This is a genomic window from Mesorhizobium sp. WSM4841, from assembly GCF_055811515.1.
Map to the genome: position 1 here is coordinate 1 of NZ_JBVVQC010000017.1, position 54,965 is coordinate 54,965.

General features: G+C 62.6%; 57 protein-coding genes, 1 tRNA gene, 1 other RNA gene and 4 pseudogenes (1 of these 63 running past the window's edge). 22 read left to right on the plus strand and 41 right to left on the minus strand.

Annotation, left to right across the window (positions count from 1 at the left end):
* Positions 1-196 precede the first annotated feature (196 nt).
* From AC0L14_RS19990 to ssrS, 4 genes are all read right to left on the minus strand, one after another.
* A complete protein-coding gene (locus AC0L14_RS19990) occupies positions 197-964 on the minus strand; it encodes a TerC family protein (protein WP_473750492.1) in 768 nt (255 codons plus the stop codon).
* A 69-nt stretch (positions 965-1,033) separates the two neighbouring features.
* Entirely contained in the window at positions 1,034-1,858 is an 825-nt protein-coding gene (locus tag AC0L14_RS19995) for a TIGR00282 family metallophosphoesterase (RefSeq protein WP_473750493.1), read from the minus strand.
* A gap of 81 nt (positions 1,859-1,939) precedes the next feature.
* Entirely contained in the window at positions 1,940-2,527 is a 588-nt protein-coding gene (locus AC0L14_RS20000; RefSeq protein ID WP_473750494.1) for a 5-formyltetrahydrofolate cyclo-ligase, read from the minus strand.
* Between the two features lie 99 nt (positions 2,528-2,626).
* Positions 2,627-2,782, minus strand: a non-coding RNA gene (gene ssrS / locus AC0L14_RS20005) — 6S RNA.
* Between the two features lie 180 nt (positions 2,783-2,962).
* Between ssrS and AC0L14_RS20010 the strand changes: the two are divergent.
* The 5 genes and pseudogenes from AC0L14_RS20010 to msrB all read left to right on the plus strand — a co-directional run bounded on the left by AC0L14_RS20010 (position 2,963) and on the right by msrB (position 6,950).
* A pseudogene (locus AC0L14_RS20010) lies at positions 2,963-3,801 on the plus strand (AAA family ATPase).
* Positions 3,802-3,966: 165 nt separating this feature from the next.
* Entirely contained in the window at positions 3,967-4,413 is a 447-nt protein-coding gene (locus AC0L14_RS20015) for a GNAT family N-acetyltransferase (protein ID WP_473750495.1), read from the plus strand.
* An 8-nt stretch (positions 4,414-4,421) separates the two neighbouring features.
* A complete protein-coding gene (locus AC0L14_RS20020) occupies positions 4,422-5,612 on the plus strand; it encodes a vWA domain-containing protein (protein WP_473750496.1) in 1,191 nt (396 codons plus the stop codon).
* On the plus strand, positions 5,613-6,434 hold the full coding sequence (locus AC0L14_RS20025) for an MBL fold metallo-hydrolase (RefSeq protein WP_473750497.1): 822 nt from the start codon (positions 5,613-5,615) through the stop codon (positions 6,432-6,434). It begins immediately after the preceding gene.
* 111 nt (positions 6,435-6,545) lie between these two features.
* The gene (gene msrB, locus AC0L14_RS20030) at positions 6,546-6,950 is read left to right on the plus strand and encodes a peptide-methionine (R)-S-oxide reductase MsrB (protein ID WP_473750498.1); all 405 of its coding nucleotides are present in this window, start codon (positions 6,546-6,548) and stop codon (positions 6,948-6,950) included.
* Positions 6,951-7,010: 60 nt separating this feature from the next.
* Here msrB and AC0L14_RS20035 read toward each other — a convergent pair whose 3' ends face one another.
* Positions 7,011-7,355 carry a hypothetical protein gene (locus tag AC0L14_RS20035; RefSeq protein WP_473750499.1) on the minus strand — a complete coding sequence of 115 codons (345 nt, stop codon included), beginning with the start codon at positions 7,353-7,355 and terminating at the stop codon, positions 7,011-7,013.
* A gap of 215 nt (positions 7,356-7,570) precedes the next feature.
* On the opposite strand from AC0L14_RS20035, the gene AC0L14_RS20040 reads away from it, so the two are divergent.
* A complete protein-coding gene (locus AC0L14_RS20040) occupies positions 7,571-8,080 on the plus strand; it encodes an arsenate reductase ArsC (protein ID WP_473750500.1) in 510 nt (169 codons plus the stop codon).
* Positions 8,081-8,209: 129 nt separating this feature from the next.
* On the opposite strand, the gene AC0L14_RS20045 is transcribed toward AC0L14_RS20040, so the two are convergent.
* The 12 genes and pseudogenes from AC0L14_RS20045 to AC0L14_RS20100 all read right to left on the minus strand — a co-directional run bounded on the left by AC0L14_RS20045 (position 8,210) and on the right by AC0L14_RS20100 (position 22,766).
* A complete protein-coding gene (locus AC0L14_RS20045; protein WP_473750501.1) occupies positions 8,210-8,665 on the minus strand; it encodes a hypothetical protein in 456 nt (151 codons plus the stop codon).
* A gap of 51 nt (positions 8,666-8,716) precedes the next feature.
* Entirely contained in the window at positions 8,717-8,977 is a 261-nt protein-coding gene (locus AC0L14_RS20050) for a DUF2312 domain-containing protein (RefSeq protein WP_023800031.1), read from the minus strand.
* Positions 8,978-9,347: 370 nt separating this feature from the next.
* A complete protein-coding gene (gene pyc / locus AC0L14_RS20055) occupies positions 9,348-12,806 on the minus strand; it encodes a pyruvate carboxylase (protein ID WP_473750502.1) in 3,459 nt (1,152 codons plus the stop codon).
* A 241-nt stretch (positions 12,807-13,047) separates the two neighbouring features.
* Positions 13,048-14,178, minus strand: a complete 1,131-nt coding sequence (locus AC0L14_RS20060; protein WP_473750504.1) for a branched-chain amino acid ABC transporter substrate-binding protein — start codon at positions 14,176-14,178, stop codon at positions 13,048-13,050.
* A 139-nt stretch (positions 14,179-14,317) separates the two neighbouring features.
* A complete protein-coding gene (locus AC0L14_RS20065) occupies positions 14,318-14,665 on the minus strand; it encodes a DUF6867 family protein (protein ID WP_473750505.1) in 348 nt (115 codons plus the stop codon).
* 17 nt (positions 14,666-14,682) lie between these two features.
* Complete coding sequence (locus AC0L14_RS20070; RefSeq protein ID WP_192361325.1) at positions 14,683-15,411, minus strand: ABC transporter ATP-binding protein; 729 nt, start codon at positions 15,409-15,411, stop codon at positions 14,683-14,685.
* Complete coding sequence (locus tag AC0L14_RS20075) at positions 15,411-16,553, minus strand: ABC transporter ATP-binding protein (protein ID WP_473750506.1); 1,143 nt, start codon at positions 16,551-16,553, stop codon at positions 15,411-15,413. Before AC0L14_RS20075 ends, AC0L14_RS20070 begins: the two co-directional genes overlap by 1 nt.
* A gap of 20 nt (positions 16,554-16,573) precedes the next feature.
* Positions 16,574-18,079, minus strand: a pseudogene (gene livM / locus AC0L14_RS20080) (high-affinity branched-chain amino acid ABC transporter permease LivM); the annotation flags it as partial.
* Positions 18,080-18,173: 94 nt separating this feature from the next.
* Positions 18,174-19,076 (minus strand): branched-chain amino acid ABC transporter permease, encoded by a 903-nt coding sequence (locus tag AC0L14_RS20085; protein ID WP_473750507.1) that lies wholly within the window; start codon positions 19,074-19,076, stop codon positions 18,174-18,176.
* A gap of 335 nt (positions 19,077-19,411) precedes the next feature.
* Positions 19,412-20,413: a 4-hydroxyproline epimerase gene (locus tag AC0L14_RS20090; protein WP_473750508.1), complete on the minus strand. Its 1,002-nt coding sequence runs from the start codon at positions 20,411-20,413 to the stop codon at positions 19,412-19,414.
* A 12-nt stretch (positions 20,414-20,425) separates the two neighbouring features.
* Positions 20,426-21,676 (minus strand): NAD(P)/FAD-dependent oxidoreductase, encoded by a 1,251-nt coding sequence (locus AC0L14_RS20095; RefSeq protein ID WP_473750509.1) that lies wholly within the window; start codon positions 21,674-21,676, stop codon positions 20,426-20,428.
* 196 nt (positions 21,677-21,872) lie between these two features.
* Positions 21,873-22,766, minus strand: a complete 894-nt coding sequence (locus AC0L14_RS20100; protein ID WP_473750510.1) for a dihydrodipicolinate synthase family protein — start codon at positions 22,764-22,766, stop codon at positions 21,873-21,875.
* 69 nt (positions 22,767-22,835) lie between these two features.
* Here AC0L14_RS20100 and AC0L14_RS20105 point away from each other — a divergent pair, with 69 nt between their 5' ends.
* Positions 22,836-23,528: a GntR family transcriptional regulator gene (locus AC0L14_RS20105; protein WP_473750511.1), complete on the plus strand. Its 693-nt coding sequence runs from the start codon at positions 22,836-22,838 to the stop codon at positions 23,526-23,528.
* 78 nt (positions 23,529-23,606) lie between these two features.
* Here the strand turns inward: AC0L14_RS20105 and AC0L14_RS20110 are convergent, their stop codons facing one another.
* The 3 genes from AC0L14_RS20110 to AC0L14_RS20120 form a co-directional block, all read right to left on the minus strand.
* Positions 23,607-23,921, minus strand: coding sequence for a hypothetical protein (locus tag AC0L14_RS20110; RefSeq protein WP_473750512.1), 315 nt, complete (start codon positions 23,919-23,921; stop codon positions 23,607-23,609).
* A gap of 281 nt (positions 23,922-24,202) precedes the next feature.
* Positions 24,203-24,502 carry a hypothetical protein gene (locus AC0L14_RS20115; RefSeq protein ID WP_473750513.1) on the minus strand — a complete coding sequence of 100 codons (300 nt, stop codon included), beginning with the start codon at positions 24,500-24,502 and terminating at the stop codon, positions 24,203-24,205.
* 426 nt (positions 24,503-24,928) lie between these two features.
* Complete coding sequence (locus AC0L14_RS20120; RefSeq protein WP_473550696.1) at positions 24,929-26,425, minus strand: CoA-acylating methylmalonate-semialdehyde dehydrogenase; 1,497 nt, start codon at positions 26,423-26,425, stop codon at positions 24,929-24,931.
* 380 nt (positions 26,426-26,805) lie between these two features.
* On the opposite strand from AC0L14_RS20120, the gene AC0L14_RS20125 reads away from it, so the two are divergent.
* A complete protein-coding gene (locus AC0L14_RS20125; protein ID WP_473525711.1) occupies positions 26,806-27,687 on the plus strand; it encodes a LysR family transcriptional regulator in 882 nt (293 codons plus the stop codon).
* 96 nt (positions 27,688-27,783) lie between these two features.
* Here AC0L14_RS20125 and AC0L14_RS20130 read toward each other — a convergent pair whose 3' ends face one another.
* From AC0L14_RS20130 to rsfS, 8 genes are all read right to left on the minus strand, one after another.
* A complete protein-coding gene (locus tag AC0L14_RS20130; RefSeq protein WP_473750514.1) occupies positions 27,784-29,040 on the minus strand; it encodes a D-amino acid dehydrogenase in 1,257 nt (418 codons plus the stop codon).
* A 158-nt stretch (positions 29,041-29,198) separates the two neighbouring features.
* Positions 29,199-30,350, minus strand: coding sequence for an alanine racemase (gene alr / locus AC0L14_RS20135; protein ID WP_473750516.1), 1,152 nt, complete (start codon positions 30,348-30,350; stop codon positions 29,199-29,201).
* Positions 30,351-30,439: 89 nt separating this feature from the next.
* On the minus strand, positions 30,440-30,961 hold the full coding sequence (locus AC0L14_RS20140) for an RNA pyrophosphohydrolase (RefSeq protein ID WP_473750517.1): 522 nt from the start codon (positions 30,959-30,961) through the stop codon (positions 30,440-30,442).
* A gap of 2 nt (positions 30,962-30,963) precedes the next feature.
* A complete protein-coding gene (locus tag AC0L14_RS20145; protein WP_473750518.1) occupies positions 30,964-32,133 on the minus strand; it encodes a divergent polysaccharide deacetylase family protein in 1,170 nt (389 codons plus the stop codon).
* A 151-nt stretch (positions 32,134-32,284) separates the two neighbouring features.
* Positions 32,285-33,610 carry a S41 family peptidase gene (locus tag AC0L14_RS20150; protein WP_029348996.1) on the minus strand — a complete coding sequence of 442 codons (1,326 nt, stop codon included), beginning with the start codon at positions 33,608-33,610 and terminating at the stop codon, positions 32,285-32,287.
* Position 33,611: 1 nt separating this feature from the next.
* Positions 33,612-34,958 (minus strand): murein hydrolase activator EnvC family protein, encoded by a 1,347-nt coding sequence (locus AC0L14_RS20155; RefSeq protein ID WP_473750519.1) that lies wholly within the window; start codon positions 34,956-34,958, stop codon positions 33,612-33,614.
* A gap of 136 nt (positions 34,959-35,094) precedes the next feature.
* Positions 35,095-35,577 carry a 23S rRNA (pseudouridine(1915)-N(3))-methyltransferase RlmH gene (rlmH, locus tag AC0L14_RS20160; protein ID WP_473750520.1) on the minus strand — a complete coding sequence of 161 codons (483 nt, stop codon included), beginning with the start codon at positions 35,575-35,577 and terminating at the stop codon, positions 35,095-35,097.
* Between the two features lie 82 nt (positions 35,578-35,659).
* Positions 35,660-36,037 (minus strand): ribosome silencing factor, encoded by a 378-nt coding sequence (rsfS, locus tag AC0L14_RS20165; RefSeq protein WP_473750565.1) that lies wholly within the window; start codon positions 36,035-36,037, stop codon positions 35,660-35,662.
* A gap of 240 nt (positions 36,038-36,277) precedes the next feature.
* Here rsfS and AC0L14_RS20170 point away from each other — a divergent pair, with 240 nt between their 5' ends.
* Entirely contained in the window at positions 36,278-37,132 is an 855-nt protein-coding gene (locus AC0L14_RS20170; RefSeq protein ID WP_473750521.1) for a mechanosensitive ion channel family protein, read from the plus strand.
* 22 nt (positions 37,133-37,154) lie between these two features.
* Here the strand turns inward: AC0L14_RS20170 and AC0L14_RS20175 are convergent, their stop codons facing one another.
* The 5 genes from AC0L14_RS20175 to obgE form a co-directional block, all read right to left on the minus strand.
* Positions 37,155-38,450 carry an MFS transporter gene (locus AC0L14_RS20175; RefSeq protein WP_473750522.1) on the minus strand — a complete coding sequence of 432 codons (1,296 nt, stop codon included), beginning with the start codon at positions 38,448-38,450 and terminating at the stop codon, positions 37,155-37,157.
* Positions 38,451-38,705: 255 nt separating this feature from the next.
* Positions 38,706-39,293 (minus strand): nicotinate-nucleotide adenylyltransferase, encoded by a 588-nt coding sequence (locus tag AC0L14_RS20180; RefSeq protein WP_473551562.1) that lies wholly within the window; start codon positions 39,291-39,293, stop codon positions 38,706-38,708.
* 249 nt (positions 39,294-39,542) lie between these two features.
* A complete protein-coding gene (locus AC0L14_RS20185; protein WP_473750523.1) occupies positions 39,543-40,829 on the minus strand; it encodes a glutamate-5-semialdehyde dehydrogenase in 1,287 nt (428 codons plus the stop codon).
* A 3-nt stretch (positions 40,830-40,832) separates the two neighbouring features.
* Complete coding sequence (gene proB / locus AC0L14_RS20190) at positions 40,833-42,014, minus strand: glutamate 5-kinase (protein ID WP_473750524.1); 1,182 nt, start codon at positions 42,012-42,014, stop codon at positions 40,833-40,835.
* Between the two features lie 2 nt (positions 42,015-42,016).
* Positions 42,017-43,045, minus strand: coding sequence for a GTPase ObgE (gene obgE / locus AC0L14_RS20195; RefSeq protein WP_258121544.1), 1,029 nt, complete (start codon positions 43,043-43,045; stop codon positions 42,017-42,019).
* 114 nt (positions 43,046-43,159) lie between these two features.
* Between obgE and AC0L14_RS20200 the strand changes: the two are divergent.
* Positions 43,160-44,022 (plus strand): annotated as a pseudogene (locus AC0L14_RS20200) (endonuclease/exonuclease/phosphatase family protein).
* A 216-nt stretch (positions 44,023-44,238) separates the two neighbouring features.
* Here the strand turns inward: AC0L14_RS20200 and AC0L14_RS20205 are convergent.
* From AC0L14_RS20205 to AC0L14_RS20215, 3 genes are all read right to left on the minus strand, one after another.
* Entirely contained in the window at positions 44,239-44,826 is a 588-nt protein-coding gene (locus tag AC0L14_RS20205; RefSeq protein WP_473750525.1) for a GNAT family N-acetyltransferase, read from the minus strand.
* 118 nt (positions 44,827-44,944) lie between these two features.
* Positions 44,945-45,214: a 50S ribosomal protein L27 gene (gene rpmA, locus AC0L14_RS20210; protein ID WP_023678077.1), complete on the minus strand. Its 270-nt coding sequence runs from the start codon at positions 45,212-45,214 to the stop codon at positions 44,945-44,947.
* 100 nt (positions 45,215-45,314) lie between these two features.
* The gene (locus tag AC0L14_RS20215; protein WP_473750526.1) at positions 45,315-45,968 is read right to left on the minus strand and encodes a 50S ribosomal protein L21; all 654 of its coding nucleotides are present in this window, start codon (positions 45,966-45,968) and stop codon (positions 45,315-45,317) included.
* A gap of 359 nt (positions 45,969-46,327) precedes the next feature.
* Between AC0L14_RS20215 and AC0L14_RS20220 the strand changes: the two genes are divergently transcribed.
* Positions 46,328-46,417 (plus strand) — tRNA-Ser (locus tag AC0L14_RS20220).
* A gap of 185 nt (positions 46,418-46,602) precedes the next feature.
* On the opposite strand, the gene AC0L14_RS20225 is transcribed toward AC0L14_RS20220, so the two are convergent.
* A complete protein-coding gene (locus tag AC0L14_RS20225) occupies positions 46,603-46,968 on the minus strand; it encodes a hypothetical protein (protein WP_473750528.1) in 366 nt (121 codons plus the stop codon).
* 38 nt (positions 46,969-47,006) lie between these two features.
* On the opposite strand from AC0L14_RS20225, the gene AC0L14_RS20230 reads away from it, so the two are divergent.
* From AC0L14_RS20230 to AC0L14_RS20250, 5 genes are all read left to right on the plus strand, one after another.
* Positions 47,007-47,507 carry a hypothetical protein gene (locus AC0L14_RS20230; RefSeq protein ID WP_473750529.1) on the plus strand — a complete coding sequence of 167 codons (501 nt, stop codon included), beginning with the start codon at positions 47,007-47,009 and terminating at the stop codon, positions 47,505-47,507.
* A gap of 368 nt (positions 47,508-47,875) precedes the next feature.
* Positions 47,876-48,184 (plus strand): hypothetical protein, encoded by a 309-nt coding sequence (locus AC0L14_RS20235; RefSeq protein ID WP_473750530.1) that lies wholly within the window; start codon positions 47,876-47,878, stop codon positions 48,182-48,184.
* 353 nt (positions 48,185-48,537) lie between these two features.
* Complete coding sequence (locus AC0L14_RS20240) at positions 48,538-48,735, plus strand: hypothetical protein (protein WP_473750531.1); 198 nt, start codon at positions 48,538-48,540, stop codon at positions 48,733-48,735.
* A 565-nt stretch (positions 48,736-49,300) separates the two neighbouring features.
* Positions 49,301-49,546 (plus strand): DUF982 domain-containing protein, encoded by a 246-nt coding sequence (locus tag AC0L14_RS20245; RefSeq protein ID WP_473750532.1) that lies wholly within the window; start codon positions 49,301-49,303, stop codon positions 49,544-49,546.
* 8 nt (positions 49,547-49,554) lie between these two features.
* Positions 49,555-49,803, plus strand: a complete 249-nt coding sequence (locus AC0L14_RS20250) for a DUF982 domain-containing protein (protein WP_473750533.1) — start codon at positions 49,555-49,557, stop codon at positions 49,801-49,803.
* A gap of 236 nt (positions 49,804-50,039) precedes the next feature.
* Here the strand turns inward: AC0L14_RS20250 and AC0L14_RS20255 are convergent, their stop codons facing one another.
* Positions 50,040-50,348: a DUF1236 domain-containing protein gene (locus tag AC0L14_RS20255; protein ID WP_473750534.1), complete on the minus strand. Its 309-nt coding sequence runs from the start codon at positions 50,346-50,348 to the stop codon at positions 50,040-50,042.
* A 289-nt stretch (positions 50,349-50,637) separates the two neighbouring features.
* On the opposite strand from AC0L14_RS20255, the gene AC0L14_RS20260 reads away from it, so the two are divergent.
* The gene (locus AC0L14_RS20260) at positions 50,638-50,781 is read left to right on the plus strand and encodes a hypothetical protein (RefSeq protein WP_473750535.1); all 144 of its coding nucleotides are present in this window, start codon (positions 50,638-50,640) and stop codon (positions 50,779-50,781) included.
* Positions 50,782-50,937: 156 nt separating this feature from the next.
* The gene (locus tag AC0L14_RS20265; RefSeq protein ID WP_473750566.1) at positions 50,938-51,084 is read left to right on the plus strand and encodes a DUF982 domain-containing protein; all 147 of its coding nucleotides are present in this window, start codon (positions 50,938-50,940) and stop codon (positions 51,082-51,084) included.
* Between the two features lie 4 nt (positions 51,085-51,088).
* Here the strand turns inward: AC0L14_RS20265 and AC0L14_RS20270 are convergent, their stop codons facing one another.
* The 3 genes from AC0L14_RS20270 to AC0L14_RS20280 form a co-directional block, all read right to left on the minus strand.
* Positions 51,089-51,352: a hypothetical protein gene (locus AC0L14_RS20270; RefSeq protein ID WP_473750567.1), complete on the minus strand. Its 264-nt coding sequence runs from the start codon at positions 51,350-51,352 to the stop codon at positions 51,089-51,091.
* Positions 51,353-51,721: 369 nt separating this feature from the next.
* Positions 51,722-51,931 carry a hypothetical protein gene (locus tag AC0L14_RS20275; RefSeq protein WP_287381639.1) on the minus strand — a complete coding sequence of 70 codons (210 nt, stop codon included), beginning with the start codon at positions 51,929-51,931 and terminating at the stop codon, positions 51,722-51,724.
* An 11-nt stretch (positions 51,932-51,942) separates the two neighbouring features.
* A complete protein-coding gene (locus AC0L14_RS20280; protein WP_473750537.1) occupies positions 51,943-52,122 on the minus strand; it encodes a hypothetical protein in 180 nt (59 codons plus the stop codon).
* A 466-nt stretch (positions 52,123-52,588) separates the two neighbouring features.
* Here AC0L14_RS20280 and AC0L14_RS20285 point away from each other — a divergent pair, with 466 nt between their 5' ends.
* From AC0L14_RS20285 to AC0L14_RS20300, 4 genes and pseudogenes are all read left to right on the plus strand, one after another.
* Entirely contained in the window at positions 52,589-53,707 is a 1,119-nt protein-coding gene (locus AC0L14_RS20285) for an alpha/beta hydrolase (protein ID WP_473750538.1), read from the plus strand.
* Between the two features lie 122 nt (positions 53,708-53,829).
* Positions 53,830-54,183, plus strand: coding sequence for a cyclophilin-like fold protein (locus tag AC0L14_RS20290; RefSeq protein ID WP_473750539.1), 354 nt, complete (start codon positions 53,830-53,832; stop codon positions 54,181-54,183).
* Between the two features lie 134 nt (positions 54,184-54,317).
* Positions 54,318-54,755 (plus strand): annotated as a pseudogene (locus AC0L14_RS20295) (LysR family transcriptional regulator); the annotation flags it as partial.
* Between the two features lie 134 nt (positions 54,756-54,889).
* Positions 54,890-54,965, plus strand: the beginning of a protein-coding gene (locus tag AC0L14_RS20300) for a LysR substrate-binding domain-containing protein (RefSeq protein ID WP_473750569.1). It continues 245 nt past the right edge of the window; only the first 76 of its 321 coding nucleotides appear in the window; the start codon lies at positions 54,890-54,892; its stop codon lies beyond the right edge, outside the window.

Genomic DNA, 54,965 nt, shown 5'->3' on the forward strand with positions numbered 1-54,965 from the left:
TTGCCGAAATCATCCGCCACGTCTGCGATCCACCGAGGCGACGAAAAAGCCAATCCGCCGCAGCAAGGATAACGCTCGTGCCCTAAGTTAGCGCCTATGGGGTGCTGTCCCTCCGACGTCTCAACCGTTCTGCATGGCCGCGACGATCGAGACAGAACCCACGGCTCTGCGCGCCGTCGATTCGTTCCGGCTCGCCTCAGTGCCCCGCGCCCGCCTTTGCCTTCCTCCGACGTCGCGCCAGCATGTTGAGGCCCTCGACAAGGGCGGAAAAGCCCATGGCGGCGTAGATGTAGCCCTTGGGCACATGGAAGCCCATGCCGTCGGCGATCAGCGTCATGCCGATCATCAGCAGGAAGCTCAGCGCCAGCATGACGATGCTCGGGTTCTTGGCGATGAAGTTGGCGAGCGGCCCGGCTGCCAGCATCATCACGCTGACCGCCACGATGACGGCGATGTACATGATGGCGATCTCGTCGGTCATGCCGACCGCGGTGATGATCGAATCGATCGAGAAGACGAGGTCGAGCAGCAGGATCTGGAAAATGGCGCCGGCGAGCGAAAGCTGCAGCGTGTCGCCCATCATCGTGTCCTGGTGATCCTCGAGATCGACCGTGTGGTGGATCTCCTTGGTCGCCTTCCAGACGAGGAACAGGCCGCCGGCGATCAGGATCAGATCGCGCCAGGAAAACCCGTGGCCGAAAGCGGTGAATACCGGCGCCGTCAACTGGACGATGATCGAGATGGTGGCAAGCAGCACCAGCCGCATGATCAGCGCGGCAGAAATGCCGAGCCGCCGGGCGCGGGCCCTTTGTGCCTCCGGCAATTTGTTGGTCAGGATCGAGATGAAGATCAGATTGTCGATGCCGAGCACGACCTCCAGCACAATCAGCGTCAGCAACGCTACCCATGCGGTCGGATCGGAGACAAAGGCGAAATGTGGCGCCAGGAATTCGATGAGCTGCATGGAGGTCGTCCCCTCTTACGATCTGAAGCAGGCGTAGCCGGCAATTAGGTACAATCGCTTACATCAATGTCATGACCAGAACGATGGCGCCGTTTCCTCCAGCCGCGGTCCGCGACGAAACGGCGCAATCCGTTCGGTCAGGCCGCTGCGATCCGAAATGTCGACGCCGACGCCGCACAACGTCGCCGGGCCGGTCGCCGCCTCGAAGCGCCCTTTCGGCACCTTCGACAGAAACCGGTTGAGCGGCTCCTCCTTGTCCATGCCGAGCGAAGAATCATAGTCGCCGCACATGCCGGCGTCGGAGATATAGCCGGTGCCGCCATTGAGGATATGGTGGTCGCCGGTCGGCTGGTGCGTGTGGGTGCCGACGACCAGGCTGGCGCGGCCGTCGACGAAATGGGCAAAGCACATTTTTTCAGAGGTCGCCTCGGCATGGAAATCGATGACCACCGCATCCGCCTGCTCGCCGAGCGGGCAGGCGGCAAGCTCGCGCTCACCGGCCTGGAACGGATCGTCGAGTTCGGGATGCATGAACACCCGGCCCATGATGTTGGCGACCAGAACGCGCGCGCCGTTCCTGGCGATATAGACGCCGGAACCCCGCCCCGGCGTGCCCTTGGGGAAATTGGACGGACGCAGGAACCGTTCCTCGCGCGGCGCGAAACCCAGCGCGTCGCGCTGGTCCCAGACATGATTGCCGGTGGTGACGACGTCGGCGCCCGCCGAGATCGTCTCGCGAAAGATCTCTTCGGTGATGCCGAAGCCGCCGGCGGCGTTCTCGCCATTGACGATGACGAAGTCGAGTTTGAAATCCGAAATCAGGCCGGGCAGTTGTTCCCACACCGCCGTGCGTCCCGTCTTGCCGACCATATCGCCGAGGAAGAGAAGTCTCATATAGAATGATCCCGAACCGAAGGTCAGCAAAGCAAGAAAGCTGCATGACTTTCCGAAAAGACCATGCGTCCAGGAACTTATCTACAATTTCGGCGCGAACCGGCGCAACCCGCTCTCGGTGAGTATTTCCGGAATGATCACGTCATGCGGCTCGTCCGGCACCAGCGCCACCTCCTGGCACTCGAAAGCAATGCCGATCAGCCGCGGCGGCTGCCCCTTGTCGACCAGCCGCGCGATGGCGCGGTCGTAATAACCGGCGCCATAGCCGATCCGGTGGCCTCGTGCATCGAAGGCCGCAAGCGGCACCAGCATCACCTGGGGATCGAGCACCTCGGCCTCTTCATGCGGCCCGACGGTGCCGAATCCCATGTCGATCATCGGTGCGCCGCGCACCAGTTCGCGAAAGACGATGGTGGTCTTGTCGAGAATCGCCGGCAGGCAAAGCCTTGCTCCCTTTTCGCGCAAGGCGAACATCAGCGGCCGGACGTCGACTTCCGAGCGCATTGGCCAGAAGCCGGAGACGATCTGGCCCGGCTCTATCGCAATGTTGTCCCTCGCCGCCTCGGCCATTTCGAGCGCTGCCTCCACACGCCAGAACGGATCGAGCGCATCGCGGCGCCCGAGTGCTTCGCGGCGCAATTTTTTTTTCAGGTCTTTCAAGGATGCCATGCGCCGACGGTAGAAAGGTCAAATTTTTGGATGGAGTTTTAGGAGCGACGTTTTCCACCGCATGATCCACCGAAGCGTGAGTGGATCCTCTGCGTCGAGTGACGATCCACACAACCGGTGGAGAGAGCGATCCCGGGAACCTACAAAGTAGGTGGGCGCCGTATGAGAAAACCCACGGGTCTTCCCAGGGACAGCTCCCTAGGGATCATTAAGGCCCCGGGGAAAATGTTCTCCTGCCGGGAAGCGCAGACCGTCACGACCAATATAGGCTGGCGATCGGCCAAGCGCCAGAGAGACGGCCATGCTCCGTGGCTTAATTCGTCACAAGGTCCTGCCTTGCAGCTGCGCGGCACGAGGTTTCACCGCGCCCTCGCCGCGGCGCCTTGCACAGGCTGGACTGTCTCCTTACGGTTGCCATGAAACCGAGGAGCAAAAATGCGTTTCGAAGGCACGGCGGCCTATGTCGCCGACAAGGATCTGATGGTGGCGGTCAATGCGGCGATCGCGCTGGAGCGGCCATTGCCGGTCAAGGGCGAGCCCGGCACCGGCAAGACCGAATTGGCGAGGCAAGTGGCGGCCGCGCTCGGCCTCGAGCTGATCGAATGGCACGTCAAGTCGACGACAAGGGCGCAGCAGGGCCTCTACGAGTATGACGCCGTCTCGCGGCTGCGCGACAGCCAACTCGGCGACGAGCGCTTCAACGACATCAGGAACTACATCAAACGCGGCAAGCTGTGGGACGCCTTCGCCGCCGGCAAGAAGGTCGTGCTTCTGATCGACGAGATCGACAAGGCCGATATCGAATTCCCCAACGATCTGTTGCAGGAACTCGATAGGATGGAGTTCTTCGTCTACGAGACCGGCGAAACGGTCCGCGCCGCTGTGCGCCCGATCGTCATCATCACCTCCAACAACGAGAAGGAACTGCCGGACGCTTTCCTGCGCCGCTGCTTCTTCCACTATATCCGCTTTCCCGATGTGGAGACGCTGCACAGGATGTCGACGTGCACTATCCCGGCATCAAGCAGAACCTGGTGCGCGCCGCACTGACCCAGTTCTACGAGATCCGCGACGTGCCGGGTCTGAAGAAGAAGCCGTCGACCTCCGAGGCACTCGACTGGATCAGGCTGTTGGTCGCCGACGACATCTCGCCCGAGGATTTGCGCGCCGACCCGAAGAACGCACTGCCGAAATTGCATGGTGCGCTTTTGAAGAACGAACAGGACGTGCATCTGTTCGAGCGCTTGGCTTTCAAGGCGAGAAGGCAGGGGTGAGTAGCGGGCGGCCAAAGCCGACGATTCGGCTTTTCGAGCGATGAACGCCCGGAGCCATAGCGGAGCGCCGGGCATGCGGCGGGCGGACAGCGCTTTCCCGTTGCTGGACCGTTGCCGCCAGCCGGGCACCGGGGCAGCTTCATGAAGCTTCGGAAGGAAATGAAAATGACCGAGATCACTGTCCGCCCACTGGCGCAATCCGACCACGCCGACTGGCGGCGCTTGTGGACCGCCTACCTCACCTTCTACGAAACCAGGCTGCCGGAAGACGTCTACGCCGTCACCTGGAAGCGGCTGTTCACTGAAGGTGAATTCGAGCCGAAGGGGTTCATCGCCACCCTCGACGGCAAGGCGGTCGGGCTGACGCATTATCTCTACCATCGCTCCTGCTGGTCGCAGATGAACAACTGCTATCTGCAGGACCTGTTCGCCGACCCGGATGTGCGCGGCAAGGGCGTCGGCGCCGCACTGATCGAAGCGGTCAAGCAGGAAGCCGGCAAGATCGGGGTGAAGAACGTCTACTGGATGACGCACGAGACCAACACCACCGCGCGCAAGCTCTACGATCACGTGGCGCGCAGGACCGGCTTCATCGAATACGATTTGCTATAATTGATGCGATGTTCATCCCCTTCTTCCTCGAACTGAAGGCAGCGCGGGTTCCCGTCTCGCTCCGGGAATATCTGTCGCTGCTGGAAGGGCTGGAGGCAGGGCTGGTCGACTATGACGTCGAGGGGTTTTACTATCTTGCCCGCGCCGCACTGGTGAAGGACGAGCGCCACATCGACCGTTTCGACCAGGTCTTTTCCCACGTCTTCAAGGGCGTCGAAGCGCTGGCTGGCGAAAATGCGGTCGACGTCGAAAACATTCCGGAGGAATGGTTGCGGCGGCTTGCCGAAAAGCACCTGACCGATGAAGAGAAAAAGCTGGTCGAGGCCCTGGGCGGTTTCGAAAAGCTGATGGAGACGCTGAAGAAGCGGCTGGAGGAACAGAAGGGCCGCCACCAGGGCGGGTCGAAATGGATCGGCACCGGCGGCACCTCACCTTTCGGCGCCTATGGCTACAATCCCGAAGGCGTTCGCATCGCCCAGCACGAAAGCCGCAACCGCCGTGCGGTGAAAGTCTGGGACAAGCGCGAGTTCAGGAATTTAGACGATGCCGTCGAGCTCGGCACCCGCAACATCAAGATCGCGCTGAAGCGCTTGCGCCGTTGGGTGCGCGAAGGCGCCGAGGAGGAGTTCGACCTGCCCGGCACCATCCACGCCACCGCCGAGCACGGCTATCTCGACGTGCAGACGCGGCCCGAACGGCGCAATGCTGTGAAGCTGCTGATGTTCTTCGATGTCGGCGGCTCGATGGACGACCACGTCAGAAGCGTCGAGGAGCTGTTTTCGGCCGCCCGCGCCGAATTCCGCCAGCTCGAGTATTTCTACTTCCACAACTGCCTCTACGAGGGCGTGTGGAAGGACAATCGCCGCCGCCATGCGGAGGTAATCCCGACCTTCGATCTCCTCCACAAATACGGTCCGGACTACAAGGTGATCGTCGTCGGCGATGCCTCGATGAGCCCGTATGAGATCGCGCATCCCGGCGGCTCGGTCGAGCACTGGAACCCGGAGGCAGGCGTCGTCTGGCTCGGCCGCCTGCTGCAGCAATGGCCGAACGCGGTATGGCTCAACCCCGAAAGCGAAAAGCACTGGGGTCTTACCCATTCGATTGCCATGATCCGCGATATCTTTGGCGGCCGCATGTTTCCGCTGACGCTCGCCGGGCTCGAAGCCGCCACGAAGCAGCTTTCAAGGAAGCACTAAATGGATTCACGCAAAACAGGACGGCCGACCTGTTTCTTCTGTCTGCAATGTGGCGTCCAGTTCGCGGCGGCAGCGACGCCGCCGCAACTTTGCCCGATCTGCGAGGACGAGCGGCAATATGTGCGCTGGGAGGGCCAGGCCTGGATCACGCCGCAAGAGCTCGCCGCCGGGCATCGGATCGTGATGAAAGACGATGCCGGCGTGCTCGCCTTCGGCATCGAGCCGCGCTTCGCCATCGGTCAGCGGGCGCTGCTGGCACAAACGCCGCACGGCAATGTGCTGTGGGACTGCATCTCGATGGTCAGCGACGAGGCGGTGGCCGAAATCAACCGACGAGGCGGCCTCACCGCGATCGCCATTTCGCACTGCCATTATTATTCGGCAATGGTCGAGTGGAGCGAGGCGTTTGGCGGCGTGCCGATCTATCTGCACGCCGATGACCGTCAGTGGATCATGCGGCCGCATCCGGCTGTTATCAGTTGGGAGGGCGAGACGCGCGCCCTAAACCCCTCGCTGACACTTATCCGTTGCGGCGGTCACTTTGCCGGTGGCCAGGTGCTGCACTGGAAGCGCGACGGCGGCGACGCCATCCTGGCCGGCGACATCTTGCAGGTGACCCCAACGCGCCGCCATGTCAGTTTCATGTACAGCTACCCGAACTACATCCCGCTCAATGCGGCGAAAGTGCTCGGCATCGAGGCTGCGCTGGAGCCTTTCGCGTTCGACCGTATCTACGGCGCATGGTGGAACCAGAACGTCCTCGGAGATGCAAAGACGGCATTTGCAGGGTCGGTTGCGCGGTATCTCGCGGCGATCGCCTGAGGAATTCTTCGCGGCAGCATCGGAAATACCGGCAAACGCCGTAACAAATGCCTATTTTAGGCGAACTTGGGAAGACAACCCCAATAGCGGCATGAGCTAAGAGGCAAAAAGATGGATAGCCACACCTACCCAGTCACCCGCACCGATGCCGAATGGCGCGCCCGGCTGACGCCGGAGCAATATGCGGTGATGCGCAACCACGGCACCGAGCGGCCAGGCAGCTGCGCCCTGCTCCACGAGAAGCGCGCCGGCACCTTTTCCTGTGTCGGCTGCGACCAGCCCTTGTTCGAATCCAAGCTGAAGTTCGAGAGCGGCACCGGCTGGCCGAGCTTCAACGACCCGGTGCCGGGTTCGGTCGAGACGACCGTCGACCGCAGCTATGGCATGGTCCGTACCGAATGCCATTGCGCCCGCTGCGGCAGCCATCTCGGCCACGTCTTCGAAGACGGCCCGCCACCGACCGGCCTGCGCTATTGCATCAATGGCGTCGCGCTGAAATTCAAGCCGGCCGCCTGACTGGGATTCGACGGCGGCAAAGGACGGCTTCGGCCGCCCTTTGCCGGCAGCACCGTCCTGTCAGACCACCACCACCAGTATCAGCCACAGCACAGCCCCCAGCGTCATCAGCGAAGCCTTGACGCCGCCGGATTTCTCGGCTGTCCGCCACACCGCAAAAGTCAGAAAGAAGTTGTACGGCACCGGCGCGAAATGCACCGCCAGAACGAGAGCGAGCGGCAGCTTCAGCCCGAGCAGGATCAGCGCCAGCACCGACACTGCGATGTTGATCGCCGTGCCGACAAGGACAAGATCGCGCCAGAACAGCCGATCGAGCGGGGCCGTGCCTTGCCAGCGCGAGCGGAAGAAGCCCAGAGCGCGGCTTGCCTCACCGCCTTCGCCTTCGAAGGGTTTTGGAGCGCTCATCGGCGCGGCCTTTTCTCTTTCGACAGCCGCAGAAATGTCGAACGCAGCAAGCCTGTCAACGCAAGTCGATCATCGGCACGCAAGCGTATGATTTGACAGATTGTCATCAAACGGTCGTGAAACCTTTCTACGTCGCCCTTGTCGGCATCTTGGCAAAGATACGTTGCCGGAATCTGCCGCCCCATCATCCAGTCGCCTGCCAAGGAGGTCTTGAGATGAGCGATAATGTCTACAACGCGCTGTTTCTTTGCAACGCCAATTCGGCGCGATCCATCATGGCGGAAGCCATCCTTAATCGAATCGGTGCCGGCAGGTTCAAGGCTTTTTCCGCCGGTTCGCAGCCGAAGGGCGAGGTCAATCCCTACGCACTGCAGCTGCTCGAAAGCCTCAACTACGATACGAGCTTCGCCCGTTCGAAAGGCTGGGACGAGTTTGCCGAGCCCGATGCGCCGGAAATGAATTTCATCTTCACGCTCTGCGACAGCACCGCAAACGAATCTTGCCCGATCTGGCCGGGTCATCCGATGACCGCGCTCTGGTCGATACCGGACCCAGCCAAGGCAGACGGCACCGAGGCCGAACTGCACCTTGCCTTTGCCGATGCCTATCGCATGCTCAACAACCGCATCTCGCTGTTCACCAATCTGCCGATGGATGCGCTCGACCATCTGGCGCTGCAACACCATCTCGATGCGATCGGCCGCGACACGGAGAAGCCGAGCTAATGCATGTCGCCCAAAAGTGCGCAGCGGTTTTGGGGTAACGACATGCATAAAAACAAAACTAAAGCGCGTCGCACGAATCCCTTCAGACGCGACGCACTTTAGGGTCAAGCCGCCGACAGGCAGGCGATTTCACGAACCGGTTTCGCCACCCTCGCCCAGCACCTCGGCAACGGCGCGCTCGAAGCGCGATGCTTCCGTCACCAGCCAGTCGGCCATGGCCGGCCAATTATCCTCAGCAAAGCAGTTCACGCGCCACAGCGAATTGATGCCGAGGCCCTCGCAACTCTGTTCCGGCCTGAGCTTCAACCTGTCTTCGATCGCCGGCTGGAACGGCTTCAACCGCGACCAGGCTTCCGTGGCACCGAACTTCTCGTTGCGGCCGAAGAAGACGCCGACATGGTTCTGCGCCGGCGCGACATACATGGAAAGGACCAATGCGAAGTCGGGCAGCCCGCGCTGCCAGAACCAGGGTCCGCGCCGCGCCATCAGAGCCCTTTCTTCCGGATGCCGTTCAGCGAACAGCGTCCAGAAGCCGCGTTGGCGGAATTCAGAGGCGCGGCGGACGCCGAAGTCGAATTCGCTCATGGTTCGACCCGTTGAGGGCGCCGCAACCGGCGCCCAGGGCTGTTATCAGCCTTACACCATGCCGAGAGCGGCTTTGTAGAGGTCGAGGATGGTTTCCTCCTCTTGCCGCTCGGCCTGATCCTTCTTGCGCAGCCGGATGATCGACCGCATCGCCTTGGTGTCGAAGCCGGTGCCTTTGGCCTCGGCGAACACTTCCTTGATGTCGTCGGCGATCGTCTTCTTCTCTTCCTCGAGCCGCTCGATGCGCTCGATGAAGGCTCGCAGCTGGCCGGCGGCAACAGTCTGGCTGGTTTCGGTGATGTCGTCGGCCATTTTTTCTCCGCGTCGTTTTCCATGCCGCGACTCAGGAACTGTCGCGGCGAATTTGCAGCGGTTCGATGCCCGACCGGGGGCGACCGGTCAAGCTGTTATCGGTGCGGCATGAAGGGTGGGCAGGACCTAAGGTGTGTTGAGATTCAGGTCAGGCCGAGTCGAAAACGCCGGCTTCCGAGAACCGGAGCGGAGCGTACTTAAAGTACGTGAGCCCGCGCATGATCCCCGAAATCGAGATCGAGTTTCGGAAAGGATCATGCGCAAATCAAGTACTACAGCGTCCTTTGCGCGCCCGAGGGGCGCGCGGCGCTGTAAGCAAGCGCAGGAGGCCGGCGTTTGCAGGCCGGCATCACCTGAATATCAACGCACCTTATCCGAATGCGATCAGCAGATCCTTGGCGTCGATCTGTTCGCCGGCCTTCACCAGCACTTCGGCGATTGTGCCGTCGCGCTCGGCATGCAATGCCGTCTCCATCTTCATCGCCTCGATCGACAGCAGCACGTCGCCGGCCTTGACCGCCTGGCCGGCGGCAACGGCAAGCGCCGAGACGACGCCGGGCATCGGCGCGCCGACATGCGCCTCGTTGCCCGGCTCAGCCTTGCGCCGCGCCTTGGCGGCGGAAGCGCCATGCGCGCGATCCGGCACTTTGACCCGGCGCGGCTGGCCGTTGAGCTCGAAGAACACGGTGACCATGCCCTTCTCATCGACATCGCCGATGGCCAGGCAGCGCACCACCAGCGTCTTGCCCTTCTCGATGTCGACAAAGATCTCGTCTTCCGGCTTCATGCCGTAGAAATAGGTCGGCGTCGGCAGCACACTGACCGGCCCATAGGTTTCCTGCGCTGCCGCAAAGTCGGAGAAAACCTTTGGGTACATCAGCCAAGAGGCGAATTCGAACTCGCTGAGCTTGCGCTCAAGCTTGTCTTCGATCTCTTTGCGGCTGGCCTTGAGATTGGCCGCTTTCAGCAGCGAGCCAGGTCGCACGGTGATCGGCTTGTCGCCCTTAAGCACCTTCTTCTGCAGTGCCTCCGGCCAGCCGCCGGGCGACTGGCCGAGATCGCCGCGCAGCATCGACACGACCGAATCCGGGAAGGCGATATCCCTGGCCGGATTTTCGACATCGGCAACCGTCAGGTCCTGGCTCACCATCATCAGCGCCATGTCGCCGACGACCTTGGACGACGGCGTCACCTTGACGATGTCACCGAACATCAGATTGACGTCATGATAGGTCTGCGCCACTTCGTGCCAGCGTGTCTCCAGACCGAGCGAGCGCGCCTGTTCCTTGAGATTGGTGAATTGCCCACCCGGCATTTCGTGCAGGTAGACTTCCGAGGCCGGCCCCTTCAGGTCGCTCTCGAAGGCGGCATACTGGTTGCGCACCGCCTCCCAGTAGAACGAGACGTTCCTGATCCATTGCGGGTCGAGGCCCGGATCCCGCTCGGTGCCTTTCAGGGCCTCAACGATCGAGCCAAGGCAAGGCTGCGAGGTGTTGCCCGACAAGGAATCCATCGCCGCATCGATGGCGTCGACGCCGCTGTCCACCGCCGCCAGCACCGTCGCCGCCGACAGGCCTGACGTGTCGTGCGTGTGGAAATGGATCGGCAGATCGGTCGCCTCGCGCAGCGCCCTGAACAGCACTCGTGCCGCCGCGGGCTTCAAAAGCCCGGCCATGTCCTTGACCGCGACGATATGGGCGCCGGCCGCCTGCAACTCCCTGGCCAGCGCGACGTAGTATTTGAGGTCGTATTTGGCGCGGGTCGGGTCGAGTATATCGCCGGTGTAGCAGATCGCCGCTTCGATCAGTTTGCCTTCGGCGCCGACCGCGTCCATGGCGACGCGCATGTTGTCGACCCAGTTCAAACAGTCGAAGACGCGAAACAGGTCGATGCCGCCGACGGCTGCCTGTTTGACGAAATGCTGGACGACATTGTCGGGATAGTTGGTGTAGCCGACGCCGTTGGCGCCGCGCAAAAGCATCTGCAGCAACAAATTTGGCGCTGCCTCGCGCACCAGCGACAGCCGTTCCCACGGGTCTTCGGTGAGGAAGCGCATAGCGACGTCGAAGGTCGCGCCGCCCCAGCATTCGAGCGACAAAAGCTGCGGCAGCGCGCGCGCATAGGTGCCGGCAATGCCGGCGATGTCATATGTGCGCACCCGCGTCGCGAGCAAGGACTGGTGTCCGTCGCGCATCGTCGTGTCGGTGACCAGCACCTCTTTCTGCGCGCGCATCCAGGCCGCGAATTTCTCCGGCCCAAGCGCGTCGAGCTTCTGCTTGCTGCCATCAGGCACATCGCCGTTGAGATAGGGCACCGTCGGTGCCGCCGCATCGGCCTTCGGCTGCGGCCGGCCACGAGTCTCGGGATGGCCGTTGACGCTGACATCGGCCAGATAGTTGAGCAGCTTGGTCGCGCGGTCCTGCCGCTTCACGCTCGCGAACAGTTCCGGTGTCGTGTCGATGAACTTGGTCGTGTAGGAATTGTCGGCGAAACTCGGGTGATTGATGATCGCCTCGAGGAAGGTGAGGTTGGTCGCCACGCCGCGGATACGGAACTCGCGCAGCGCCCGGTTCATGCGGGCGATGGTCTCGGCCGGCGTCGGTGCCCAGGCCGTCACCTTCTCCAGCAGCGGGTCGTAAAAACGGGTGATGACTGCGCCGGAATAGGCGGTGCCGCCATCGAGGCGGATGCCAAAACCGGTAGCGCCGCGGTAGGCGGTGATGCGGCCATAGTCGGGGATGAAATTGTGCTCGGGGTCCTCGGTGGTGATGCGGCACTGCAGCGCGTGGCCGTTGAGCCTGATATCCTTCTGCGCCGGCACGCCCGATTCCGCCGTGCCGATGGCGAAACCATCGAGAATGTGGATCTGCGCCTTGACGATGTCGATGCCGGTCACCTGCTCGGTGACGGTGTGCTCGACCTGGATGCGCGGGTTGACCTCGATGAAATAGAATTTGCCGGTGTCGGCATCCTGCAGGAATTCGACCGTGCCGGCGCCGATATAGCTCGTCTCGCGGGCGATCTTCAGCGCATGACCGCAGAGCTCTTCGCGCCGTGACATTTCGAGATACGGCGCCGGCGCGCGCTCGACCACCTTCTGGTTGCGGCGCTGGATCGAGCAATCGCGCTCGAACAGGTGCACGGCATTGCCGTGCGTGTCGCCCAGCACCTGGACCTCGACATGGCGGGCGCGCTCGATCAGCTTTTCGAGATAGACCTCGTCCTTGCCGAAGGCGGCTTTCGCTTCGCGCTTGCCCTCCGTCACCTCGCGGGCGAGATCGGCTTCCGAGCGAATGGCGCGCATGCCGCGGCCGCCGCCGCCCCACGATGCCTTCAGCATCACCGGATAGCCGATCGTCTTGACGAGCGCCTTCACCGCCTCCATGTCGTCCGGCAAGGGATCGGTGGCGGGAATTACCGGTACGCCGACCTCGATCGCTAGGTTGCGTGCGGCGACCTTGTTGCCGAGCCTGCGCATCGTATCCGGCTTGGGTCCGATGAAAATGATGCCGGCCTTGGCGCAGGCTTCGGCGAATTCAGGGCTTTCCGACAACAGTCCATAGCCCGGATGGATGGCATCGGCGCCCGAAATCCTGGCGACGCGGATCACTTCCTCGATCGACAGATAGCTTTCAATCGGCCCCATATCCCTGGTCAGATGCGGCCCGCGCCCGACCTGGTAGCTTTCGTCGGCCTTGAAGCGATGCAGCGAGTATTTGTCCTCCTCGGCCCAGATCGCAACGGTTTTGAGGCCGAGTTCGTTGGCCGCGCGGAAGACGCGGATGGCGATTTCGGAGCGATTGGCGACAAGGATCTTCGAGATTGCCAAGGACAGGCTCCGGACGCGAACGGAAGGGAACTGACGACATGATTAACGCGAAAATGCTGCAGTGCAAACAAAATCGAAGGAAGCGATTAAACCGATTTAGTTTGATCTATCGCGTTAACACATTGCGTGTCGGTCCCGACAACGCCCCGAAATCCCGATCAAGCTTTCGGGAAACTCCCATGAAACTCCCATGAAAAATGCCCGGCGCGAGGCGCCGGGCACTTCATGTAGCAACGTCCGGTTATTTGCCGGGTGCGTTCTCGACATAGGTGTACTTGCCGTCGTCACCCTTTTTCCAGGTGTACATGACGTAATCCGGACGGGTGATGTCGCCTTTCGCATCATAGCCGATCTCGCCGATCGTGGTCTTCCAGGGGCCGGCCGACTTGATGGTCTCGGCTACCTTCTGAGCGTCATCGGCTGAACCGGTCTTGGCGACGGCGGCCGCGATGATTTCCATCGCCGCGTAGGAGTAGAGGGTATAGGCCTCAGGCTCGAAGCCGGCTGCGCGGAACTTCTCGACGAGTTCCTTGGCGTTCGGATTCTTGCGCGGATCCGGAGCGAACGTCATCAGCGTGCCGTCGACCGCGTCGCCGGCGATGGACGCCAATTCGTTTGACACGATGCCGTCGCCGGACATGAAGGTTGCCTTGAGGCCCTGGTCGGCGAGCTGGCGTATGATCAGGCCGGCTTCGGTGTGCAGGCCGCCATAGTAGACGACGGAGACGCCCGCGTCCTTCATCTTGGCGATGAGGGCCGAGAAATCCTTGTCGCCGACATTGATGCCTTCATACATGGCCTCGGTCACGCCATTGGCTGCAAGCGCCTTCTTGGTTTCGTCGGCGAGGCCTTGGCCATAAGGCGTCTTGTCATGGATGACAGCGATCTTGGCATCCTTGAAGTTCGCGGCGAGATAGTCGCCAGCAACCTTGCCCTGCTGATCGTCGCGTCCGCAGGTGCGGAAGGTGTTCCACATGTCGCGTTCGGTGAACTTCGGATTGGTCGCAGCCGGGGTGATCTCGAGGATACCGTTCTCGGCGTAGACTTCCGATGCCGGGATCGAAACGCCCGAGTTGAAGTGGCCGACCACGTACTTGACGCCGTCGGCGACGAACTTGTTGGCGACCGAGATGCCCTGCTTCGGATCGGAGACGTCGTCGCCGACCGTGAGCTTGACCTGCTCGCCGTTGATGCCGCCGGCCGCATTGATGTCGGCGACAGCCTGTTCGGCGCCCTTTTGCAGTTGCGCGCCGAAGGCGGCGTTCGGACCGGTGATCGGACCGGCAACGCCGACCAGGATGTCAGCCCACGCGCTTCCGCTGAACGCGACAAGCGCGGTCAGGGCGACGGCGGACAAAAGTGATTTTCTCATGTAAAACGCTCCCATTTACAGAGTGGGCGTGGATGATGCTTTCATGCGATGCCCACTTTTACTCGCAGAAAACGTACTTTGCCGATTTTCAGGCACTTGTCACGCCGATTCATCCCCGGAACGGCGTTAATGGTGAACGTCAACCTTTTGGTTTCCAGCTCAAAAGCGATGCTCTTTCGTAGAGCCAGTTATACTGTGTCACCATCTGGTTGGTGCGCGTGTATTGATAGCCGATGAAGCCCAATATCATCAGGACAATGGTGTCGACGATGTAGTACTGCAGCGAGAACATCGTGCCGCCGAACAGTGCGTGATGGATGAACCTTACGGCGATGCCGAGGCCGAGCATGTAAGCGAACAATTGGACGAAGCTGCGCCATGTTTCGGCGCAGGCCTTGCCCGTCATCCATGCCGCCCAGCCGCCAAGCAGGCAGGTGACGAAGAAGAAATGCCAGACCGAGGGTTCCTCATAGAGAATGCCCTGCATGATGAAGACTCCTGAACTCAGTGATGGCCGCCTTCGAGATAGGCGGCGCGCACATCCGGATCGGCGAGCAGTTCTTTGCCGGTGCCGCTCATCGTCACATTGCCGTTGACCATGACATAGCCGCGCGTGGCAAGCTTCAGCGCGCCGAAGGCGTTCTGCTCGACCAGGAACACAGTCAGCCCCTGCGTGCGGTTCAACTCGCGGATGGCGTCGAAGATCTGCTTGACGATCAGCGGCGCCAGGCCCAGCGACGGCTCGTCGAGCAGGAGCAGCTTCGGCCGCGCCATCAGCGCACGTCCGATCGACAGCATCTGCTGCTCGCCGCCCGACAGCGTGCCGCCGCGCTGGGCAATGCGTTCCTTCAGGCGTGGAAACAGCGTGAACACCTTCTCGACGTCCTCGTCGTAATGCTGGAGGTTGTCGAGGCTGGCGCCCATCTGCAGGTTTTCCATCACCGTCATGCGCGGGAAGATGCGCCGTCCCTCCGGCGACTGGGCGATGCGCATGCGCGCGATCTCATGGGTCGGCAATTGGGTGATATCGGTGCCGGCGAAGGTGATGGTGCCCGCCCGCGCCCGTGGAGCACCAAAAATGGTCATCATCAGCGTCGACTTGCCGGCGCCGTTGGCGCCGATCAGCGCCACGATCTCGCCCTGCTTGACGGTGACATCGACGCCGTTCAGCGCCCTGATGTTGCCGTAGTAGGTCTGGACGCCCTTGATATCGAGCAGCGTCGTGCCGGCCATTATTTACGCCCTCCGCGCCGGTTGGAGACGCCCGGTGTCTTCGGCTTTACCGGAGCCTTGGTGGCTGGCTTTGCCGCTGAGGATTTCGCGGCAGAGGATTGCTTGGCTGCCGCCGGGGAGGCTGCCTTGCTTGCCGCAGCGCTCGACCTTGCGTCGACCTGCCCGGCTTTCGAGGCACCCTTCGATACCGTGACCCGTTCGCCCTCGCTGTGGCCGACCGTGTCGGTCACCGGTCCGGCGAGATACGAAGATGATGTGCCCGGGCCGTGCGCCGAATCCGGGCCCGTATCCAGTTGCTCGATGACGTCCTCGTCGCCGACCTCGGTCAGCACGGTCTCTACCTCCTCGTCGTCGACACCGAGATAGGCCGCGATGACGCGCGGATCGGTCCTCACCGATTGCGGATTGCCGTCGGAGATCTTGCGTCCATATTCGAGCACCACGACGTGGTCCGAAATCTGCATAACCACCGCCATATCGTGCTCGATCAGCAGGATCGAGGTGCCGGTGTTATCCTTGATGTCCATCAACAGTGCATTGAGCGCCATTGATTCCTTCGGATTGAGCCCGGCGGCCGGCTCGTCGAGGCACAGAAGCTCAGGCCCCGTGCACATGGCGCGGGCGATTTCCAGGCGCCGCTGCGCGCCATAGGGCAGGTCGCCGGCCGGATCGTCGGCTCGGTCGACGAGGTTGGCCTTCTCCAGCCAGTGCTTGGCCAGGTCGATCGACTCGGCCGAAGCCTTGCGATAACCGCTGAAGCCGAACAGGCCGAGGACGGTGTAGCCGGAAGCCTTCATCAGCTTGTTGTGCTGCGCCACCAGCAGGTTCTCGAGCAGCGTCATGCCCGAGAACAGACGGATGTTCTGGAACGTGCGGGCGACCTTGGCGCGCGCCGGAATCTCGTGGTTCGGCAAGCGTTCGAGCAAGAAGCTCGAGCCGTCGCGCCGGCTGAGCGTGATCATGCCTTCCGATGGCTTATAGAAGCCGGTGATGCAGTTGAACACGGTGGTCTTGCCGGCACCGTTCGGCCCGATCAGCGCGGTGATCTCGCCGCGCCTGGCCTGGAAGGACAGGTCGCCGATGGCGACCAGGCCACCGAACTTCATCGACATATGCTCGACCTGCAGGATGGCATCGTTCATGGATGGGCTCGCACCACTCATCAGCCGTGGCCCTCCTTGGTGAAGGAGCCGAATACGGCCCTGCGCTCCTTGAGGAAGGCTGTCGGTTCACGGCTGCCGACAAAGCCGCGCGGCTTCCACACCATGACGATGACCATGGCTATGCCGAACAGCAGCATGCGGTAGAGTTCAGGCGTGAAATCTGGGCCGAAGACCTGCTTCAGGAAATCGAGTTCGCGCAGCGCCTCGGTGCCGCCGATCATCACCAGGGCGGCGACGGCAATGCCGACAAGCGAGCCCATGCCACCGAGCACGACGATGGCGAGGATAATCGCCGATTCCAGGAAGATGAAGGATTCGGGGCTGACGAAGCCTTGCCTTGCGGCGAAGAACGAGCCGGCGAAGCCGCCGAACATGGCGCCGGTGGCAAAGGCGGTGAGCTTGGTGGTGGTGGTGTTGATGCCGAGCGAGCGGCAGGCGATCTCGTCTTCACGCAGCGCTTCCCAGGCGCGGCCGACCGGCATGCGCCTGAGCCTTATGGTGACAAAGGCCGTCAGCAGGCAGAGCCCAAGGATCAGGTAGTAGAGGAAGATCTTGTAGTAGGCGCCAGATTGGGCGATGCCGAGAACCTTCGAGATGTAGTTCGGATCCGACACGTTGAACGATATCAGGCCGAAGAAAGAGACCTTTGGGATACCGGAAATGCCGGCCGAGCCGTTGGTCACTTCGCGCCAGTTGATGATCACCAGCCTTATGATCTCGCCGAAGGCGAGCGTCACGATCGCCAGATAGTCGCCGCGCAAGCGCAGCACCGGAAAGCCGAGCATGACGCCCCAGAACGCGGCCATGGCGCCGGCAGCCGGCAGCAGGATCCAGAACGACAGGCCGAAATGGGTACCGAGTAGCGCGTAGGCATAGGCGCCGACGGCGTAGAAGGCGACATAGCCGAGGTCAAGCAAACCGGCGAGGCCGACGACGATATTCAGTCCCCAGGCCAGCATCACATAGATCAGGATTTGGATGCCGAAATTGTCGACCCATTTCAGCGAGCCCTGGAAGCCGCCCACCATCGATCCCGTATAGAGGGCAAGCACCAGCACGACGACGATCGGATAGAGCGCCAGCGCGGTTATGCCCAGGCCCGAGAAATGCGCAAGAATGAAGGCCCGGAAATAATAGATCACCCAGGCCAGTGCATAGATGATCGCCAGCGCCCGCACGAACCGTGCATAACCGGCAAGAGCCGGCCCCAGCAAACCATCGAGGGAGCCGGCCAGAAGAACCAGCACGGCCACTATGGCGATGGCCGCGATGAAATACGGCAACCGGAAGAACCGCGTCGCGACGCTGACTGGCAACAGGCCGGTGGCGACATCGGCGATCTTCTGTTTGGCCAGGAAGGGCTGGCCATAGGCGACGTAAAGGAAGCGGCCGACCATCGTGGCGATCATCACCACGGCGAGCAGGCCCCAGCGCTGCACCAGGATCAGCTCGTTGCTGATGTTCTGATCGGTCTTCAGGCCGATGAACAGCACGAACAGGCCAAGCGAGATGGCGCCCGCGTAAAGCGCCTCGCGCGTGGCACGCTGGACGGGGGTAGCGACGACGTCGCGTTCCGGAGATGCGGTGACGGCCATGGTCTCAGACCTTTTCGACTTCTGGCCGGCCGAGAATGCCGGAAGGCAGGAAGATCAGCACGATCGCCAGGATGGAGAAGGCGGCGACGTCCTTGTAGTCGATCGAGAAATAGGCCGACCACATGCTCTCGATGAAGCCGATCATCAGCCCGCCGAGCACGGCGCCGGGCAGCGAGCCGATGCCGCCGAGCACGGCCGCGGTGAACGCCTTCACGCCGGGCGTGAAGCCGTCGGAAAACACCACGACGCCGTAATACATCAGGAACAGCGTGCCGGCGACGGCGGCAAGGGCGGCGCCCATGACGAAGGTGATCGAGATGGTGCGGTCGACGTCGATGCCGAGCAGTGCAGCCATCTTGCGATCCTGCTCGCAGGCGCGTTGCGCTCTACCAAGCGCGGTCCTGTTGACGAGATACCAGAAGATCGCGAGCAGGATCACGGTGACCAGGACGATGATGATCTGCTTCAGCGACACGCTGATGCCCGCGATATTGTAGACCTTGGACACCATCGGCGGCACCGGCTTGTTGCGCGGCCCTTGCGTCACCTGGACGAAGTTCGACAGCACGATCGACATGCCGATCGCGGTGATCAGCGGCGCCAGCCGGAACGAGCCGCGCAACGGCCGATAGGCCACCTTTTCGATCGTCCAATTGTACAGGCTGGTCAAAAGCATCGCCACGATCATCATGACCAGAAGTGCGATGACGATCGGCAGCGAATAGAACAGTGCGCCGAGGATGAGGAAAACGATGAGTGCGGCGAAGGCCCCGACCATGAAGATGTCGCCATGGGCGAAATTGATCATGCCGATGATGCCGTAGACCATCGTGTAGCCGATCGCGATCAGCCCATAGATCGATCCCAGCGTCAGCCCATTGATAAGCTGCTGGACAAAGTACTGCATGCTGTCGTGGCTCCCCTGGAATGTCGCCCATGCAGACGCATTCCTTTTCGTATTTGCCCTAGTCGTAAAGTTTCGAGCCCGGATTGCAACGTGATTTTTTAATCGTCATGCCTGATTTTGAAGCACGCAATCGGATTGCCCGTTCTTTTCCTTCCGGCCTCTGGACTATCGTGGACCCTACCATTGGCATAACGCAATGTCATTGACGATTCAGCCGTATCATGCACCCCGTTTCGAAGAAATCGCCGTCAAAATAAGTTGATGAGAGGGATCGTTGCGCTGTCGACGGCAATCGATTTTGCGCTCCTTTCGTTTCCCCTGGGTCAGGATCCTCTCTATTTGACGACGAATCCGTGCGCGAACGGATCGCGGTCGTCGATGAAGATCGTGTTCAATCCGGTCATGCGCGCCCAGCCGCCGATCGATGGGATGATTGCAGGCTTGCCCGCGACGGTGACTTCCTTCTCGACCTTGCCCTTGAACAGCGAGCCGATGATCGATTCATGGACGAAATTGTCGCCAGCCCTAAGCTTGCCCTTGGAATGAAGCTGCGCCATCCGCGCCGAGGTGCCGGTGCCGCACGGTGAGCGGTCGATCGCCTTGTCGCCGTAGAAAACGGCATTGCGCGCATCCGCTTTGGGGTCGGTCGGCGCGCCCGTCCACAGGATATGCGACAGCCGGTCGATGCCCGGATTCTCCGGATGCACGAAGGAGTACTTCTCGTTGAGACGCTGCCGCACCACCGGGCTCCAGGCGATGAGGTCGCCGGCAGAATGGTCGGCCATGTCGCGATAGTTCTTCTGCGGCTCGACGATGGCGTAGAAATTGCCGCCATAGGCGACATCGACGCTGATCTCGCCGAGCTGCGGACATTCGACCGTCAGTCCCTCGGCATGGAGGAAGGAGGGCACGTTGGTGATGCGCACCTCCTCGACATATTCGCCGACCTGTTTGTACTCGGCGATGACCAGGCCGGCCGGCGTGTCCAGCCTGAGCAAACCCGGCGTCTTCGGCTTGATCAGCCCGTGCTCGATGGCCATCGTCACCGTGCCGATGGTGCCGTGACCGCACATCGGCAGGCAGCCCGAGGTTTCGATGAACAGGATGGCGATGTCGCAATCGGGCCTCGTCGGCGGATAGAGGATCGAGCCGGACATCACGTCATGGCCGCGCGGCTCGAACATCAGCCCGGTGCGGATCCAGTCATACTCGGCCAGGAAATGCGCGCGCCGCTCCATCATCGTCGACCCCTGGAGCAGCGGTCCGCCGCCGGCGACAAGCCGCACCGGATTGCCGCAGGTGTGGCCGTCGATGCAGAAGAAGGAATGGCGCGCCATTTTTGGACCCTATCAGAAACGGTTCGGAGAAAAGGAAGAAAGATCAAGCGCGGGATTTTGCCCGAGAACAAGTTCGCGGATCAACCGTCCGGTGGCCGCCGCCTGGGTCAGGCCGAGATGGCCGTGGCCAAAGGCATAGACTATTGTGCCGGCCTGCCTGGCGCCACCGATCACCGGCAGCGAATCCGGCAGCGACGGCCGGTACCCCATCCATTCGCGGCCGCCGGCCGGATCAAGCCCCGGCAGGAATTTTTGCGCCTTGTCGAGCAGCGCTTTCGAGCGGGCGTAGTTGGGCGGCCGCTCAACACCGCCGAGTTCGACCGCGCCGCCGACGCGTACACCGGTTTCGAGCGGGGTGATGACGAAACCATGGCCGGAGAAGATCAATTGCCGCTTCACGTCGAAGGCGGTCTTCGGCAGCGTCGTGTTGTAGCCGCGCTCGGTTTCGAGCGGGATGCGGTCGCCGAGATGTTTCGCCAGGAGATGCGACCACGCGCCGGCGGCGATGACGAGGCGTTTTGCTTGCCGCACCGTGCCATCGGCCAGTATCAGCGTTGCGCCATCCTGCCCCGCTTCGACACGGTCGATGCGGCCCTTTTCGAAACGCGCGCCGTTCTTCTCGGCATAGGCCCAGATCGCCTTGCCCAATAATTTCGGATCGGCGACGGTCTTCCAGCCGGGTACGAAGGTGCCCTTGACGAAGCGAGGCGACAGGCCCGGCTGCAAGGCGGCGAGAGCATCGCCCTCGACATGGCTGAAGCCGATGCCAAACCGTTGCCTGGCCGCCCAGCCGGACAGCGACGCCTTGAACTCGGCCTCGCTCTCGTAAAGTTCGAGCGAGCCATCCTCGCGCAGCATGTTTCCTGTGCCCGAGCGCGCCATCAGCCCGGCCCATTCGGCTTCGGCGAGCCGCATCATCCCAGCCTGCGCCACGAGGCTGGCCTCGTAGCGGTCGCTTCGCCCGGCGCGCCAGAAGCGGACAAGCCAGGGCAGCAGCTTCGGCAGATAGGCGGGCGGGATGCTGAGCGGGCCGAGCGGATCTGCAAGCCATTTCGGCAGGTGCCTGATCATGCCCTTGTGGGCCAGCGGCAGCACATCGGAAAAGGCCAGGGCGGCCGCATTGCCGGAACTCGTTTCCTCGCAGATCCCCGTCCGATCGAAGATCGTGACGTTTCGTCCTGCCTCGGCCAGATAGGCGGCGACACAGATGCCGATGATGCCGCCGCCGATAATGGCGATGTCGATTGCAGCATCGCTATTCATGGCTGCGCGCCACGCTGCATGGCTCGACCTCCGCATCGCTCGGTACCTTGTAGCCAGCCCCCTCATCCGGCCCTTCGGGCCACCTTCTCCCCGTCGGGGAGAAGAGACTGACGCCAGCGTTGGCGACCTCTTCTCCCCTCGGGGAGAAGGTGGCCGCGAAGCGGCCGGATGAGGGGGTCTGCGACATTGCCACCCCTTAGAATTGTGGCAGTGCCGGCCGCACCGCCAGTGCATCCCTGACGATCTTTTCGACCATCCTGCGGCGCTCGCCCGACAGCGGCTGGCGCGGCATGCGCACGCGATCGTTGGTGTTGATCGCCAGGACTTCCGCGAGCTTGATGTTCTGCACGAGATAGGTCGAGACGTCGAGGTCGAGCAGCGGCCGGAACCAGCGGTAGATTTTCAGCGCCTCCTCGCGGCGACCCTGCTTCATCAACTGGTAGATGGCGACCGTCTCGCGCGGAAACGCAGTGACCAGCCCCGCCACCCAGCCGATGGCGCCGACCGACAGCGCCTCGAACGCCAGATTGTCGACGCCGGTGAACAGGTCGTAGCGGTCGCCGAAGCGGTTGATGATCTCGGTCGAGCGGCGGATGTCGTCGGAGGATTCCTTGATGGCGACGAAACGCTTGTCCTTCGCCAGTTCCTCCATCTGGTCGACGGTGACGTCGACGCGATAGGCAAGCCGGTTGGAATAGATCATCACCGGCAGGTCGCCGGCCTCGGCGACAGCGCGCAGTGCCGCGACCGTCTCCTCAGCGTTGGTGTGGTAGATCGGGCTCGGCACCACCATCAGCCCGTTAGCGCCTTCTTTGGCGGCGCGGCGCGCAATCGCCGCCGCCTCGCGCGTGCCGGCTTCGTTGACCGTCAGCAGAACCGGCCTCTTGCCGGCGATCTTCTGCGCGGTCTTCAGCACGTCGATCTTCTCGTCATGCGAGAGCATCGGCCCCTCGCCGAGCGAGCCGCAGACGATGATGCCGTCGCAGCCGGCCTGCATCTGCAGCGCAAAGCAGCGCTCCATCTCGGCGTGGTCGAGGCTGTCGTCCTCAGTGAATTTGGTCGTGACGGCGGGGAAAACTCCGGTCCACATAGCGGTCGCTCCATCTGATATATCAGTCGTATATTTATTAAGAAACGGACTGTCAACACGGATTTCGCTATGATATATCAAAAATATATCAGGAGCTCGCCTTTGATATTCAATGAAACAAGCCCGGCATTCGAGCCAGTGGCGGCGAAAGCCTACCGCCTGCTCGAGCACATGATCGTGACGCTCGAACTGGCGCCTGCAAGCTTCATCACCGAGGGCGCGCTGATCGACAGGCTGGGGCTCGGCCGCACGCCGGTGCGCGAGGCGATCCAGCGGCTGGCGTGGGAGGGACTGCTGGATGTCCGGCCGCGTGCCGGCATCGCCATTGCCCCGCTCCATCCCGGCGACTGGTTGCGCGTTCTCGATGCACGGCGTGGCGTCGAGGTGGTTCTTGCCCGCTCGGCCGCCCGCTTCGTCACCCGTGAGGCTGCCGATCTGTTTCACGATGCAGCGCTGGCGATGCAGAAGGCGGTGATATCAGGCAATGTGCTGGCCTTCATTCAGGCCGACAAGGCGCTCGACGAGGCGCTGGCGCTGGCGGCCGACAATCCCTTCGCTGCGCGGCTGGCTGCCCCCTTGCAGACCCACAGCCGCCGCTTCTGGTTCCGCTACAAGGCCGAAACCGGACTGGCGGAATCGGCCGAGCACCACGTCGCGCTGATCCGCTCGATCCTCGCCGGCGACGAAGACGCCGCCGCCAAAGATGCCAAGCGCCTGATGGCGCTGCTGCGCGGCCATGCCGAGGCGGCTGCGACGCGCTAGGAGATCGGCAGCAACCTTGGCCGGCTCTTTGATCCGTCCATCCGGCGGCTGCCAGGCGCTGAGCATCGCTCAATTCGGTCATGCGTCCTGGTCGGTCGGGATCACCACGTTTTCCCAATGTTCGCCGGCCGCGACGATGCAGCTTCTGCCGTCGACGTCGGTGACGATGATCGTCCAGCTTCCGCTGTCGGCGACATAGACTTCCATAATCGCCATATGACCGATCAGCCCGATAGCAAACTGTCTTTCCTGGAACTGCTCGCTCAGGTGGGCGACGAGATCGCCATGTTCAACGCAATATTGATATTGGGCGCTTGTGGCGTTCGTACCCACCGCCAATGCCCCAGCAAGAATCAGGGTTTTCAACCCAACCAACAGCGATTTGCGCGCCATAGGGCACTTCCTTTGCTATCACGTCCGGCAAAGGGAGAGCCCTCATTTTGCCGGAACGATTCAGGCCGGGTTCCGACGTCATCGCGTCGTTCCTTTCTGTGTTCCGGTCTGTCATCAGCGGGGACGATTCCTAATGTTCCCACTATGTTCCATATATGGTGTCGGCAAGGAAAAAGCGCAAGCAGGCGCCCGCTGGGGCGCCTGTGGATCCGTTTCATGGTCGTCACGAGAACCGCGGCCTGGCGCGGCTATGCTAAGGCGGCTGCACCCGTTAGGCGGGCTCAGGTACCTGGCAGCGCCGCTGTCGTCATCGCGCCCTCCCAGCCTTCACCCACCGAAACCACGCAGCTTTGACCGCGTGTGTCGCTGGCGAGGATGGTCCAGGTGCCCTGGTCGGAAACGAAGACTTCAACAATCACATTCGGATTGACGACGCCGAGCGCGGTCGGATTTTCCCGGAACTTCTCGCCGAGCGCCTTGATCATGTCGGCTCGTGGCGCGCATTGGTCGGCCGCTGTTGCCGGGGCGGCGGAAAGGGCGGCAGCCGCCGCGCAAAGTATCGACACCATAAGACGCGTCATCTGACACCTCCTTGCGCCGGCCGGTGCCCGAAGCTGTCGCCAGCGCCATTGGTTGATCTGCCGCGCCTGCTTCGCCGCGGGATTGCAATTTTAAGACTTCTGCTGCCCGCCTGGTTCCATCACATTAGCGTTCACGCAGATACGGTGCGAGACCGGCCAACAGAAAGGCCCGGTTTCTAGCCGGGCCTTTTCGTCTTCAATCATAAAATCTGGAGCTGTTTGTCGACCGGCTAATTCATCGTCGGGATGACGAATTCGGCACCGTCCTTGACGCCTGCCCGCGCGCCCGCAGCCGAAGGCGAGGACGCGCAAACAAGCAACCGACCGGCTAATTCATCGTCGGGATGACGAATTCGGCCTCGTCCTTCACGCCTGCCCGCGCGCCCGCAGCCGAAGGCGAGGACGCGCAAACAAGCAACCGTCCGGCTAGTTCATCGTCGGGATGACGAATTCGGCGCCGTCCTTCACGCCGGACGGCCAGCGCGAGGTCACCGTCTTGGTCTTGGTGTAGAAACGGAATGCGTCCGGTCCGTGCTGGTTGAGGTCGCCGAAGGAAGACGCTTTCCAGCCACCGAACGTGTAGTAGGCGATCGGCACCGGGATCGGCACATTGATACCGACCATGCCGACCTGGACCCTCGAGGCGAAGTCGCGGGCCGCATCACCGTCGCGGGTGAAAATGGCGACGCCGTTGCCCATTTCGTGGTCGTTGGCGAGCTTGATCGCGTTCTCGTAAGTCGGCGCGCGCACCACCGAGAGCACCGGCCCAAAGATCTCCTCCTTGTAGATGCGCATGTCGGCGGTCACGTTGTCGAACAGGCAGCCGCCCATATAGTACCCGTTCTCATAGCCCTGCATGGAAAAGCCGCGGCCGTCGACGACCAGCTTGGCGCCTTCCCTGACGCCGGTGTCGACATAGCCCTTGACCCGCTCCAGCGCCTGCGCCGTCACCAGCGGACCGAAATCGGCGGACGAATCCGTCGACGGGCCGACCTTCAGGCTTTCGACACGCGGCACCAGCTTTTCCATCAGCCGGTTGGCGGTGTCGTTGCCGACCGGGACAGCCACCGAGATCGCCATGCAGCGCTCGCCGGCTGAGCCGTAGCCGGCGCCGATCAGCGCGTCGACGGTCTGGTCCATGTCGGCGTCGGGCATGATGATCATGTGGTTCTTGGCGCCGCCGAAGCACTGCACGCGCTTGCCGGCCGCGCAGCCGCGCGAATAGATGTACTGGGCGATCGGCGTCGAGCCGACGAAACCGATAGCCTTGATGTCAGGGTCGTCGAGGATGGCGTCGACCACGTCCTTGTCGCCGTTGACGACGTTGAGGATGCCCGCTGGCAGGCCGGCCTCGATGAACAATTCGGCGATGCGCATCGGCACGCCTGGATCGCGCTCCGAAGGCTTCAGGATGAAGGCGTTGCCGCAAGCGATAGCCGGCGCGATCTTCCACAAGGGGATCATCGCCGGAAAATTGAACGGCGTGATGCCGGCAACGACGCCGAGCGGCTGGCGCATTGAATAGACGTCGATGCCGGGGCCGGCGCCGTCGGTGAACTCGCCCTTCATCATATGCGGTGCACCGATGCAGGCCTCGACCACTTCCAGGCCGCGCTGGATGTCGCCCTTGGCGTCGGCGATGGTCTTGCCGTGTTCGCGCGCCAGAATGTCGGCCAGCGCATCATACTCCTTGGCGACCAGTTCGAGGAACTTCATCAACACGCGCACGCGCCGCTGCGGGTTGGTCGCCGCCCAGCCGGGCTGCGCCGCCTTGGCGTTTTCCACCGCCGCACGCAGTTCCGCCTGCGAAGCCAGTGCCACGGTGCCGCGTACCGTGCCGTCCATTGGCTGCATGACGTCCTGCTTGCGGCCGCTGGTCCCAGCGACACGCTTGCCGCCGATGAAATGACCGTATTCGATCATGGTTTCTCTCCCTGTATTTGTGATGCAGCATTGTCCGCCTTTGTGCGGCCGATGGCAACGCGAGCGAACACGCAACCGTTGTGCGGAAAATAGATAGCGGACGACGCCTGTGCATCAATTGCCGCAAATGATAGGGTGCCGGTTCATCGCTGCAGGGATTGAGAGATTGCGTTCCTTCACACCCCCCTCTGGCCTGCCGGCCATCTCCCCCTCAAGGGGGGAGATTGCGCTGTCATCTTTGCCTTCGCCAAACATCGACGCTGTTAAGGAAGAGCTGTCAGCGGAGCTGCCAATCTCCCCCCTTGAGGGGGAGATGTCCGGCAGGACAGAGGGGGGTGCCACGGAACGCAACGTCGACGATTGTCATCCGGACCCTCCTCATGAACTGGGATGACGTCCGCATCTTTCTGGCGGTGGCGCGTGCCGGCCAGATCCTTGGCGCGGCCAAGCGGCTGGAGCTCAACCACGCCACCGTCTCGCGCCGCGTCGCCGCACTCGAGGATGCGCTGCGCGCAAAACTCTTTCGCCGGCTGACCACCGGCAGCGAGTTGACGCCGGCGGGCGAGCGTTTCCTTGACATCGCCGAGCGCATGGAAGGCGACATGATCGCCGCGCGCTCGATCGTGGCGGGCGAAGGCGACGATGTCTCCGGCACCGTGCGCATCGGCGCGCCTGATGGTTTCGGCGTCGCCTTCCTGGCCAAACGCCTCGGCGCACTGACGGCGCTTCACCGCGAACTCACCATCCAGCTGGTGCCGGTGCCGCGTTCCTTCTCGCTGTCCAGACGCGAGGCTGACATCGCTATCACCGTGGAGCGGCCGACCGAAGGCAGGCTGGTGGCGGGAAAGCTGGTCGATTACACGCTCCGCCTGTTCGCGTCCCGCGCCTATACCGAAGCGCATGGCCTGCCCCAGACGCCGGCCGAGCTCGGCCGGCACGCACTGATCGGCTATGTGCCGGACCTCATCGTCAGCCCCTCGCTCGACTATGCGGCCGAGTTCAGCGCCGACTGGCGCACGAGCTTCGCCATCTCCTCGGCACTCGGCCAGGCCGAAGCGGTGCGCTCCGGCGCCGGCATCGGCATCCTGCACACCTTCGTCGCCCGTTCGATGCCGGAACTGGTGGCTGTCGACATTGTCGCGCCCATCCGCCGCGCCTACTGGCTGGTCTATCACGAATCCGTCAGACCGCTGCGCCGCGTCCAGATCGTCGCGAGCTTCATCACCAAGGCGGTGGAACGGGAGCGAAGCCTGTTCGTCTGACGATATTCATCTGACGCGGCGAAGTGTATTGACCTTGATCCCAAATTGCGCGGCAAGTTTCTCACCCCGCTCAAATGGATGAAGCACCTTCCGATCCTACCGCTGGTACCGCTCCGGTCCAAGATCGCGGACATTGATGTCCGGCACCCGGCTGGAAATGATGTCGGCCAGGACCTTGGCCGAGCCGCAGGCCATGGTCCAGCCGAGCGTACCGTGGCCGGTGTTGAGATAGAGGTTGGAAAACTCGGTGCGGCCGATTAGCGGCGGCCCGTCCGGCGTCATCGGCCGCAACCCGCACCAAAAGGTCGCCGACCGCATGTCGCCGCTGCCTGGAAATAGGTCGCCGAGCGAATGTTCGAGCGTGCGCCGCCGCGATTCATGCAACGTCAGGTCGAAGCCGGAAATCTCCGCCGTGCCACCGACCCGGATGCGGCCGCCGAGCCTGGTGATCGCCACCTTGTAGGTCTCGTCCATCACCGTCGACACCGGTGCTGCGGCAGCATCCTTGATCGGCACGGTGATCGAATAGCCCTTGACCGGACAGACTGGGATGGGTCGTTTCAGGCTGCGCATGAACTTGGCCGAATAGCTGCCCATCGCCATCACATAGGCGTCGGCAGCCTTCCAACCTTTGCTCGTATTGATGTTGGCGATACGGTTGCGCTTGCGGACAATCCGCCTGATCGACGTGTCGTATTCGAAGGTAACGCCGCGCGCCACGCAGAGCTCGGCCAGACGGTCGGTGAACATTTTGCAGTCACCGGTTTCGTCGCCCGGCAGTCGCAGACCTCCGACAAATTTTTCACGCACGCCTGCCAGCCCCGGCTCGGCCGCGATGCAGCCGTCGGGATCGAGAATCTCGTAGGGAACCCCGTATGTCTTCAGCACCTCGACATCGCCGGCAGTGCCGTCGAGCTGCTGTTGCGTGCGAAAAAGCTGCAGCGTTCCCTTGGCGCGCTCGTCATAGGCGATGCCGGTCGCCTCGCGCAGCGCTTTCAGCGTGTCGCGGCTGTATTCGGCCAAAGGCACCATGCGCGCCTTGTTCACCGCATAGCGCTCGGCCGTGCAGTTGCGCAGCATCCTGACCAGCCACACCCACATATGCGGATCGAGAGTCGCCCGCACCACCAGCGGACCATGCTTCATCAACAGCCATTTGATCGCCTTCAACGGGACGCCGGGACCGGCCCAGGGCGAGGCGTAGCCGGGCGAAATCTCGCCGGCATTGGCAAAACTGGTTTCCAGCGCCGGGCCCTTCTGGCGGTCGATCACCGTCACTTCATGGCCGGCCTCCGCGAGATAATAAGCGGTGGTGACCCCGATAACGCCGCTGCCCAGCACGAAGATCTTCATCGCATAGTTCTCCAGAACGACGTCTTGTCAGGGGGTTTAGGGCGGGGCATCGTGGCTTTCTGTCTGCCGGATTTTACGGCGTCCGCCAAGTGCCCAAGCATGTCGCCCAAAAGTAGCAGCGGTTTTTGGACAACGACATCCCTAAAAAAGCCCGCGCGCTATCCATTCACATAGCGTCGGTGAAAGCGGTGTCCGAGGCTGGTCAGGATTTCATAACCGATGGTGCCGGCATGGCCGGCCGCCTGGTCCACAGTCTGCGACGGTCCGATCAGTTCGACGAGGTCGCCCGCCTTCAGCCTGTCGGGCGGCAGGGCCGAGATGTCGAGAACGATCGAATCCATCGATACACGGCCAAGGAACGGCAAGCGCACATTTTCGAACCAGGCGGCTGAGGCCGCGCGTCGATGCCAGCCATCGGCATAGCCTAGCGAGATCGTTGCGGCGACCAGCGAATCGGTCACGTGAAAAATATGGCCATAGCCAACGCCGGCTCCCCTATCGAGGCTGCGCGTCTGGATGACCTTTGCCTGAAGCCGCACCACCGGCAGCATCGGATTTTCCACCGCTGGCGCCGGATTGATGCCGTAGAGCGCCGCACCGGGCCGGGCGAGGTCGTAATGAAAGGGCTGCCCAAGAAAGATGCCGGAGGAGTTGGCTAGCGAAGCCGGCGCCGGTGGCAGCATCCTGCGCAGCCGCTCGAATTCCAGCCGCTGCTGCTCGTTGGCCGGATGCTCGGGCTCGTCGGCGCGAGCGAGATGGCTCATCACGAAGCTGACGTCGATACCGTCGAAAGCCTGCGGATCGGCATTGACGGCTGCCACCTCGGCTGCCGCCATGCCGAGCCGCGACATGCCGCTGTCGACCTGGATTGCAGCCTTGAGCTTGCGGCCGGCCCGCTGCGCCGCCGCGCGCCAGGCGGCGAGTTGGTAGGCGCTGTTGATGACGGCGCCCAGCTCCGCGTCGACGGCTTCGCTTTCGGCGCCCGGCTGAATGCCGTTCAGCACATAGATCGCTGGCCGTGCGCCGAGCGCCTGGCGCAGCAAGACCCCTTCGGTCGGATGCGCGACGAAAAAAATAGCGCAGCCTTCGGCCGCCAGCGCCGCCGCCACTTGGGCCCCGCCGAGCCCGTAGCCGTCGGCCTTGACGACACCCGCGCAGCCGACGCCACCCAAGCGCGCCTTGAGCCGCCGGTAATTTGCGCGGATGGCGCCGAGATCGACGGTCAATATGGCGCCGGCCGCCGCTTCGCTGATCGGCGCGGCTTTGACGGCGACCCTTTCAGAAAGAGATTTTTTGGAGGCCTCGTTCATGCCAACCCCGTCTGCAGCGGATTGGCCATCAATAAAGCCACCGCGCTGACGCGGCAACCGTGGTCGGCGCGAGCGCGGCTTGCGCCAAGCTACGCAACCAGATGCCGGAACGCCGCAACCACGTCCTCATAGACCTGACGTTTGAACGGCACGATCAGGTCGGGCAATTCCTGCATCGGCCGCCAAGCCCAGTTATCGAACTCGGCGGTGTGGCCGCCCGGCGGCGGATTGATCTCAATCTCGCTCACGTCGCCGTGAAATCGGAAGGCGAACCATTTTTGCGTCTGGCCCCGATATTTCCCCTTGAAGGCGATGCCGACCAGATGGGCCGGCAGGTCGTAATATATCCAGTTCGGCGCCTCGTCCAGCAACGAGACGCTGCGCATGCCGGTTTCCTCGTAGAGTTCCCTCTGCGCCGCCTGCAGCGGCTCTTCGCTCTTGTCGATGCCGCCCTGCGGCATCTGCCAGAGTTGCGTCGTGCCGGCGAATTCGCTGTCCGGCTCGGCAATGCGATGCCCGACCCAGACCAGCCCATCACCGTTGAGGATCATCAGTCCGACACAGCGACGATAAGGCAGCGTGTCGGGATCGACCGGTTTTTTCTTCGCCATGCTCAACCTTTTTCCGGATCCACCGCCACCGCCGAAATCGGCACGATCTCGATGCCGCGTTTCTTGGCCTCGCTCACCCAAAACGACACGGTGTCGACCGTCAGGTCGAAGGCCGAGCCGATGCCGACAGCAAAGCCTTTTGCCCTTGCGGTGGCTTCCAGTTCGTCCAGCTTCTTCAATATGGCGCCGCGGTCCCGCACGGCGTCGATCGACGTGTCACCGGCGGCGAACGGCACGCCGTTTTTCAACGCCAGGTTGGGTGCCAGGCTGCGCGCCGACGAACCGTCGTCGACATAGGCCAGGCCGCGCCTGCCGAGCTCGTCCATCAGCGGCCCCATCGCCGCCGCATCGGCCGAAAAACGCGCGCCCATATAGTTCATGACGCCGGTGTAGTTGGTCGTCCGCGACAGCGCCCAGCGCAAATTCTTCAAATTCTCATCCGCCGTCGCCGCGACCGTCAGCGTGTTGCGGCCGGGATTGACGTTCGGATAATCGAACGGTTCGAGCGGCACCTGCATGACGATCTCATGGCCTCTCTGCCGCGCCGCCTGCATCCATCGGCCGATGCTGTTGCCCTGCGGCGCAAAGCCCAGCGTCACTTCGGCCGGCAGCTTGGCGATGGCCGACTGCGTGCCGGTCTGCGACACGGCTAGCCCGCCGATGACAATCGCCACACGCGCACCGCGCGCACCGGACCACGGCCGCGCATAGACATCGAACGGCCGCCTGCCGTCAGCGGCACGAACCGGCAATGGGCCGGTTTCGCCGGCCTCGACCAGCGCCTTGTCGGGAATATGCGCGATCCTCAGGTTCTGGCCGATCGTCGAAGGGTCGCGAATGACAATGGCCGCCTTGGGCGGACCACCGTCAACTTCGGTCGGCATATGGATGATCTGCGGCCCGCCCATCTTGGATGCTGCTTCCGCCTTCGATGCCGGCTCCTTGGCCGGCACTGCGGGTTCGACCACCGCTGTCGTCTTCGGTGTCGAAACGGCGATTTCTTCCGTCTTTCGAAACGGCCTTTCGCGCAGCGCAATCGCGCCGGAGACGCCGACTACGGCCAGCACCAGAAGCGTGGCCGCGACCACACCGGCGCTGATCCTGCGGGCCGCGCGCGGCGGCCGGACTGCCTGCCCTAGCGGGCGTTCGATGTCGTTGCCGATGTCAGCCAAGCCGCATCCCCAGCCGCGGTTCCCCCGAATCAAACTGCCGGGGCCTTGCAGCCCCGGCAGCATTACATCGCTTCGATCAGGCAGCCAGACCTGTTGTCCGGCTGATCGACCTTTACTGGTTCAGCACGGCCCTACTGGTTCAGCACAGCCCCTACTGGTTCAGCACAGCCTTGTCCGGATTCGGCGGGAACGCCGGATCGGTCTTTTCGCCGCGCAGCAACTGCTCGGCAAAGATGAGCTGCAGGTCGTCCTTCGGCTCCGGCGGCACATAGGCTGCCGAGCCCGAACCGGTATCGCCCTCGTCGCTGCCCTTAATGTGGCCCTTGAGGTCCGACTCGCCGCGCGTCAGATCCCTGCCCTGCAGGTCCGGCGGCAACGGCTGGTCGACCTTGATGTCGGGCGTGATGCCCTTGCCCTGGATCGACTTGCCGGACGGCGTGTAATAGAGCGCCGTCGTCAGGCGCAGCGCGCCGTTCTCGCCGAGCGGGACGATGGTCTGCACCGAACCCTTGCCGAAGGACTGCGTGCCGACCACCGTGGCGCGGCGCAGATCCTGCAGCGCGCCGGCGACGATTTCGGACGCACTGGCCGAGCCGCCATTGACGAGCACGACCAGCGGCTTGCCATCGATGTCGTCGCCCGGCCGCGCGTCGAAGCGGGTGACGTCCTTCGGATCGCGGCCGCGCGTCGAGACGATCTCGCCACGGGTGAGGAAGGCGTCGGACACGCTCACCGCCTGGTCGAGCAACCCGCCGGGATTGAGGCGCAGATCGAGCACGTAGCCCTTGAGCTTTTCGTCCGGCACCTGCTTCTTTATGGTGTCGATGGCGTTCTCGAGGTCGTCATGGGTCTTTTCGGTGAAGGAGGTGATCTTCATGTAGCCGATGTCGTTCTCGACCCGGAACTTGACCGCCTTGACCTTGATGATGTCGCGCACCACCGTCAGCTCGATCGGCTTGTCGGCGCCCTGGCGCAGGATAGTGAGCTTGATCGGCGTGTTGACCAGCCCGCGCATCTTCTCGACCGCGTCGTTGAGGCTCAGGCCGCGAACCTCCTCGCCGTCGATCTTGGCAATATAGTCGCCGGCAAGCACGCCCGCCTTGGCGGCCGGCGTATCGTCGATCGGCGTGATCACCTTGACCAGGTCGTTCTCCATGGTGACCTCGATGCCGAGGCCGCCGAACTCGCCCTTGGTCTGCACCCGCATGTCCTGCGCCTCTTCGGCGTTCATATACGAGGAGTGCGGGTCGAGCGAGGTAAGCATGCCGTTGATGGCGTTTTCGACCAGCGACTTGTCGTCGGGCGGCGTCACATATTGCGCCCGCACCCGCTCGAAGATGTCACCGAAGATCGCCAGCTGCTTATAGGTCTCGGAGCCCGCAGCGTTCGCCGTCGAGCCGGGGGCGCCATAGACCAGGCTCATCGCGGATGCGCCCATCAGCGCACCGGCAAACAGAAGCGAAAGTTTCCGCATCATCTCACGTCCTTCCAGAGAAACGGTCCGCCCACCATGGGGTCGGATCGACGGGTTTTCCATCCTTGCGGAACTCAACATAGAGTTCCGGCGTGGCATTTCCATTCTTCGATGCCGAGGTGCTCGCCACCCGGGCCTCTCCCATCGCGCCGACCGGCTCTCCTGCGAGCACTGACTGGCCAGACGCGACGCTGATTCTGCTCATCCCCGCGAGAACGACATGATAGCCGTCACCCGCGTTCAGGATCAAGAGTTGACCATAGGAGCGAAAAGGTCCCGCATAAAGCACATTTCCGTCCGCTGGCGCGGTGACGATGGCTCCCGATTGTGTCGCAACCATGTCACCGAGCATCACTGCGCCGTTACCGTCGCTGGCCCCGAACCGCCGCTTGATCTTGCCGGTGACGGGCAGCGCGATCTGCCCCTGAAGCGCCGAAAACGGTGCAGCGGCGGTTAGCCGGTTGGCTTCCGGGACCGGCAGGGCCGCCAGTTCCGTCTGTGCCGGGGCCTTCTGTGCCGGAGCCTTGTCGGCATCCGCGGCCTTCCGTTCGGCTGCCTTCGCCGCGTCCGCCGCCTTGCGGGCCTTGTCGGCCTCGAGCGAGGCGATCAGTTCCTTCAGGCTGCCGGCCTTCGCCGCCAGAGCTGCGGATCGCTGTTTTTCCGCCGCCAGTGCCGTTTGCGTCTCGGCCTCGAGCTTCTGCTTGGCTTCGAGCAGCATGCCGAGCCGTTTCTTTTCCGCCGTCTGTTCGCCGACTGCCGCCGTCAGCCGCGCCCGCTCCGCCTCGATCGAGGCGGTCACCCGCGACTGCTCCTTGAGGTCCGCCAGCAATATCTCGGTCTGCTGGCGCAGTTCCGGCACCACGGCGCCGAGCAGAATGGCGCTGCGCACCGACGACAGCGCGTCCTCCGGCTTGACCAGGATGGCCGGCGGCGGATTGAGCCCCATGCGCTGCAGCGCGGCCAGCACCTCGGCCAGAACGTCGCGTCTGGCGGCCAGCGAGGCGCGGATTTTCTGCTCCTCGCCCTTCAGCCCTTCCAGCTTGGCACCGATGTCCTCGATGTCCTGGCCGAGCTTCTGTTCGGTCATCGCCGACTGGATCAGCGCCGCGGTGATCGAGGCGTGGTCCTTCTTGACCGTCGCCATGTCGGCGGCGAGCTTGGCGAGCCGCTCGGATGATAGCGTAATCTCCTTCGACACCCGTTCGTATTCGGCGCGGCTCTGGTCCGGGTCAGGCGCCATGTCGAGCCTGTTCTGCGCCCACGCAGCACCGAGCGACAGCATAAGCGCCGCCGCTGCCAAGCCGCAGCGCGCGCGCCAAAAGCCCGTTCGCGATTTCCAATCTTCAGACATTGAAGCCCGACTCTATGCGTGGCTTCGTTAACGAACCATCAACCATGTTCGAAGCCTCGCCAATCTAGCATAAACTCCCGGGCCTGGGACCAAAATCCCCGCGGCTGGGCCCTCAGTTCACCGGTTTTGGTCGGGTTCATGAACGATGGTAGGGATGACCCGAAAGAATAGTGGCGGCCCGGTAAAGCTGCTCGCCCAACATGACACGGACCAGTTGGTGCGGCCATGTCAGCGCGCCGAACGACACCATCAGATCGGCCTGATCGCGCAGCGACTGGTCGTGACCGTCGGCACCGCCGATGGCGATGACGAGTGCCTTGCGCCCGCCATCACGCAACAGGCCGATGCGCCCGGCGAAATCCTCGGAGGAAAAACTCTTGCCGCGTTCGTCGAGCAGCATCAGCGCGGTACCAGTCTGCAACTGCGCCTGAAGTTTCTGGCCCTCTTCGCGGCGACGCTCGTTGGCGGTCTGGGCGCGGCCCTCCGGAATCTCGACAACCCCTGAGAATTCGAGCCCCACGGCCTGCCCGCTCTTGGCGAAGCGCTCGAAATACCGGTCGGCGAGCTGCTTCTCGGGGCCGGCTTTCATCCGGCCCACAGCATGAACGGTAATTTTCATCCCTGCCTCGAAGAGCCGCTAATGCATGTCACCAAAAGTGGTCACCGGTTTTGGGAAACGACATGCATCAATCAAATACGGCTCAGTGGAGGGTCTCTTCCTCGAGGTCCGGCGCTTGCCACATCTTTTCGAGATGGTAGAAGTCGCGGACTTCGGGACGGAAGACATGGACGATGATGTCGCCTGAATCGATCAGGACCCAGTCGGCGCCGGCCAGTCCCTCGACGCGCGCCGTGCCGAGCCCGGCATCCTTGAGCGCCTTGAGGAGATGATCGGCGACAGCCGAGACATGACGGTGCGATCGGCCGGACGCGATGACCATGTAGTCACCGAGGCTCGATTTTCCCTGAATGTCGATTGAGACGATGTTTTCGGCCTTGGAGTCTTCCAGACTGGCAAGGACTGTCTTGATGGCGCGGGACACGGCGTCGTTTACGCTGATCCCGGCCGGCGAAGGCACGATGTCGGCCTTCTTCCACAGTGCTGTTCTCAGTGTATTTCCTTTCGCAGCAAGAACAACCAAATCACCCTTCAAAGCAGATGACACCCCTTAGATAGGCAGAGTTGCGTTGCAGTTTCAAGACGGCAGCCGCTATCGTGGGCAACGAAGTGCCGTTCTTCCGATCCGCAGCCGAAGAAAAAACGGAACTCTTGTCGCCTGGCATGGGTTATCGGCGCATTGACCAACCGGATCCCCCTCATGCCTATCGACCCTCAGAACGCTCTCCTCACAGTGCAGTCCGGCCTTGCGCAGCTCAGCGCGCTGATCGTCTCCTACTCGTTCTCGGCCATCGGCGCCGTCATCCTGCTGGTACTCGGCTATATCGTCGCCGGCCTCGCCCAGCGCTCGATCTATGCCGGCCTCGGCCATATCCATGGCTTCGACACGACGCTGCGCCACTTCTTCTCGAGGATCGTCCGCTACGCCATACTGATCCTCGTCGTCGTCATGGTGCTCGGCCAGTTCGGCGTCCAGACGACCTCGATCATTGCCGCCATCGGCGCCGTCGGCCTGGCCATCGGCCTGGCGCTGCAGGGCACGCTGCAGAACATTGCCGCCGGCATCATGCTGCTGGCGCTGCGGCCATTCCGCATCGGCGAATATGTCGAGGTCGGCGCCATCGCCGGGACCATCGAGGAAATCGGGCTGTTCGCCACCACGTTGAGAACGGTCGAAGGCGTCTACATCCTCGCCCCCAATTCGACGCTGTGGAACCAGCCTGTCCGCAACTATACGCGCAACGGTGCCCGACGTGGCGACATCACGCTGACCATCGGCTCTTGGAACGACATCGATTTCGCGCAGAAGACCATGCTTGACGTCGCCGCCACCGAGCGACGCGTCAGGCGGGAGCCGGCGCCGATTGCCTTTGTGGCGACCGTCGGCGACAGCAACGTCGCCATCACCTTGCGCTACTGGACCTCGGCTGCGGATTTCTTCGCTACCCAGATCGATCTCACCAAACGCGCCAAGCAGGCTTTCGACAGCGAAGGCATTTCTATACCCGCGCCACCACCGGAAGCGCCACGGCAGGAAGCCGCCACCAGACAGTGAGATGATCAATTCCCCTGCAGGTCTAGGTGTCCGCGCGGCGCTGCTCTTCGGATGGGAAAGCGAGGTCGACCGGCAGCGGCGCTTGCGCGCTCATCGGCGCGAAATTGCCGGTCTCGGCAGCGGGAACAGGCGACATCGCCACCACACGCCACAGCACGAACAGGCAAAAGGCAGCGGCAATGACGATGGCCACATAGATGAAGGCCTGCGTTCCATAGACAGCGGAAAGCCCGGTCACGATGCCGGGCACGATGAAGCCGGACAGCGACCACGCAAACAGCAGCGAACTGGACAGCGCCACCATGTCGTCCTTGCCGGCGCGGTCGGCGGCATGCGCGCTGGCCAGCGAATAGATCGATTCCGACGCGCCGTCCCAGACCACGTAGATGACGACCAGCGCCGCCAGCGCACCACCGTCGAAGCCCAGCGCGAACAGGCCCGCCACCAAGGCAAGCGCCGAAGCGGCGACCAGCACAAAGCGCCGGTCGGTGCGGTCGGAAATCCATCCGAGCGGGATCTGCAGGATCAATGTGCCGACCGGCATTGCCGACAAAAGCAGTGCCACATCTGCCTGGCTGTAGCCCTTGGCCGTGGCATGGATCGGCGCGAAGCCCGAAATCGTCATCGACAGGCCACCGACGGCAAGCATGCCGGCGACGCCCACCGGCGAAATTCGCCAGGCTCGGCCAAGCGCGACCGACGCGGCCTGCGGCGGCGGTGGCTGGGCGAGGCGCGTCAGCCCAACGGGGAGGATCGACAGCGCGGTAAAGGCGATGCCGATCAACGGTGCGTCCGCAGCCCCTATATCGATCAGCGCCAGAGTAGAGTAGCCGACACCGAGCCCGGCGACATAGGCGACGTAGAAGAAGGCCATGACCCTGCCGCGTATGGCGTTGGCGACGACGTCGTTCAGCCAGCTTTGCGCAACGATGAACAAGCCGCATATGGCAAAGCCATAGAGCGCGCGTGCTGCGATCCACGACAGCGGGTGCGGCCCGGCCCCGACGGCGGCGTTGGACAGCACGATCAAGGCCGACAGCACCATGAATGCGCGCGCATGGCCGACGCGCCGTACCAGCGGACCGGTCAGGATGCAGCCTGCCAGGCCGCCGGCCGAGAGGCCTGTGACGATCAGCCCGGCCCAGGTCGGATCGAAGCCGTCGGCGCCGAGCCGAACTGGGATATAGGCGAACATCAGTCCGTTGCCGACCGCAACCAGCGCCATCGACAGGAGGACGCTGGCAATGGCGATCGCCGGAGCTGGCGGTCTGCCCTGCGCCGGATCGCGTCTGGTCTGGTTTCGCTCGAGAATCGTCATGCCCGGGCAGGATCACCCACGGATCGGGGAAAAGCAGCCGCAAATGCGACATCGCCGGACTTACCTTCTCCTCTTGTGGGAGAAGGTGGATCGGCGCGTAGCGCCGAGACGGATGAGGGGTGCTGGAAGAAACGCAGCGTAAAAAATATCCAGGGATTTAAGTGCTTAGGTCTTCAAGGTAGCGATCCTTCCAGCACCCCTCATCCGACCGAGCTTCGCTCGGCCACCTTCTCCCACAAGAGGAGAAGGAGACTCCTATCCGTTCGCCGAATTGCGGATCGCGGTCGACGACAGCGACGAGCGCGGGCCGTGGATGAAGGTCCAGGCCGGCGCCTTCATGCGGGCGAGCCGCGGCGCGTCGCCCTCGTCGACACGCGCGTAATCGAAGGTCTTGGCGACGACCGACGACAGGAACGACAGCGTCGCGCCAGGGCGGTCGATCACCGCGATCGGAAACGTCATCACGATCTGGCGCCAGCGCTGCCAGCGGTGGAAATCACGAAGCGAATCGGCGCCCATGATCCAGACGAAGTCGACGCCCGGGTTGCGCGCCTTGACCAGGGCCAGCGTGTCGGCGGTGAAGCGGACATAATGGGTCGCCTCGAAGGCGGTGACCTTGACCTTCGGGTTCCGGGCGATCTGCTCGGACAGGCGCAGCCGCTCGGCCAGCGGCGCCAGTTCCCGCGCGCTCTTGAGCGGATTGCCCGGCGTCACCATCCACCACAGCTGATCGAGCGCCAGACGTCTCAGCGCGATCTCGGCGACCAGCGCATGGCCGGCGTGGGCAGGATTGAACGAGCCGCCGAACAGCCCGACGGCCAAGCCCTTTCCGGCATGCGGCATGTTGAGGTATCGAGAGGGAACTGGTTGTTCGGAAGGGGAGAGCATCGTGCTAAGCACCCCCCTCTGTCCTGCCGGACATCTCCCCCGCAAGGGGGGAGATTGGCGGTTTCATCCCTGGCGCCCTTACTGCGACGCCGGAGGTTGGCGAAAGTCTATGCGACATCCGATCTCCCCCCTTGCGGGGGAGATGTCCGGCAGGACAGAGGGGGGTGGCTGGGCGCAAACTTCAAGCCCTAGTAGCGAACAGCTTCAAGGCCTCACCTGTCCCGCGCCGCGCACGCGGTACTTGAACGAGGTCAGTTGCTCGACCCCGACCGGGCCGCGCGCGTGCATTTTGCCGGTGGCGATGCCGATCTCGGCGCCCATGCCGAATTCGCCGCCATCGGCGAATTGCGTCGAGGCATTGTGCAGAAGGATCGCCGAATCGATCTCATTGAAGAACCGTTCGACCGCATCGGCATCCTCGGCGACGATCGCCTCGGTGTGGTGCGAGGAGAACGTCTCGATATGCTCGATCGCACCGGCAACGCCGTCGACCAGTTTTACCGCGATGATGGCATCGAGATATTCGCTCACCCAGTCGGCGTCGGTCGCCGGCTGGGCGTCGGCAAACACTTTCAGCACCTCGGCGCCGGCGTGGATTGCGCACCCTGCCGCGCGCAACGCCTCGAGGATCGGCACCAGATGGGTGGAGGCAACAGCGCCGTCGACCAGCAGCGTCTCGGCCGCGCCGCAGACGCCGGTGCGCCGCATCTTGGCGTTGACCGCGATGCTGACCGCCATGTCGAGATCAGCCGAACGGTCGATGTAGAGATGACAGATGCCTTCGAGATGAGCAAAGACCGGCACCCGCGCCTCGTTCTGGACGCGTTCGACCAGGTTCTTGCCGCCGCGCGGAATGATGACGTCGATGTTCCCGGAAAGCCCTTTCAGCATCTCGCCGACAGCGGCGCGGTCGGCGGTCGGCACCAGCTGGATGGCATCCTGCGGCAGCTCGGCCGCCTTCAGCCCTTCGACCAGGCAGGCATGGATAGCCGCCGAGGAGTTGAGCGAATCCGAGCCGCCGCGCAGGATCACCGGATTGCCGGCCTTGAGGCAAAGCGCACCGGCATCGGCCGTCACGTTCGGCCGGCTCTCATAGATGACGCCGACGACGCCGAGCGGTGTGCGCACGCGCTCGATATGCAAGCCGTTCGGCCGGTCCCATTCGGCAATGACATCACCGACCGGATCGCGCAACCCGGCGATTTCACTGATGCCGTCGGCCATGGCACGGATGCGGGCGTGATCGAGCTTCAGCCGGTCCATGAAAGAGGCTGAAAGCCCGGACTCCTCGCCATTCCTGATGTCGACGGCGTTGGCGTCGAGAATATCCTGCTCGTGGCGAAGGATCGCCTGCGCCATGGCGATCAACGCGGCGTGCTTGCGCTCAGCTGTGGCGATGGCCAGCGGTCGGGCGGCGGCCCGCGCGCGACGGCCGATATCGGCCATCAGCGCGGCAGTGTCGTCCCGGGATTTTTCATGCAGCTTCAGCATGGCTCATCCTCCGCTGGTTACTTGGTCACCGGCCTGTACTTGGTCAGCGGCCCGTACTTGGTCACCGGAATGGCTCACCACAAGGTCGTCGCGGTGAATCATCGCCGATCGCGCTTCGTAGCCGAGCACCGTTTCGATCTCGGCTGTCTTCAAGCCAGCGATCCTTACGGCATCGGCGGCATCGTAGGCAACCAGTCCGCGCGCGATCTCGCGGCCTTCGGGCGACAGGATCGCCACCGTGTCGCCGCGCGAGAAATTGCCGCTGACCAGCTTGACGCCGGCCGGCAACAGCGACTTGCCCGACAGCAGCGCGCCGATCGCGCCGGCATCGACGGTCAGCCGGCCAGCCGGTTCGAGCTGCCCGGCGATCCACGTCTTGTAGCCCTTGACCGGATTGGCGCTCGGCCGGAAGAAAGTCGCCCGCTCGCCACGCTCGATCGCCATCAGCGGCGACAACCTCGTGCCTGATGTGATGATCATGGCGGTGCCGGCGGCGGTGGCAATCTTTCCGGCGTCGAGCTTGGTGCGCATGCCGCCGCGCGAAAGCTCCGAAGCGGCCGCACCTGCCATCGCCTCGATCTCGGCGGTGATGCGGTCAACGACCGGAATGAACCGGGCTTGCGGGTCGCGCGCCGGCGGCGCCGTGTAGAGCCCGTCAATATCGGAGAGCAGCACCAAGAGATCGGCGCCCATCATGGTGGCGACGCGCGCCGCCAGCCGATCGTTGTCGCCATAGCGGATTTCGGAGGTCGCCACCGTATCGTTCTCGTTGATGACCGGCACCGCCTTCATCTTGAGCAGCGTCGAGACCGTCGCCCGCGCATTGAGATAGCGGCGGCGCTCTTCGGTGTCGCCGAGCGTCAGAAGGATCTGGCCCGATTTCAGGCCGCCCTTGCCGAGCGCATCCGACCAGGCGCCGGCCAGCGCAATCTGCCCGACGGCCGCCGCCGCCTGGCTCTCTTCGAGCTTCAGCGCCCGCTTGCCGAGGCCTAAAATCGTGCGACCAAGCGCGATGGCGCCGGACGACACGACGAGGATCTCGGCGCCACCTTCGGTCAGCACGGCGATGTCGTCGGCAAGCGAGGCCAGCCAGTCGCGCTTCAGGCCGGTCGTGCGGTCGACAAGCAGCGCCGAGCCGATCTTGACGGTGATGCGCCGGTATTTTCTCAGCGACTGCGCGGCCATTCCTATCTCCAGCGCGTCTCGACCGGAGTGGCGACAGCTTCGCGCGCCTCGGCCACGACCGCCATCAGCGCCCGCAGAACGGCTTCAACGCCTTCGCCGGTGACCGCGGACAAAAGCATCGGCGCGCGGCCGGCGGCGCGTTTCAGCGACGCGACCTTCTTCCTGCGTGCGTCGGCATCGAGCGTGTCGACCTGGCAAAGTGCTACGATCTCGACCTTCTCGATCAGCCCGTGGCCATAGGCGTCGAGTTCGGTGCGCACGGTCTTGTAGGCCTTCCCCGGATTTTCTTCCTGCGCGGAGACGAGGTGCAGAAGGACGCGCGTGCGTTCGACATGTCCGAGGAAACGGTCGCCGATGCCGACGCCTTCATGCGCGCCTTCGATCAGGCCGGGAACATCGGCGATGACGAACTCGCGACCGTCGATGCGGGCCACACCGAGGCCCGGATGCAGCGTGGTGAATGGATAGTCGGCAATCTTCGGCTTGGCCGCAGTCACGGCGGCCAGGAAGGTCGACTTGCCGGCATTGGGCAGGCCAACCAGGCCGGCGTCGGCGATCAGCTTGAGCCTGAGCCAGATGTTGAGCTCTTCGCCCGGCTGGCCGGGGTTGGCGCGGCGCGGCGCCTGGTTGGTCGAGGTCTTGAAATGCTGGTTGCCGAAGCCGCCATTGCCGCCCTTGGCAAGCAGGAAGCGTTGGCCGACCACGGTCAGATCGCAGATCAGCGTCTCGTTGTCCTCGGCAAAGACCTGCGTTCCCGCCGGCACTTTCAGCGTGACGTCGGCGCCCTTGGCGCCGGTCATGTTGCGGCCCATGCCGTGCGTACCGGTCTTGGCCTTGAAATGCTGCTGATAGCGATAGTCGATCAGCGTGTTCAGCCCATCGACCGCCTCCACCCAGACATCGCCGCCGCGGCCGCCGTCGCCGCCGTCGGGGCCGCCGAACTCGATGAACTTTTCGCGCCGGAACGACACCGAACCGGCGCCGCCGTCGCCGGAGCGGATGTAGACCTTGGCTTGATCGAGAAATTTCATCGGATTGCTGAGTTTCTACTAGTGGCCTTGCGGCATTGCTCTAAACCTTCGGCACTGCTCTAAACCAAGGTGAGGCGAAGGGCGAGGCTGTTTATGAACATGGCCGAAGTCGCAATGAAGCTCGAAACCTACAACATCCACTACGGCGTCGGCCTCGACGGCCGCTACGATGTCGGCCGCATCGCTGATGCCGTGCGGGGCGCCGACGTGATCGCGCTGCAGGAGGTCTCGCGCAACAACCCCAACAATGGCGGCCGCGACATGGTGGCCGAGCTCGGCGAGTCGCTGCCCGAATACTTCGCCGTCTACGGCAGCAATTTCGAGGCCAATGTCGGCTCTCGCCTGGAAAACGGCCGCGCCATCACAACCACCTTCCAGCTCGGCAACATGGTGCTGTCGAAAACGCCCGTTCACCTGTCGCGCAATCTCCTCTTGCCGCGCAGCCGCAGTTTCGAAGTGATGAATTTCCAGCGCGGCGCGCTGGAGGCGCTGATCGAAACGCCGCTTGGTTTCATCCGCTTCTATTCCACGCATCTCGATCATCGCAGCCCGGTCGAACGCGCCAGCCAGATCCGGTTTCTGCGCCAGCGCCTGTTGAATTATGCGATCGAGGGCGGCGCGCTGTCGGGCGTCGCCGAAGTCGGCCTGCCGGACCTGCCTTGTCCCGAAGGCTTCGTCGTCATGGGCGACTTCAACATGCTGGCCGGATCGCCGGAATATGTCGAACTCACCGGCCGCCTGGATCACGAATTCGGCATGCCTGTGACCGCCGATCTTGCCGTCGATGTCGCCCTGCGCCTTGCCGGCGCCGATCTCATCACCTGGGTCGACCCTAGCGGCCTGACGACGCCAGCCGCCACAAGCGCATCGACTATGTCTTCACCAGCGCCTCGCTCGCCAAATCGCTGAAGCGCCTGTGGGTCGACCGGCAAGCAGTCGGTTCGGACCACCTGCCGGTCTGGGTCGAGATGGTTTGACCGGAGCCGCCCAGGCATCGCATATGAGAATTCCCCCTCATCCGGCCGCTTCGCGGCCACCTTCTCCCCGCTGGGGAGAAGAGGCCGGCATCAACGCTGGCGACCTCCTCTCCCCACGGGGAGAGGTCGGATTGCCCCGAATTGCCCTTCGCAATTCGGTTGGCAACCCGGGTGAGGGGGCACTGCCCATACGCTAGTTCCCTGCAGGGCAGTTCGTCAAAAATGCACCCAGTTCCTGAGGCTCGTCCAGGTCTTGCGATCGAGACGGTAGCGCTCGATCGGCACCTGGCCGGCGACGATCGAGTTCAGCATGCCCTGGCCGGCATACTGGAAGCCGCATTTGTGGATGACCCGGCGCGAGGCCGGATTGATGACCCGTGTCGAGGCATGCAGCACCTGGATCGCCGTCTTCTGGAAGGCGAGATCGACCAGCGCATGTGCGGCCTCCGTCGCGTAGCCGCGCTTCCAGTAGGGCTCGCCGATCCAGTAGCCGAGCTCCAGCCCGCGATCGGTGGTGTTGAGCCCGGCGCAACCCACGAACGTCTCGGTACCGGCCAGCGTCAAGGCATAGGCAATCCCGGCCCGGCGCGATGCCGTCATCGCCAGGAAGGCGCGTGCCTCGGCCTCGCCATAGGGGTGCGGCATGCGGGCCAGCATTTCGGCGACGCGGCGGTTATCGGCGAGCACCACCAGTTGCTCGATATCGCTTTCGCGCGGCGGCCGCAGGACCAGCCGCTCGGTCACCAGGACCGGACAATCTATCGCGTAACTTTCACCGTCTGTGTCTTCCGCTTCGGCAACCATGTCAGTCCTCCAGGCACAAGAAAAAGGGGAGATGGAAACCCATCTCCCCTGATCCATTTCCTGGCTTGGCCAGACACCGGTTCCCGAGATGGGTGCCGGTGTTCTCGTACGGAACCGGCTACTCCGCGGCCTTCGTCATCGGGTTCACCGATACGTAGGTTCGGCCATTGGCTTTTTTGTTGAAGGTGACTGCGCCAGCTTCGAGCGCAAACAGCGTGTGATCCGTGCCAATGCCGACATTGGTGCCGGGATGCCACGTCGTGCCACGCTGACGAATAATGATGTTGCCCGGAATCACGGCTTCGCCGCCGAACTTCTTCACGCCGAGCCGCTTGGAATGGGAGTCGCGACCATTGCGCGACGATCCGCCAGCTTTCTTGTGTGCCATCTAACTAACTCCGATGCGCCTCAAGGGCGCTTAAAAGGTCTTATGAACGCGTTCGCGTTCCGTTTCAAGTCCGAACCGGCGACGATCGCGCCGGGCCGCTTTACTTCTTCGCCAATTCCTTGGCCTGCTCGCGCCAGTCCATGATCTGGTCGGCGCTGAACGGCATATGCTCGTCGATCTTGGCGACATCCTTGTCGGACAGCTTGGCGATCTGGGCGAAGGTCGTGATGCCCTGCTCGTTCAACTGGCCGGCCGCAACCGGGCCGATGCCCTTGATCACGGTCAGATCGTCCGGCTCGCCCTTCGGCGTCTTGAACAGCGGAGCGGCGGTTTCGGTTGCCTTGGCCTCTGCTTCGTTCGGCGCAGCCTCTGCCTTGGCTTCCTTCTTCGGAGCAGCCTTTGCCTCGGTCTTGGCCGCGGCCTTTTTCGTCGGCTTGGCACCATCCAGCAGGATCTCGGCGATCCGCACGGTGGTCAAAAGCTGGCGATGGCCGATCTTGCGGCGCGAATTCTGCCGGCGGCGCTTCTTGAAGGCGATGACCGTGCGGTTCTTGCGCTGTTCGACGACTTCGGCGGTGACCAGGGCGCCGTCGACGAACGGCGCGCCGAACGTGACATTCTCGCCCTCGCCATGCGCGAGCACGTGGCCGATCTCAACGATATCGCCGACCTGGCCTTCGACTTTTTCGATCTTCAGGAGATCGTTGGCGGCGACGCGATACTGCTTGCCGCCCGTTTTGATGACTGCGAACATTTTTTGCCTTTCGCTGTTCGGTCGGCCTTGATGAACCGCTTCAGGCGGTTCGGCCGTCTTTTTGTCAGTCTGCGGGTTCAAAAAACAAGCGGCGCGGAAGAACCCTCCACGCCGATTGCGCGCTGTCCCTAACCGAAGGTTCGGCGCGAGTCAAGGCAAACGGCCGACAGGCAAACGGCCGAAAGCAAGCCATCGGATTGCCCAAGGCAAGCCGATGGCGTTGGCACAGACGGCAGAGGGATCGAAGGACGAGCCATAAGGCCCGGAGAGAAGCCTGATATCAGGCAGATTGGCCCTTGTAACCTGTCCGCCCAGCCGTTATCTAGTGCGCCGCGCCGGCAACGGCGGACCATGACCGCGGAGAGGTGGCAGAGTGGTCGAATGCACCGCACTCGAAATGCGGCATGGGTGCAAGCCCATCGGGGGTTCGAATCCCTCCCTCTCCGCCAGCCTTTCCTAGGCCACATATCCATTTGATATTGTTAACTTTACTGGGATGACCCAATTTGCCGGTGCCCCACGGCGGTGCCCCAAATTACAGAGCTAGAGTCCGTACGCTGCCAACTCGGTCTCAAGAAAAGTCACCGCGTTTTCCAAAACTTTCTCCAAGACCCTGTGGTGACCGGCATCTGTCTTAACGACCGCCTGCGGCATAGCGCCCTTCCCCAAATCTTGCCTCGCCCCACCCAAGGCCCTTGCTGGATATCTGCTCCGCTTTCGAGACACTCGGAGTGCCACGCTCAAGCTCCACGTGCTTTGCTGCCTTCGCGACATCTCGAAGCAATCCAAATTCCGCATCCTGGCCCGCCAGGCGTGCTCGGTAGACCACATCGTCTTTGTCGCCGATCTTCGCGGCCCCACCAGCGCCATAGAAGATGTGGGCGGCAAGTGCATCCACGGCGTGAACAGCATTTAGCGCAAGACGGAGGTCGCCGTTGTCGCGGGCAAGGTCGGCAATGTTGGGCCGAACCACTTGATCGAGGTACTCTTTTGGAGTCATGTGTTCCTCACAAGCTAGGGCCGATTTCAGGTGCTTGCATGCTACACCCCGATGATTGGAGCACAGCCATTGATGACGCGCGTGCCCGGCACGAAGCTGGCGTGGGACTAATATATGCGTCCGACACTCAAGCGCTCGCGTTGTTGAGTTTGTTCTCCACCCTTGGGCTAGCTGCCGCTGCTGGTGTTGCGGCCACTATCCCTACAAAGTCCACCCTGCCCGGCCCACTCGGTTGGTGCCTCGTTGCCTCTGTTTTGATACTCACCCTCGCGTCGTGGCATTGCTTCAAGGCGCTTGGAAAGGCAGCGATCAATCTACCGGGGCGCGGCGCTGAGTTTTGGCTCTGGGCCGCCGCAGCGCCCGAGACGCGAGAAGAGGTCTTCCGACTGTATCTGCGCGATCTGGAGGAGAATCAGGCATTGAATCGAGCGCTTAATAAACGGCAGGCTGACCACTTGGGCCTTGCCAAGCTGAGCGCGACCTTGACCCCTGTAGCGGCGCTAGCGTTTGGCCTCCTCGCCTCTTACTTCCTAGACTAGACTAATCCTTCTCGGACGGCGGCACTTTGTGTTCCTGCCGAAGGTTATTCCAATCAACGGGCGCGTCCCTGGGCTTGAGGGGCTCCCAATTGATTGGCTTGGGGTCTTCCTTGGGCGGAGGCTGCTTGGGCTTGTCTTTATTGGCCATGACTTGCCATCCCCGTGGTAGGCGTAGGTCTCCCATTGAAGATAGCACAGTGCCGGCCCTTAGACGAGCCGGTTAGCCTCCCCACACCCCCAACTCTATTTGGGTATTCGACTCGGCCCACCTCGCGGCAGTCGATGTGCGATTGCCTACCGGGGGTTTAGATGTATAGCTCCTGCCAGCATATTTGGGGGCGAGTCTTATGCGGAATGCTTGCGTAGCCATGGCGGCAATGCTGACGATCAGCGGTTGCGCGATGACGCTGCCGGTGAGAGGCCAATCAGGCGACGGGTCAGAGACCTTCACCGGGTCGGCAACCGGCCAAATCGACGGAGCCGGAACGCTCTCCATTGTGAGCAACAAGGGTCGCACCTGCAAAGGAGACTTTGTCTACACGACCAACCGCGAGGGAAGCGGCACGTTCACTTGCAGCGACGGCCAAAGCGGCCCCTTTACGTTTGTCTCGACGGGCACTCGCGGGACCGGATCGGGCACCCTTGGCGGCAAGCCCTTCACCTTCTCGTTCGGATGAGTGGCCCCGCCCCACGCTACACACAAGGTCGGCTCACGCGCGGTCTTATCTTCGGGGGGATCGGCTACGCCATCGGCCTCAGCACGGGCGTTGCGGCCTTGGGCAGCGCTGTGAGCGGTGCACTTGTCTTCGGCCCCATTGGCTTCGTCATCGGGTGGCTAATGCCTGGGAGAGGGAACGCCCCGGAATCGCCACTGGTCTCGCCCGCCGCGCCCATGGCCGAGGCCCGACCGGCAGGAGACCCCGTTGAAAGCAGTGCAGCCTCACGCAGCAATTTTGCGGGGCTGGAAGACTCCATAAATGAGATGGTCCCAGTGGCCGCCCGTGCACTGTGCTCGATCTGGAATCTTCAGATGAAGCTGCTGATCGTGGTCGGTCTCATGCCGTTCCTTGTGCGCTACCCTTGGCTGCTATTCGGCACCGCCTTCGTGTTGCTCGGGGTAGTGTTTCCTCTGGGCATCGTCTTCACGGTGACAGGGGTTGCTGCGATGCACTACGGCGCGGAGGCTAAGGGCAACTTCCTGGTCAACCTGGAGCGCCCGACGAGCTGACCGGACTTCTGGTCCCGCCCTATGCCACCAACTCATGCCGTACTCTTTTGGCCCTGCGGACTTCCTGCGGCGAGACCCCAAGCTTTCGCTGCCCCGAGTGAATGCGGTTTGGGCATGATGATGGGAGAGAGACCCTGGGCTGCATGACGGGCGGGCCCGCGGTGGCCATGGTGCGGGAGGGGCGGGAGTTCCGTTTGGGAGTGACTGGGTGGAGGGCCTGATTGGGGAATAGCTTCCCCTCCCTCCTCTACCGGGCGGAGCTACTGTGAGACTTTCCGGCACTTAAGGCAGTCACATTGAGCACTACAGCCTGGTGGTAGAGCAAGACACATGCCACGGCGTCATGTCGGCCCTGAAGCAAGGCCACTCGGTGGAAGAGCCGATGAAGGCGAGGAGCCGGCGCTGTCCTCCCGGGGCTGAGAACTTAAAGGGCCACCAGGGGCCACTCCTACTCCATAGGGGGGAGTTATCACAAAGTCGCGCTCCGCATCGCTTCTTGGCACTCTAGGCGATCCCTCCTCGAAAATTTCTACCAAACATTTGAGCACCCCCTAATTTACCCCTCATGGGTCTTCTCTGGTTCTCTCCCCCTGTCTACGTGAAGGCGAACCGTCCGGGCATTCGCCATGGGGTCAGCCACGTCGAGGGAGCCGCCGAGGAACTCATGGCGTGGGACACAAAGGGGCCGAGGTGGAAGAAAGCGGTCCAATCATGCGTTGACGCATTCGAGGGCAGAGTGTCCCCCCAAGAGGTCCGTGAAGCCTTTGAGGCGGCGGCCAAGGAGGCGAGCGTATATCTCTCGCCTGAGTAGGAGGTATCATGGCAACCCTTTGGTTCGTCCCTCCGGTGTTCGTGAAGACTGATACGGAAGGTGGCAGGCATGGCTGCAATAATACGAGGGGAGCCCTTGAGCAGCTCAAGACCTGGACACGGAGAGGGCCTCGCTGGCACAAGGCGTGGATCCTCTGCCTGTCAGCCTTGGAGGGCGATCCGGTTGACCCTCATGTGATACGAAAGGCTTTTGAGGCGGCTGCCAAGGAGGCCAAAGTGTATCTCTCCCCTGAGTAGGAGGTTATCATGGCTCTCCATTGGTTCAACCCTCCGGTGTACGTCAGGACTGACCGCCCTTGGCAAAGTGAGGCTGTCTAGGCGTTGCTGAGGGGTGGTGTGTGGTGGCGTCAGAGGGGCACGGGGTGGTCGTACTGGGGCGACCTACGAACCCGAGAGGCAAAAGGTCCGCCCGAAGTTTTGCCTCGCTGGTAGGGGAGCCCTGTTCATCGCTCCCCTATCGTACAGCCAAACGGTCACCTTTCGATGATGTGCACAACCTTGCGGGTTTGGGGGTCGATCAGCACGGTGCGACCGTCAATTACGACGTACTGATACCTGGTCGGCAATGTGTTTTCGGCAAGTTCGCCCGGCTTGAATATATCCGGTATGATCGCTCCGACTATCAGTTCAAAGTTGGACGGACGATCGACTACGACTGGATTGGTTTTCACGTATTCTCGGACTGCGATTTCCTGTTCGGGCGTGACCACGACAGTCTGGGCAGTCGCGAGAGCGGTTCCAGCGAGAAAGATGGTAGCGGCAATCGTGCTTCGAAAAGTCATATCTGCCTCCTGGGTTTGACATAATATCCACTGTAGAACCGCTGTCGGTCGAAACGGTTCCGCAATTGTCCAGCCCTCCCAACCCCCGCCATGCAACGAGGCAGGACCTCAGTCTTCCCCTGTCAGCCACTCATCGATCACGCCTCAGGGTCGCCCAGCAATCACCGTATGGAAGACCTAAGGACTTGTTGCGGGCTGGACCTAAGGGGTGCCGGGGTCGCCGCGCGTGCCTGTTATCCGATCAACCGCTCAGAAATTTATACTTCCCGGCCTCCCTTAGGCTCCCCTCATGGGACACCAGCGGTACGACATGGAGAAGGAACCAGACGGGCTCTGGTCGATTGTCGACGTGTTCACCGGGCAGCCGGCCACGCTCGGCGGGGTCCTGAGACGGCTTGCTGATTTGAAGAGGCCGGCGACATGCTCGATCTGATCAACAACAGGGATGTCAAGGAGCGTCGGGCCAAGGGCATCGACTAATGGCGATCCTCTGGTTCAACCCTCCGGTGCCCGTCAGGGGTGAACGTCCTGGCATGACCTACAACGTCAGCAACGTGCACGCGCTGCCTCTGAGCATCTCCTGAAGTGGATCAAGCGTGGACCTGAGTGGAACCTAGCGGTGCGCGTCTGCGTGGCCGCCCTGGCTGACCAAGCGACAGCTCAAGAGGCCCGTAAGGCCTTCAGGGCTGCAGCTAAGGAGGAATGGATGTTGACGGGCGCGGCTGCGGAGCTATGACCCATCACTCCATGTCCGGCACGTCGCCGCCAACAAAGAGCGTAGTCGGCTCGCCGTATTCGCCAAGAGTAGGGTTGGCGTCACGCGACCACGCGATGACACCCGCATGTTTCCCCGCCAAGCCTTTCGCGGTCCTTATCGCCCGGTCCTCGGTCTGCTGCTCGGCTGGCCCGTAGACGGGCTGGAGGTCGCCGGTCTCGTCGCGGTCGAAGGCAGTGACCACGATGAGCTTAGGGGCCTTCTGCTGCGGGAGGATGCTCTCTGACATGCTCATTGTCTTTCATTGAACCGCCGCTCAGCCGCCAAGGAGGCGAGCTTATTCATTGGCGAGACTTGGCGTACGGAGTTGCTCAATTCACGCGGACTGGTCGCAACAGTACCGACTATAGGCACCATCGACAGTTCCCGCTTTGGAGCTTTCTGTTCGCCCTTTAGGTCTGCGATTTCCTCGTCACGTCTTGCTATTCGGCTTTCCAGATTGGCGATACGCTCGGTCAGCAAGTAGCGGCCGACTAGGAAGTACGGCAAACGTCGCAAAGACGGCCGGGTTCGCCAGCACCAGCGCCGAGTTCGCTTCAAGGAAAGCAATAAGGTCATGCATCGGGCAACATCGTCCTCGCGTGAGCGCTCACGGCCGTCATCCCAAGACTGGTGGTGTGTCGTCGTAGCTGACATGCACCAACCCCGGATGTCTGTGAGCGAGGGCGACGATCTGGGTCTCAAGCTCACAGTTGTAGGCCATGAGCGCCTTCACGGTCTCAAGCGGGCTGTCGTAGCGAGCGATTAGTCTCTCGGCTTCGGAGTGCAGTTCCGCCTTAGCCTCGGGGTCCAGATGCATAATGCCCACAGTGGTGCCTCCTACCGTGTCGCCCGGCGCGGTGCCGAGAGTGCATCGAGGCGCTCCTGAAGATGGCCGTTAAGGACGATCATTTCCCTGAGCGCCTGCACCGTATCGCCCTTGTGCTGGGCAATAAACTTGTCGGCGATTGCCTGAAGGGCGGCTTGCTGGCGGCTGTCCAGCGTTACAATGTGGTTCATGGCGAATGCTCCGATCGCTTCCTGCCACAGTGAACAAAAACGGAACAAAAGAGTCAAGTGCGAATTGACTCCCCGAGGAATGAGTTCCTATTTTTTTGGCCATGCCCGATACTGGTGGAAGACGAAAGCGCGGCAGCGCATGGAGGCTCAGCAATGCCCATGAGGTTGGGCAGCTCGTGCTAGTCCGTTGCGGGCTGTGTAACGTCAAGCGCTGGTATCAGCCGAGTGACCTCCGGGAAATCTTCGGCGATATCGAGGCCGAGTTGGTGGGAGCAAAATGAGCTGCGAACGATGCGGCACCGCGATTAATGAATCTGTTTCATGACAACATGCGGATTTTGCCGCCTAATTGATCGCCGCCGTCGTCGCTATTCTATTTACACATTCGCAACACTGCCGCGCATGCCGAGGAATGGGCATGGCCCGGCAGGCCTGCGACAGTTCAGGACGATCAAAGGAGACAGGCATGAACAAGCCGATCGGAATCGAGAGCACGGCGGAACCGCAGTCCAGTGTCGACTTTGGCCGGCGTGATCTCCTGAAGCTGACCGGCGCCGGCGTCGCCGCGCTAGGTGCGGCGTCGCTCTTCAACATCCCCTTCGCAAAGGCTCAAGACATGTCAAACGGCGCCAACAACTTCTACACCAGCAATCGGGTGACGCTCGAAAAGATTGCCTTCAAAAGCCAATACGAGATGAACGTCGCGGGCGATCTGTTCATTCCCAACGACCTCGATCGCAATGTGCGCCACCCGGCGCTCGTCGTCGGGCATCCGATGGGTGCGGTGAAAGAGCAGAGCGCAAATCTTTATGCCACCAAGATGGCCGAACAGGGCTTCGTCGCCATGTCCATCGACCTGCCGTTCTGGGGCGAGAGCGAGGGCGAGGCCCGCCAGATCGTTTCGCCTGACGTCTACGCCGAAGCATTCAGCGCTGCGGTCGATTTCCTGGGCACACGGCCATTCGTCGACAGAAACCGCATCGGCGCGATCGGCGTCTGCGGCAGCGGCAGTTTCGTCATCAGCGCGGCCAAGATCGACCCGCGGATGCGCGCCATCGCGACCGTCAGCATGTACGACATGGGGGCCGCCAACCGCAATGCGCTTAATCATTCGCTGAGCGTCGAGCAGCGCAAGGAGACCATTGCTGCAGCTGCCGAGCGGCGCTGGGCCGAATTTGAAGGCGGCGAGGTCGAATATACCAGCGGCACGGTGCATGAGCTGACCGCCGACACCCATCCCCTCCAGCGGGAATTCTATGACTTCTACCGCACGCCGCGGGGTGAATTCACGCCCGCAAGTGCAAACCCGCAGATCACCACTCATCCGACGCTGACCAGCAATGTCAAGTTCCTGAACTTCTATCCCTTCAACGACATCGAGACGATCTCGCCGCGCCCGATGCTGTTCATCGCGGGCGATCAGGCTCACTCCCGCGAGTTCAGCGAGGATGCTTACAAACGAGCGGCCGAGCCGAAGGAGCTTGTGTGGGTTTCCGGCGCCGGGCACGTCGATCTCTATGATCGCGTCGACCTGATCCCGTTCGACAAGCTGACCAGCTTCTTCAATCAGCACCTCTCCGCGTGAGCGGCGAGATGGAGCCTGCGCCGGAGAGAGCAGGCTCCATCAGCATCGATCGGAGATACGACGGCATGCTGAAATTATTGCTGAGCTCCGCTGTTGTCGCACTAGGAATGGTTGGACCTGCCATGGCTCAAGAGCGCATTCGCATTTCTTCGGATTGGGGCGAGGTCACAGCCGATCTCGCCGATAACGAAGCCGCAAAATCTCTGGCGCAGATGCTGCCGCTCACGATCGAGATGTCCGACCATCTCCGCCAGGAAAAGACCGGCAATCTGCCTTCCGCCTTGCCGGAGCTGGCGCGGCAGCGCGACTTCTCCGTCGGCACGCTTGGGTTGTGGAGTTCCGATCATTTCGTGATCTACTATCGGAGCGGTCGCGTTCCGGCACTTGGCATCATTGTGCTCGGGCAGGTCACTGGCGATGTCTCGATCTTTGATCGTCCCGGTCCCGTCACTGTCCGAGTTGAACGCGCCGACTGAACCTGCGCAACCCGCTCGTAGCTGGTTGCCGGGCGAGCGGCGCGAATTGCATGAGCTGCCGCAAAATCAGGTCTCCGTATTCGCTTTCGATTTATTCGGTATAATCGAGTTCTGGCTATCAGAAGGATTCATGAGTGCCGCGGCAGAATGTCAACGATCTGCTTGCGTTCCTTGCTGTTGCTCGGGAGCGTAGCTTTACGCGCGCCGCAGCCCGGTTCGGCATATCGCAATCGGCGCTAAGCCACACTATCCGTCAACTCGAAGCTCGCCTTGGCGTTCGCCTGCTCACACGCACGACGCGCGCGGTGGCCCCCACGGAAGCGGGAGAGAGGCTTTTGCAGCGAATTGGGCCTCACTTTGACCAGATCGAAGTCGAGGTCGATGCCCTGAACGAATTGAGAGAAAAGCCCGCCGGAACCATCCGGCTCTCAGCGCCTGACTATGCTATCAGCAGCGTCCTTTGGCCCAAGTTGAAACGCTTTCTCCCAAAATATCCCGACATCAGGGTCGAGCTCCTGCTCGACAACGGCCTCACCGACATCGTGACGGAGCGCTATGACGCCGGGATCCGCATGGGCGAGCAGCTTGCGAAAGACATGATCTCCGCTCGCATCGGACCGGATTTCCGGTTCGCGGTCGTCGGCGAAAAGTCCTACTTTGCCGAGCATCCCGAGCCGGAGAAGCCGCAGGATCTCGTGCAGCACAATTGCATCAATTACCGTTTTCCAACGTCCGGGCTCTTTATGTGTGGGAGTTCGAGGAGAACGGCCGCGAGATCAAGA

Excerpts from the sequence above, each read along its gene's own strand:
- AC0L14_RS20270 (WP_473750567.1), bottom strand. The coding sequence starts at position 51,352 with ATGTCAGAGAGCATCCTCCCGCAGCAGAAGGCCCCTAAGCTCATCGTG.
- AC0L14_RS20060 (WP_473750504.1), bottom strand. The coding sequence starts at position 14,178 with ATGAGAAAATCACTTTTGTCCGCCGTCGCCCTGACCGCGCTTGTCGCG.
- AC0L14_RS20090 (WP_473750508.1), bottom strand. The coding sequence starts at position 20,413 with ATGGCGCGCCATTCCTTCTTCTGCATCGACGGCCACACCTGCGGCAAT.
- AC0L14_RS20085 (WP_473750507.1), bottom strand. The coding sequence starts at position 19,076 with ATGCAGTACTTTGTCCAGCAGCTTATCAATGGGCTGACGCTGGGATCG.
- AC0L14_RS20205 (WP_473750525.1), bottom strand. The coding sequence starts at position 44,826 with ATGGTTGCCGAAGCGGAAGACACAGACGGTGAAAGTTACGCGATAGAT.
- AC0L14_RS20155 (WP_473750519.1), bottom strand. The coding sequence starts at position 34,958 with ATGTCTGAAGATTGGAAATCGCGAACGGGCTTTTGGCGCGCGCGCTGC.
- AC0L14_RS20225 (WP_473750528.1), bottom strand. The coding sequence starts at position 46,968 with ATGACTCCAAAAGAGTACCTCGATCAAGTGGTTCGGCCCAACATTGCC.
- AC0L14_RS20115 (WP_473750513.1), bottom strand. The coding sequence starts at position 24,502 with ATGACGCGTCTTATGGTGTCGATACTTTGCGCGGCGGCTGCCGCCCTT.
- AC0L14_RS20075 (WP_473750506.1), bottom strand. The coding sequence starts at position 16,553 with ATGAACGATGCCATCCTGCAGGTCGAGCATATGTCGATGAAGTTCGGT.
- AC0L14_RS20235 (WP_473750530.1), top strand. The coding sequence starts at position 47,876 with ATGGCGGCAATGCTGACGATCAGCGGTTGCGCGATGACGCTGCCGGTG.
- AC0L14_RS20175 (WP_473750522.1), bottom strand. The coding sequence starts at position 38,450 with ATGACGATTCTCGAGCGAAACCAGACCAGACGCGATCCGGCGCAGGGC.
- AC0L14_RS20095 (WP_473750509.1), bottom strand. The coding sequence starts at position 21,676 with ATGAATAGCGATGCTGCAATCGACATCGCCATTATCGGCGGCGGCATC.
- AC0L14_RS20105 (WP_473750511.1), top strand. The coding sequence starts at position 22,836 with ATGATATATCAAAAATATATCAGGAGCTCGCCTTTGATATTCAATGAA.
- AC0L14_RS20050 (WP_023800031.1), bottom strand. The coding sequence starts at position 8,977 with ATGGCCGACGACATCACCGAAACCAGCCAGACTGTTGCCGCCGGCCAG.
- AC0L14_RS20185 (WP_473750523.1), bottom strand. The coding sequence starts at position 40,829 with ATGCTGAAGCTGCATGAAAAATCCCGGGACGACACTGCCGCGCTGATG.
- AC0L14_RS20215 (WP_473750526.1), bottom strand. The coding sequence starts at position 45,968 with ATGTTCGCAGTCATCAAAACGGGCGGCAAGCAGTATCGCGTCGCCGCC.
- AC0L14_RS20125 (WP_473525711.1), top strand. The coding sequence starts at position 26,806 with ATGAACTGGGATGACGTCCGCATCTTTCTGGCGGTGGCGCGTGCCGGC.
- proB (WP_473750524.1), bottom strand. The coding sequence starts at position 42,014 with ATGGCCGCGCAGTCGCTGAGAAAATACCGGCGCATCACCGTCAAGATC.
- AC0L14_RS20070 (WP_192361325.1), bottom strand. The coding sequence starts at position 15,411 with ATGGCCGGCACGACGCTGCTCGATATCAAGGGCGTCCAGACCTACTAC.
- AC0L14_RS20230 (WP_473750529.1), top strand. The coding sequence starts at position 47,007 with ATGCTACACCCCGATGATTGGAGCACAGCCATTGATGACGCGCGTGCC.
- AC0L14_RS20000 (WP_473750494.1), bottom strand. The coding sequence starts at position 2,527 with ATGGCATCCTTGAAAGACCTGAAAAAAAAATTGCGCCGCGAAGCACTC.
- rlmH (WP_473750520.1), bottom strand. The coding sequence starts at position 35,577 with ATGAAAATTACCGTTCATGCTGTGGGCCGGATGAAAGCCGGCCCCGAG.
- AC0L14_RS20040 (WP_473750500.1), top strand. The coding sequence starts at position 7,571 with ATGAGCGATAATGTCTACAACGCGCTGTTTCTTTGCAACGCCAATTCG.
- AC0L14_RS19995 (WP_473750493.1), bottom strand. The coding sequence starts at position 1,858 with ATGAGACTTCTCTTCCTCGGCGATATGGTCGGCAAGACGGGACGCACG.
- AC0L14_RS20260 (WP_473750535.1), top strand. The coding sequence starts at position 50,638 with ATGGGACACCAGCGGTACGACATGGAGAAGGAACCAGACGGGCTCTGG.
- AC0L14_RS20100 (WP_473750510.1), bottom strand. The coding sequence starts at position 22,766 with ATGTGGACCGGAGTTTTCCCCGCCGTCACGACCAAATTCACTGAGGAC.
- AC0L14_RS20015 (WP_473750495.1), top strand. The coding sequence starts at position 3,967 with ATGACCGAGATCACTGTCCGCCCACTGGCGCAATCCGACCACGCCGAC.
- AC0L14_RS20110 (WP_473750512.1), bottom strand. The coding sequence starts at position 23,921 with ATGGCGCGCAAATCGCTGTTGGTTGGGTTGAAAACCCTGATTCTTGCT.
- obgE (WP_258121544.1), bottom strand. The coding sequence starts at position 43,045 with ATGAAATTTCTCGATCAAGCCAAGGTCTACATCCGCTCCGGCGACGGC.
- AC0L14_RS20240 (WP_473750531.1), top strand. The coding sequence starts at position 48,538 with ATGAAGCTGCTGATCGTGGTCGGTCTCATGCCGTTCCTTGTGCGCTAC.
- AC0L14_RS19990 (WP_473750492.1), bottom strand. The coding sequence starts at position 964 with ATGCAGCTCATCGAATTCCTGGCGCCACATTTCGCCTTTGTCTCCGAT.
- rpmA (WP_023678077.1), bottom strand. The coding sequence starts at position 45,214 with ATGGCACACAAGAAAGCTGGCGGATCGTCGCGCAATGGTCGCGACTCC.
- AC0L14_RS20130 (WP_473750514.1), bottom strand. The coding sequence starts at position 29,040 with ATGAAGATCTTCGTGCTGGGCAGCGGCGTTATCGGGGTCACCACCGCT.
- AC0L14_RS20250 (WP_473750533.1), top strand. The coding sequence starts at position 49,555 with ATGGCAACCCTTTGGTTCGTCCCTCCGGTGTTCGTGAAGACTGATACG.
- AC0L14_RS20290 (WP_473750539.1), top strand. The coding sequence starts at position 53,830 with ATGGCTCAAGAGCGCATTCGCATTTCTTCGGATTGGGGCGAGGTCACA.
- AC0L14_RS20140 (WP_473750517.1), bottom strand. The coding sequence starts at position 30,961 with ATGGCGAAGAAAAAACCGGTCGATCCCGACACGCTGCCTTATCGTCGC.
- AC0L14_RS20120 (WP_473550696.1), bottom strand. The coding sequence starts at position 26,425 with ATGATCGAATACGGTCATTTCATCGGCGGCAAGCGTGTCGCTGGGACC.
- AC0L14_RS20180 (WP_473551562.1), bottom strand. The coding sequence starts at position 39,293 with ATGCCGCATGCCGGAAAGGGCTTGGCCGTCGGGCTGTTCGGCGGCTCG.
- AC0L14_RS20150 (WP_029348996.1), bottom strand. The coding sequence starts at position 33,610 with ATGATGCGGAAACTTTCGCTTCTGTTTGCCGGTGCGCTGATGGGCGCA.
- alr (WP_473750516.1), bottom strand. The coding sequence starts at position 30,350 with ATGAACGAGGCCTCCAAAAAATCTCTTTCTGAAAGGGTCGCCGTCAAA.
- AC0L14_RS20020 (WP_473750496.1), top strand. The coding sequence starts at position 4,422 with ATGTTCATCCCCTTCTTCCTCGAACTGAAGGCAGCGCGGGTTCCCGTC.
- AC0L14_RS20285 (WP_473750538.1), top strand. The coding sequence starts at position 52,589 with ATGAACAAGCCGATCGGAATCGAGAGCACGGCGGAACCGCAGTCCAGT.
- AC0L14_RS20065 (WP_473750505.1), bottom strand. The coding sequence starts at position 14,665 with ATGCAGGGCATTCTCTATGAGGAACCCTCGGTCTGGCATTTCTTCTTC.
- AC0L14_RS20280 (WP_473750537.1), bottom strand. The coding sequence starts at position 52,122 with ATGAACCACATTGTAACGCTGGACAGCCGCCAGCAAGCCGCCCTTCAG.
- AC0L14_RS20025 (WP_473750497.1), top strand. The coding sequence starts at position 5,613 with ATGGATTCACGCAAAACAGGACGGCCGACCTGTTTCTTCTGTCTGCAA.
- msrB (WP_473750498.1), top strand. The coding sequence starts at position 6,546 with ATGGATAGCCACACCTACCCAGTCACCCGCACCGATGCCGAATGGCGC.
- AC0L14_RS20045 (WP_473750501.1), bottom strand. The coding sequence starts at position 8,665 with ATGAGCGAATTCGACTTCGGCGTCCGCCGCGCCTCTGAATTCCGCCAA.
- AC0L14_RS20170 (WP_473750521.1), top strand. The coding sequence starts at position 36,278 with ATGCCTATCGACCCTCAGAACGCTCTCCTCACAGTGCAGTCCGGCCTT.
- AC0L14_RS20255 (WP_473750534.1), bottom strand. The coding sequence starts at position 50,348 with ATGACTTTTCGAAGCACGATTGCCGCTACCATCTTTCTCGCTGGAACC.
- AC0L14_RS20245 (WP_473750532.1), top strand. The coding sequence starts at position 49,301 with ATGGGTCTTCTCTGGTTCTCTCCCCCTGTCTACGTGAAGGCGAACCGT.
- AC0L14_RS20035 (WP_473750499.1), bottom strand. The coding sequence starts at position 7,355 with ATGAGCGCTCCAAAACCCTTCGAAGGCGAAGGCGGTGAGGCAAGCCGC.